This window comes from Pseudomonas sp. 478 (assembly GCF_003254125.1).
In the GTDB taxonomy this organism is placed as follows: domain Bacteria; phylum Pseudomonadota; class Gammaproteobacteria; order Pseudomonadales; family Pseudomonadaceae; genus Aquipseudomonas.
This window is the reverse complement of record NZ_QKZG01000012.1, coordinates 82,822-140,492: the sequence shown is the minus strand read 5'-3', so window position 1 is coordinate 140,492 and position 57,671 is coordinate 82,822. Positions and strand designations below refer to the sequence as shown.

Sequence of the window (57,671 nt, the reverse complement as noted above, 5' to 3'; positions counted from 1 at the left end):
AGCGCATCGAACCAAGCGCTGCTGTGCAAGGTCGTGCCTATGAGCGCCGCAATCTGCGCCTGCCGATCACCATCGAGGACGCCCTGACGCAAATGGAAGAATGCGACACCGTTTCGAGTTATCTGGGCAGCAAATTCGTTCGCGGATATGTCGCGGTCAAGCGAGCGGAACACGAGAACTTCAAGCGCGTGATCAGTTCCTGGGAGCGAGAGTTCCTGCTGCTCAGCGTCTAGCAAACAAGCGCTCACATAAGACCGCATTCCCCCTGTGGGAGCGGGCTTGCTCGCGAATAGGCCGGCACATTCAACATCACCGTTGACTGATAGACCGCTTTCGCGAGCAAGCCCGCTCCCACAAGGAAAATGCCAACGCCTGAAAAATCCAACAACTACAAGAGGTGTCGTATGCGTCTATTGAAATCCATGGTTCCGGTCGCGCTGGCCGTGTTGTTCAGCGCCGTTGCGCAGGCTCAGCCAACGGTCAGCGTCTACAACTGGACCGATTACATCGGCGAGACCACCCTAGCCGATTTCCAGGCGAAAAGCGGGATCAAGGTGATCTACGACGTGTTCGATTCCAACGAAACCCTGGAGGGCAAACTGCTCGCCGGCCGCACCGGGTATGACGTGGTGGTGCCGTCCAACCACTTCCTCGCTCGCCAGGTGAAAGCCGGCGCGTTCCTGAAGCTCGACCGTTCGCAGCTGCCCAACTTCAAGAACCTCGACCCGAAACTGCTGGCGTTGCTGGAGAAAAACGATCCGGGCAACGAACACTCGGTTCCGTACCTGTGGGGCACCAACGGCATCGGCTACAACGTCGACAAGGTCAAGCAAGTGCTGGGCATTGACCGCATCGATTCCTGGGCGGTGTTTTTCGAACCGGAGAATCTGAAGAAACTCAGCCAGTGCGGCGTGTCGATGATGGATTCGGCCGATGAAGTGTTCCCGGCCGTTCTCAATTACATGGGCATGGACCCGCGCAGCGAAAACCCTGAAGACTTCAAAAAAGCTGAAGCCAAGCTGTTGACCATTCGCCCTTACATCACCTATTTCCACTCCTCCAAGTACGTTTCGGATCTGGCCAACGGCGACATCTGCGTGGCGTTCGGTTACTCGGGTGACGTGTTCCAGGCCGCGAACCGGGCCAAGGAAGCCAAGAACGGCGTGAATATCGCCTACGCGATTCCCAAGGAAGGCAGTAACTTGTGGTTCGACCTGTTGGCGGTTCCCGCAGACGCCAGCAACCAGAAAGAGGCGCATGCTTTCATCAATTACCTGCTCGATCCGCACGTGATTGCCAAGGTCAGTGCGTCGGTCGGTTACGCCAACCCGAACCCGGCGTCCAAGCAAGACATGGACCCTGAACTGGTCAACAACCCTGAGGTTTATCCGCCTCAGGCAGTCCTCGACAAGCTCTACATTTCCACCACCCCGCCCCAGGCAATCATGCGGTTGATGACCCGTTCCTGGAGCAAAGTGAAGTCCAACCAATGAACCAGTACAGCAACGAACATGCTCGTTCCTATTACGCGGCGTCAGCCAATGGAATGGCGCCCTACCCTACACTGGCCGAGGACCTTGAAGCCGATGTCTGTGTGATCGGCGGCGGCTTTACCGGCGTTAACACCGCGATCGAACTGGCGCAACGCGGGCTCTCGGTGATTCTGCTGGAGGGCCGACGGATCGGCTGGGGTGCCAGCGGGCGCAACGGCGGGCAGTTGATTCGCGGCATCGGCCATGACGTCAGCGGTTTCGCCCGTCATGTCGGTGAAGAAGGCGTGCGCTACCTTGAGCGTGCGGGCGTCGAGTCGGTAGCACTTGTGGGCAACCGCATTCGTGAACACGGGATTGATTGCGACCTGCGCTGGGGGTTCTGTGAACTGGCCAATACTAAAGCGCAGTTCGCGGCGTTCAAGGCTGAGCAGCAAGGCCTTGCCGAATCGGGTTACGCCCACGAAACCCGACTCGTCGGGCCGGAGCAAATCCGTCAGCAGGTGGTGAACTCCGACGTGTATGCCGGTGGTCTCGTCGACATGGGCTCGGGTCACTTGCACCCGCTCAATCTGGTCCTTGGCGAAGCGCTATTGGCGCAATCCCTGGGGGTGCAGATTTTCGAGCAGAGCCCGGTGCTGGAGTTGATCCATGGCAGCACCGTGCAGATTCGCTGTGCCGGCGGCACGGTGCGCGCCGGCAGTCTGGTGCTGGCGTGCAACGCTCACCTGGAAGAGCTCGAACCGAAACTGAGCGGCAAGGTGCTTCCGGCGGGCAGCTACATCATCGCCACCGAGCCGTTGACGCGCGAACAGGCAGCGCAATTGATCCCGCAGAACCTGGCGCTCTGCGACCAGAAAGTCGGCCTGGATTACTACCGACTTTCGGCGGACCGACGCTTGCTGTTCGGCGGCGCCTGCCATTATTCCGGGCGTGATCCGGCGGACATCGAAGCTTACATGCGCCCGCACATGCTCAAGGTCTTCCCGCAACTGGCCAACGTGCGCATCGACTATCAATGGGGCGGCAAGATTGGCATCAGCGCCAATCGCTTCCCACAGGTCGGGCGCTTGAGCCAGCATCCGAACGTGTTCTACGCCCAGGGTTACTCCGGGCATGGCCTGAACGTGACCCACTGGTGCGCCAAGCTGTTGGGTGAAGCGATCCACGTCGGACACAGTCAGGGCTTTGACGTGTTCAGCGCCGTGCCGCACATGACCTTTCCCGGTGGGCCGATGCTGCGCTCTCCACTGCTGGCTCTCGGCATGTTCTGGTATCGCCTGCGCGAACTGCTCGGCTGATCAGTAAGACGTTAGTAGCCTGACAATCCGCCTTCGCGAGCAAGCCCGCTCCCACACTGGATCTGCGTCGCTCACAAATGATGTGGCTACTGAAGATCAAATGTGGGAGCGGCGGTGCGACGATTCGACTTGCTCGCGAAGAACGATAACGCGGTCAAGCAGTTGTTTGAGCCTTTAGATTTGCTCAATCGCTAGGCGCTTCTATATTGAGGGAGTGCTCTGACTTCCCTGCGTCCTGGCGAGTGCAGCCTATGGCTACGACTGACCCACTGATCATCTGCGAGCACTGCGACTGCGTGTATGAAAAAGTCACGCTCGCCAAACATCAAAAAACCCTCTGTACACGCTGTGGCGGTGTGCTTCAGCGCTATAACGGCCTGACGGTGGAACAACGTCTGGCGTTGACCTTCACTGCGTTGATGCTGTGGATTTTCGCCAACTTCTACCCCGTCATGAGCATCAGCCTCAAAGGCCTTAAAAACAGCGCAACGCTCTGGGATTCGGTACTGGCCCTGAGTCTGGGGCCGATCACTTTCATCGCCATGGTGGCGGCGATCTCGATGATCATCGCGCCGATTTTCCAGCTGTTGCTGCTTATCTGGGTCCTGAGCTTCGCCCTCGCCCACCAGCGCTCGCCTGGTTTCAGGTTCTGCATGCGCTGGCTGGAAACCCTCAGGCCCTGGAGCATGCTGGAGGTCTGTCTGCTGGGGGCGATGGTCGCGGTCATCAAACTCGCCGGATTGCTGGATGTACTGCCTGGCATCGGCCTGTTTGCCCTGGCCATTCTCAGTCTGATGATGATCCGCATCGCCGGGCGCGACATCCGTGATCTATGGGACATCTTATGAACAGGCCTCCGGTGGCGAGTGAGCTCAACCTGTGCCTGTGTCATAGCTGCGGCCTGGCCTGTGACATGACCGATGAACCTCACGAATGCACACGGTGCGGCGCGCCGCTGCATCGGCGCAAAACCAACTCACTGGCCCGGACCTGGGCCTACATGTTCACTGCCCTGGCGTTTTACGTCCCGGCCAATCTACTGCCAGTGATGAACACCAAGATGGTCGGCAACGGCGCCGATAGCACGATCATGAGCGGTGTAGTGGAGTTCTGGCAGCACGGCGCCTGGGACATTGCCCTGATTATTTTCATCGCCAGCATCGCGGTGCCGGGCATCAAGTTCGTCGCCCTGACGCTGTTACTGGTGACCGTTCAGCGCGACAGCCAATGGGCGAGCAAGCAGCGGTCAACGCTGTACCGATTCGTCGAGCTCATCGGTTACTGGTCGATGCTCGATGTAATCGTGGTCGCCCTGGTGGCCTCACTGGTGAAGTTTCAAGCCCTGGCCGATATCGAACCGCGCCCGGGCATTCTGTTTTTTGGCCTGGTGGTGGTGTTCACCATGCTGTCGGCAATGAGTTTCGACCCACGCCTGATCTGGGATAAAGAAGAGCGGGATAACCCAAGCGAGGAGGTCATGGATGAAGTCGCAAATCACTGACGGGCCGCAAGCCCCCGGTCAGGCCCCGGTCAAGACCCGCCGCTTCAGCGTTTCACTGGTGTGGATCGTGCCGATTGTCGCGGTACTGGTGGGGATTTCCCTGGTCGTGCACACCATGCTGCAGGAAGGTCCGACCATTACCGTCACGTTCAAGACCGGTAGCGGCCTGACGGCCAACAAAACCGAAGTCAAATACCGCAACGTGGTGATCGGCCATGTTTCGGACGTGGAGTTGAGCAACGATCAGAAGAGCGTCGACGCCACCATCAAACTGTCCAAGCAGGCAGAAAGTTTCACCCGCGAAGATTCGCAATTCTGGGTCGTGCGTCCGCGTATTGGCGCCGGCGGGGTGTCGGGGATCGATACCCTGCTGTCCGGGGACTACATTGGCGCCGATATCGGCCAGGCCAACGCGCGTGCAAAAAACTTTATCGGCCTGGAAAACCCGCCACCGATTACCTATGGCGAACCGGGCAAGCGCTTCACCCTGAACACCCAGGACCTCGGTTCGCTGGATATCGGCTCTCCGGTTTACTACCGCAAGATTCCGGTGGGGCAAGTGGTGGCCTATGCCCTGGACGCCGACGGTAAAGGGGTCAACATCGAAGTGTTCATCCACTCGCCCAACGATGCCTACGTGACTGAAAATACCCGGTTCTGGAACGCCAGCGGAATCGACGTGAACGTCGGCGCCAACGGCTTTTCGCTGAAAACCGAGTCGCTGTCATCGATCCTGGTGGGCGGCATCGCCTTCCGCGCTCCGGATTACAGCCCCAATGATCAACCGGCTAAAGAGGACAAAGCCTTCGACCTGTTCGAAGACCAGTTAACTGCCCTCGCGCCGCCCAGCGGGAAGGGGCAATTCCTGACCTTGCGTTTCGATCAAGCCTTGCGCGGGCTCAAGGTCGGTGCGCCGGTGGAGTTCCTTGGCATCGAGTTCGGCAGAGTCGTGGCGGTCAATCTGGATTTTGACGCAAAAAAACGCAGCTTCCCCGTCAACGTCGGCATCATGATCTACCCGCAACGTCTCGGCCAGGCCCACACCAAAATGCTCGAAGCGTTGAAGCATGATCCCAACGACGAAGCCGCTGGCGTCCGGCTGATGGGCAGCTTTATCGAAAATGGTCTGCGGGCCCAGGCTCGGAGCGGCAATCTATTGACCGGCCAGCTTTACATTGCGCTCGACTTCTACCCCAAGGCGGAGAAAGTCGTATTCGACCCGAACGCCCGTCCAGTCGCTATCCCGACTATTCCAGGCAGCCTCGAGCAGTTGCAGGAAAAACTCGAGGGCATGGTCAACAAGATCAACCAGCTGCCCATCGAGCGCATTGCCGGCAACCTCGACAGCAACCTCGTCGAACTGCGCAAAAGCCTGGCGCAATTTAACGCCAAGACCCTGCCCGGCGTGCAGACCACCCTGGCGGATGTCAGCAAGACGCTGCAATCGGCCAGTTCGACCTTGGCCGAAGACTCGCCGCAACGCGAACAATTAGGTCAGACCCTCGACGAGCTCGGGCGCATGTCGCGCTCCTTGCGTGAACTCTCGGATTACCTGGGACGGCATCCGGAATCGCTGATTCGTGGCCGCCCCGACAATGCCGCGCCGATGGACCTGCAGGGGCCACCACGCAAATGACCACAGGAGCATCACCCATGGCTTTTTCGTTAAAGATTACCTTGGTCAGCGCATTGTTTTTGCTCACGGCTTGCCGCAGTGAGCCGATTCAATTCCACACCCTGACCCCGGCCCAACCGAGCAGCAATTCAAGGACCAGCACGGCGGATATCCAGATCGAGGGCCTCAGCGTCCCGCCGCAGGTCGACCGTCCGCAGATCGTTATTCGCCAGGGCAACAGCGGCCTGGCGATCCTCGAAACCCAATGGTGGGGGGCGAGCCTGTCGGATGAATTGCGCACGGCCCTGGTCGATCAACTGGTCAACAGCAATCCCCAGCGCAGGGTGTCGGTGCGGCTGGACGTGCAACGCTTTGATTCGATCCCCGGCCAATACGCGCTGATTGACGTCAAATGGCGCCTGCGCAATCTCGGCGAAAGCGATAACACGCTGGTCACTTGCCGCAGCACGCTGCAGACACCGTCAGGGCCTTCCATCGATGAACTGGTGAGCGCCCAACAGAACAACGTCAAACGCCTGGCCGCGTTGATCAATCAGGCCGCTGCCGGTACATCAAGAGGTTGTCCGGCGGCGCAGTAAGCGCCGACCTCCCACCCGTCAAGTCAACCGTGAAGCAACATCCGTTTGGCTCGCGGCTGGTGAGTTCCACTCGCCAATTCTGATGGGTGCAAATACGCTGGATCAACGAAAGGCCCAGGCCCAGCCCTTCGCCACGTTGCTCATCACCGCGCACAAACGGTTGAAACATTGCATGACGTTTTTCTTCTGCAATGCCTATGCCACTGTCTTCGACACTGAAACCGTGCTCGCGCAACGTCAGCCGAATGAAGCCCTGATCGGTGTAGTGCCAGGCATTACGCAACAAGTTGCCCATGACCGATTGCAGGAACGTCAGGTTATGGCGTTCCGTTGAAACGTGTTCGACGACGTAAATAAACTCGATGTCCTTTTCCCTGATCAGCGGTCTCCAGACATCCACCAGCGCGTCGGCGATGTCCTTCAGGGTGGCACTCACACCTGAACCGGAATCCTCCCGCGCACGCGCCAACATCAAAAACGTCTCGACCAATTGGCGCATTTCATGACTGGCACGGGCGATTCGCTGAACCTGCGCCGTGGAACGGTGGTCCAGCGAGGGATTGCCGAGTAGCAGTTCACAGGAGCTGGCCAGCACCATCAAAGGCGTGCGCAGTTCGTGACTGACATCGCTGGTAAAGAGTTTTTCCCGTCCCAGTGCAGCGCGCAAACGGCCCAGCGTCTGATCGAAGGAAAGCGCCAGTTCACCCACTTCGTCCTTTGCATAATCGGGATGTAGCGGTGGTGCCAGCTCCAGCAGTTGATCGCGATGCCGCACCTGACGCGCCAGACGAATCACAGGTGCGAGAACGCGTCGGGCCAGCAACCGGCCCATCAAAATCGCCAGCAAGACACTCAAGAAAACCCCGACAACCACCACCAGGAACAGCACATGTTCCCGTCGTTCGAGGCTTCGTTCGTCGCGCAACAAAACGTATTTTCGGTCACCCACCAGGTTCACCATGGCGTAGTACTTCGAACCACCGTAGAGGATCTCCTGAAACCCCGGGGGCAGCGCCTCCAGCACCGAGTTCAGGGCCATGGGGGCCTTGGCTCCCTGGGCGAAAAACAGTTCATCTTTTTCGGGTTGATGGAGCCAGTTATCGGGGTTGTCCATCAACAGCAGGCGGTGCAGCCCTCCTCCCAGGGTCGCGGCCGAGAGCTTTCGTTCCACCACATGGACAGTCGCCACAATGCCAAACGCAAAAATCCCCGCGACCAGCGCGCTCATCAGGGCGAATACGATGACAATCCGTTTCGTCAGGCTTTGCTTCAAATCCATTCTGTTGTCAGGCTCCATTGTCGGGGTCTATTGCCGCAGAACCGGGGCTAAAACCAACATCAGCCCACAGGAAGGTACATAAGAGAAACGTTTGCAACAATGCACTAATAATTAACCGCGCAACCCTCTCGCAAAACTTTCACATTTCTTTCACCCCTCAGGCACCTGGGACCTTTTAGTTTGTCGTTGATTGCGTCATGACAACCAAAATAGCCGATCAACTTAAAAGTCTGATTGGAAGAAGCGCATTGAAAGTAGATGTTTATCGCGTACTCAGGGGTAAAAACATACGTGCCTAATTTACTATCGCGCAAGTTTCCGCAAAAACCAACGTGGCTATCGCGGCTGTTCGGGCTCACGGGGGTGATCGTCGTGTTGGTCACCCTTGCCGGGGTAACCGGTTTTGCCTTGTGGCCAAGATCTCCGGCCAACGTGGTCACTGCCGGAACCGCAACTAAAGCGGACCTGCTCCAGCGTTGGCAAGCCGGTGAGGTCATCGCGCTGGTGCGCCATACCGAGCGATGCGACCGATCCACTAACCCATGCCTGGGCCCGGCTGACGGCATCACCCAAGCCGGCAGCGTTGCGGCTGCGGCAGTGGGCCAGGGTTTCCTGCGCCTGGGCGTGACGCAGACCGACGTCCTGAGTAGTCCGGTTACCCGTACAGCACAAACCTCGCACTACATGTTCGGCAAAGACGCGATGACTCAGGACTGGCTGGCAACCTGCGGCAAGACCCTGCGTAATGATGTGGTGGCGCGCAAGGTGGCCCATCGCAATCTGGTGTTGGTCACCCACAGCGGTTGTATTCACGAATTTGAAGGGCAGACCGGTTTCAAACACGTGAAGAAAAGTGAATATGGCAGTTCGTTGTTCGTGAGCATTAGTGCGGATGGAAAACTTCAGGTGCTCGGGATCGTCAATGCCAATGACTGGGATTCGCTGTTGAGCAAAAAACAGGTGAGCCAATAATCCTGCGGGCGCAGTCGAATAAAGTGTTTGAGAACAAATCCCTTTAACTTAAAACATTCAAAACCCCTTTGAGCCAACTTCCAAGTTCAGGTCGCGGTTGCGTCATGACATTGAAGAAGTTGCGCTCTTGTTGCTTCGTGCCACGCACCCGTTCATTTACAAACGTTACCAAGGTTTAGCCATGACACCCGATAACCTGCTTCCCCGTTCTGCTGGCCATTTGTCCCGAGCAGACGCCTCAGCCCGGTCGATCACCGAGCGCTGGATGGTTCCGGGATTGCTGCTGGTCTTCCTGGTCTTTTATCTCCTGGTTCTGGTGACCCATGGCTTATGGACGCTTTATGGTAGATACGCATTGTCAAAACACTCAGTGGCCACATCACCGTGCACAGCGCTCCAGGCAATGGCTCGCGAGTGACTGTCTCAGTCCCCGAGCCCAGACGCCAAATGACAGGAATTAACGATTAAATTGACGTTTTTTTCTCATTTCAGGCACTACATTCGCCGCGTCTCAAACATGCAAATGATTCCTATTGATCTACACTCATCGACGACGTACCTCGTCGATGCTGTCGAATCTGTGCGCACGATTAAAAAAACAGGAGCTGCCGACGCATGAATGCCCATTTACCTTCTTTCCTGAAAACCGCACTGCTGGCCACCGCTCTGCTGAGCGCCGGCCATGTGTATGCCGCGGATGCCGATGGCATCGTGGTCTACAACGCGCAGCACGAAAGCCTGACCAAATCCTGGATCGAGGGCTTTACCAAGGAAACCGGGATCAAGGTCACCGTTCGCAATGGCGACGACACCGAGATGGGCAATCAGATCGTGCAGGAAGGCGCGGCCTCCCCGGCCGATGTGTTCCTGACCGAAAACTCCCCGGCCATGGTGCTGGTCGACAACGCGGGGCTGTTTGCGCCGGTTGCGCCGGCCACCCTGGAACAGGTCGGCAATGCTTACCGCCCGGCCCATGGCAAATGGGTGGGGATTGCTGCGCGCTCCACGGTGTTTGTCTATAACCCGAGCAAACTGCCCGAAGCCGAGTTGCCCAAGTCGCTGATGGACCTCGCTGGCCCGAACTGGAAAGGTCGCTGGGGCGCTTCGCCGGCCGGTGCCGACTTCCAGGCCATCGTCGCCGCCGTGCTGGAACTCAAAGGCGAAGCCGCCACCCTGGAATGGCTGAAAGGGATGAAAACCAACTACACGGCCTATCGTGGCAACAGCGCCGTGCTCAAAGCCGTCAACGCCGGGCAGATCGACAGCGGCGTGATTTACCACTATTACAGCTTCGGCGACCAGGCCAAGACCGGCGAAAACAGCAAGAACACCGCCCTGCACTACTTCAAGCACAAGGATCCGGGCGCGTTTGTCAGTGTCTCCGGTGGCGGCGTGCTGGCGTCCAGCAAACACAAGGAACAAGCCCAGGCGTTCCTCAAATGGATCACCGGCAAAGATGGCCAGGCCATCCTCAAAACCGGTAAATCGTTCGAATACGCCGTGGGCAAGAACGCTGAATCCAATCCAAAACTGGTGCCTTTGCAGCAACTCGACGCGCCGACAGTCGATGCTTCAAAACTCGACAGTAAAAAAGCCGTAGAGCTAATGACTCAGGCGGGACTGCTCTAATTGATGCCTGAAACCTTGCCAGCGGGTGTCGCCGAGGCGATACCCGCGAATTTGCGACGACGATCCCGCGGCCTCTTCGCGGGACGTGGTGGCGCGTGGGTGATCAGTTTGTCGGTGCTGGTTTCGCTGCTGTCCCTGCTGCCGATTGCCTTCGTCATCGGCGTATCGTTTCAGACAGGCTGGGCGACCCTTGTGCCGCTGGTATTCCGGCCGCGGGTCGCTGAATTATTGGTCAACACCGTTTTACTGGTGGTGATCACGATTCCGTTGTGCGTCACGTTAGGCCTGTGTCTGGCCTGGCTGACAGAGCGCACCAACCTGCCGGGGCGGCGCTGGTGGTCTTTGTTGGCGACCGCGCCGCTGGCGGTGCCGGCGTTCGTCCACAGCTATGCGTGGGTCAGTCTGGTCCCACCGATTCACGGGCTGTTTGCCGGGGTGTTGGTCTCGGTCATCGCCTACTTCCCGTTCCTGTACTTGCCGATTGCTGCGACCCTGCGCAGGCTCGATCCGGCCATCGAAGACGTTGCCGAATCGCTGGGGCTAAAGCCTTGGGCGATATTTTTCCGCGTGGTGCTGCCGCAATTGCGCCTGGCCATCTGCGGCGGCGCGCTACTGGTGGGCCTGCACCTGCTGGCCGAATATGGCCTGTACGCGATGATCCGTTTCGACACCTTCACCACGGCCATCTTCGATCAGTTCAAGTCCACCTTCAACGGCCCCGCCGCCCATATGCTGGCCAGCGTGCTCGCCCTGTGTTGCCTGGTGATGCTGACCACAGAATCGGCCGCTCGCGGCACGGCGCGTTACGCCCGGGTCGGCTCGGGAAGCGCTCGCGAACAGCGGGTGGTGCGCCTGAAACCCGCAACCACCTTCCTCGCCCTGACCGTACAGATTGCGACCTGCGCGCTGGCACTGGGCGTGCCACTCGTGACCTTAGGTAACTGGTTGATCGCCGGCGGTACGCAGGTCTGGCAGATGGACGAACTTCTGCCGGCGCTGGAGCAGACGCTGCTGCTCGGCGTTGCGGGTGCCGCCCTGACCACCTGCGCTGCCATTCCGATTGCCTGGCTGTCGATTCGCTCTCCGGGCCGGTTGCAACGTGTACTGGAAAGCTGCAACTACATCACCAGTTCGTTGCCCGGGATCGTCGTGGCCCTGGCATTGGTCACCGTCACCATCCATTTCGCCCGGCCGATTTACCAGACGACTGTGACGGTGTTGCTGGCGTATCTGCTGATGTTTTTGCCCCGCGCCCTGGTGAGTTTGCGCGCCGGCATCGCACAGGCGCCGGTGGAGCTGGAAAACATGGCCCGCAGCCTCGGCCGCTCCCCTGCACGGGCATTGTGGCTGATCACCCTGCGTCTGGCCGCGCCCGGCGCTGCAGCAGGCGCCGCGTTGGTGTTTCTGGCGATCACCAATGAGTTGACCGCCACCTTGCTGCTCGCCCCCAACGGCACGCGCACCCTGGCCACCGGGTTCTGGGCCATGACCAGCGAAATCGACTACGCCGCCGCTGCGCCCTACGCCTTGCTGATGATCCTGCTGTCGCTTCCGTTAACCGGACTTCTTTATCACCAATCCAAACGAACGGCTGGCCGATGAACGCTCTTGAACTCCATTCCATTTCCAAGGCCTACGGCGCCCATCAAGCGCTGGAGAACATCAACCTGTCGGTGCCAACGGGCAGCCGAACGGTCATCGTCGGCCCGTCCGGCTCAGGAAAAACCACGCTGTTGCGGATGATCGCCGGCTTCGAATTCCCGGACACGGGCCGTCTTTCACTCAATGGCCAAACGCTCGTCGATGAGACACACGAGGTTCCGGCGCATCAGCGCCTGATTGGCTATGTTCCCCAGGACGGCGCCCTGTTCCCGCACATGACCGTCGCCGCGAACATCGGTTTCGGGCTTTCGATCAAGGGCAGTGCAAAACAGGAGCGAGTCGCGGAGTTGATGGACAGCGTGGCGCTGGATGCGAACATGGCCAACCGTTGGCCCCATGAACTGTCCGGCGGCCAGCAACAACGTGTGGCGCTGGCGCGGGCGTTGGCGCAACAGCCACGCTTGATGCTGCTGGACGAGCCGTTTTCGGCCCTCGACACCGGGCTTCGAGGCGCCATGCGCAAAATGGTCGCACGGCTGCTGAGCGACGCCGGCGTGACCACCATTCTGGTCACCCATGACCAGAGTGAAGCCTTGTCGTTTGCCGATCAGCTGGCGGTGATGCGCGACGGCAGGCTGGTGCAGTCGGGCCATCCGCTGGACCTTTACCGTTACCCCGAGGATGAACAAACCGCGCTGTTTCTGGGGGATGCCATCGTCATGCCCGCCAGAATCGAAGCCGGCTGGGCCCATTGCGATCTCGGTCGGATACCGGTGAACAACCACCGGGCCAACAAATCGGCGCAGATCATGCTGCGTCCCGAACAACTGCAACTGGTCAGCATTCAGCCCAGCCCGACCAAGGCTGCCGGGTGTCGCGCCGTCGTGACCGAGCGGGATTTCAGTGGCAATTCCTGCACCTTGACGGTGGAACTGGAGGCTTTGGCGTCCGGGCAACAGCCTGGTCGATCATTGATGGTGCGCAGTTCGGGCCTGTATGCACCACCCGCCGGCAGCGAGGTTCACGTCACGACAATCGGCCATGCCCACGTACTGAGCGAATCGTGAACCCCACCCATCAAAGATCGAACCGGTCCACGGCCCGACGCCGCTCGTTGTCATCGCGCACATCGTAGTTGGCCGTGGTCTGGATGTTGCTGTGATGGGCGAGTTTCTGGGCGATCGACAAGTCGTACTCCTCAATCACTCGGGTAATGAACGAACGTCGAAAATCATGCGGCATGATTTTCACCCCGACCTGCGCGCCCCGCTGTCGGGCGATGTAATAGATCGCATGTTTGGTGATGCGCTCGCGGGTGACGTGACTGCCGCGGCGGATGCGATTGAACAGGAACGAATCGTCCGTTTCGCCCTCCTTCAGTAGCGAGCGCCGCAGCTCCAGCCAGTCATTGAGTTTGGCGAACGCCCAGGCCGGTGCGTACTTGATCAATTGCTTGTTGCCCTTCGCGGTCACACGAAGGCTGCGCTCGGCGAAATCGACCTGATTCAGGTCCAGGTTCACCGATTCCGATTTGCGCATGCCCGAGCCATACAAAATCCCGATGATCGCTGCATCCCTCAACCCTTGAGGCCGTGGATCGGCAGCACAGACCGCCATCAATTCCTGGATCAGCGTACGCCTGAGGTTGCGCCCCTGGGACAATCGCGTGCCGGCAATCCCCTTGACCGAGCGCATTTTCAGCAAGTGTTCCTGACTGATCAGGCTCATGCGCCACGCTTCGTTCATCACCCCGCGCACCGCGTTGACGTACAGCGAAGAGGTGTTCGGCGCGTAGCCGTCGGTGCGCAAGGTGGCCACCAGTGCGATGACATCTTCGGGTTGCAGGTTGTGCCAGGGAATCTCCTCGACGTTCATGTCTTCGAAGCCCAGCCGGTCAGCGGCGTCCTGCAACACATAACGCATGGTCAGTTGGCTCGAAGGCGCCAGACGTGCCAGGTACAGGGTCAGCGGATTGGTCTTTGAAGGGATTGGGTCGGTAGCGGGTAAGTCAATCAAACGAAACGGCCTTAATGTGGAAACAGTTCATTAAACAACTAAGGATTGAAACATCCTTCATGTAAAGCGGGGCATTTCTGTAGGACTTTCTACTGGAAATCTCGATGAACGGCACAAGCCTGAACAGTGGCTGTATGACATACAGATAAACGATTCGCCGACCGGGTTTTCATGTTCCTTTCACAAAATCGGGAATAATCTCAATGAATCCGGGGTGACCCTGCTTTTGGTCCCAACCTGCCGAGCATGGCAGCAAAAGTCAACTGATGTGCTTTCTCAGGCATTTGAAGTAACTGACTGATGCAGCTTTTGTTTTATCGTCTAAGCTTGCACTGGATCCAATTATTTTTTAGCCTCACAGGCTATTTGCTCTTCAGCCCCGAGGTGTCCATGAGTCAGGCTTTTCTCCCCTTCTCTCGCCCCAGTATCGGCGATGAAGAAATTGCCGCCGTAGAGCAAGTATTGCGCTCCGGCTGGATCACTACCGGGCCGAAAAACCAGGAACTTGAAGAGCAATTCGCCAACTACGTTGGATGCCGTCATGCCGTGGCACTGTCCTCCGCCACCGGCGGGATGCACATCACGTTACTGGCATTGGGCATTGGTCCTGGCGACGAGGTCATTACGCCGTCCCAAACGTGGGTATCCACCGCCAACATGATCTGCCTGCTGGGCGCGACACCGGTGTTCGTCGACGTTGATCGCGACACACTGATGAGTGACCTGGCCAGCATCGAAGCCGCGATCACGCCGCGCACCAAAGCCATCATTCCGGTGCATTACGCCGGCGCCGCGTTCGATCTCGATCCGCTTTATGCGTTGGCCGACAAACATGGCATCCCGGTCATCGAAGACGCCGCCCACGCGGCGGGCACCTTCTACAAAGGTCGGCATGTCGGCGCGAAAGGCACGGCGATCTTCTCGTTCCACGCGATCAAGAACATGACCTGCGCCGAGGGCGCCATGTTCGTCAGTGACGATGAGGCCCTGGCCAGTCGTGTGCGCATGCTCAAGTTTCATGGTCTTGGCGTCGACGCCTATGACCGCATGACGCACGGCCGCAAACCCCAGGCCCAGGTCATGGAGCCCGGCTTCAAGTACAACCTGGCCGACATCAACGCCGCCATCGCCCTGGTGCAGCTGGAACGCCTGGACCAGATCAACGCCAAGCGTACCGAACTGGCCGGCGCCTACCTGCAACGCCTGGAAGGCTCAAAGGTGCAGCCATTGGCTATTCCGGCGTACCCGCAACAGCACGCCTGGCACCTGTTCATCCTGCGCATCGACACCGAGCGCTGCGGGCTGGACCGTGAAGCATTCATGAAGGCCCTGCAGGCACAGAACATCGGCACCGGCATTCACTTCATCGCCACTCACCTGCACACCTACTACCGCCAACGCTTCCCCAACATCTATTTGCCCAACACCGAATGGAACTCTGCACGGCTGTGCTCGATTCCATTGTTCCCCGACATGACCCTCGATGACGTCGATCGTGTGGTCGGCGCCATTGAAAACGTTATGGACTCAAGCCTGTGAAACCTTACCCAATCCGTTGCGTGTCGATCGTCATCCCGGTCTACAACGAGCAAGACAGCCTGCCCGAGTTGCTCCGGCGTACCGAAGCGGCCTGTCAGCAATTGCACCATGACTACGAGATTGTATTGGTCGATGACGGCAGCCGCGATGGCTCGGCGCAGATCCTCGAAGCCGCCGCCAATCGCGAGGGCAGCCGGGTGGTGGCGGTCATTCTCAACCGCAACTACGGCCAGCACGCGGCAATCATGGCCGGTTTCGAGCAGTGCAAGGGCGATGTGGTCATCACCCTCGACGCCGACCTGCAAAACCCTCCCGAAGAAATCCCGCGGTTGGTGGCGCAGGCCGAGCTGGGTTATGACGTGGTCGCCACCGTGCGCAACAACCGCCAGGACTCGGCGCTGCGCCGCTGGCCGTCGAAGCTGATCAACCTGGCCGTGCAGCGCTCCACCGGCGTCGCCATGACTGACTACGGCTGCATGCTCCGCGCTTACCGGCGAACCATCGTCGACGCCATGCTCGCCTGCCGTGAACGCAGCACCTTCATCCCGATCCTTGCCAACAGCTTCGCCCGGCACACCACGGAAATCCTGGTGCCCCACGCCGAGCGCGAACACGGGGAATCCAAGTACAGCCCCATGCGCCTGGTCAATCTGATGTTCGACCTGATCACCTGCATGACCACTACGCCCCTGCGTTTGCTGAGTATCGTCGGCTTCGGCATGGCGGCCCTCGGCGTGCTGTTTGCCATTACGCTGATCGTGTTGCGCCTGGCCTTCGGCGCCCATTGGGCCGGCGACGGGACGTTCGTACTGTTCGCCGTGCTGTTCATCTTCACCGGTGGCCAGTTCATCGGCATGGGCCTGTTGGGCGAGTACCTGGGTCGCATGTACGGCGACGTGCGCGCCCGCCCCCGGTTCTTTATCGAAAAGGTTCTGCGTGGTCAGCCTGCTGCCCCTGCTCCCATTGTCACCGTTGACGGCCTCACTTCCACTTCTTCAGATCAGGTTCTCTCATGAGTGCAAAAGCTATTGTCTTCGCCTATCACGATATCGGCTGTGCCGGCATTGAAACCCTGCTCAGCTCGGGCTTTGAAATTGCCGCCGTGTTTACCCACGCCGATGATCCGAAGGAGAACGCGTTCTATGGCTCAGTTGCGCAACTGTGTGCCCGCAATGGCATCCCGGTGCACGCCCCCGAAGATGCCAACCACCCGCTGTGGATCGAGCGCATCAGCAAGCTCAACCCGGATTACCTGTTCTCGTTCTACTACCGCCACCTGCTGAGCGAACCGCTGCTGGCCACCGCCAGCAAAGGCGCCTTCAACCTGCACGGTTCGTTGCTGCCGCGCTACCGTGGACGCGCACCGGCCAACTGGGTGCTGGTCAACGGCGAAACGGAAACCGGCGTTACCTTGCATCGCATGGTCAAGCGTGCCGATGCCGGCGCCATCATTGCCCAGCAAAAGGTTGCCATCGACCGCAGCGACACTGCCTTGACCCTGCATGGGAAATTGCGCCTGGCCGCCACCGACTTGCTGCGTGACACCTTGCCAGCATTACTCGCCGGCAAAATCAGCGAAACCCCACAGGACGAATCCAAAGCCACTGTGTTTGGTCGTCGCACGCCAGCCGACGGCAAATTGGTCTGGAAGCGTCCCGCCGAAGAGCTGTTCAACCTGGTCCGTGCGGTCACCCAGCCGTATCCAGGCGCGTTCTGCGCCGTGGGCGAGCACAAGCTGATTGTCTGGAGCGCAGAAGTCGCCCAAGGCAATGAAGGTCAAGCGCCTGGTCGCGTCATCAGCGTCAACCCACTGCGAATCGCCTGCGGCGAAGATTCCCTGGTGATTACCGCCGGCCAGCGTAACGACAACGGCTTGTACCTCAGCGGCCCGCAACTGGCCAACGAGCTGGGTCTGGTGGACGGTTCCGTGCTGCGTGGCGCCGAGTCCGGTCGCGCCCCGCGTCGCACCCGCGTGCTGATCCTCGGCGTCAACGGCTTCATCGGCAATCACCTGTCCGAGCGCCTGCTGCGTGACGATAGATACGAAGTCTATGGCCTGGACATCGGCTCGGACGCCATCGACCGTCTGCGCAGTCACCCGAACTTCCATTTCGTCGAAGGCGACATCAGCATCCACTCCGAATGGATCGAATACCACATCAAGAAGTGCGACGTGGTCCTGCCACTGGTGGCGATCGCCACGCCGATCGAATACACCCGCAACCCGCTGCGGGTGTTCGAACTGGACTTTGAAGAGAACCTGAAACTGGTTCGCTACTGCGTCAAGTACAACAAACGCGTGATCTTCCCGTCGACCTCCGAAGTCTATGGCATGTGCCAGGATCAGAACTTCAACGAAGACACCTCCAACCTGATCGTCGGTCCGATCAACAAGCAGCGCTGGATCTACTCGATCTCCAAGCAACTGCTCGACCGCGTGATCTGGGCCTACGGCCAGAAAGGCCTGAACTTCACGTTGTTCCGTCCCTTCAACTGGATGGGCCCACGCCTCGATCGCCTGGACTCGGCGCGTATCGGCAGTTCCCGGGCGATCACCCAGCTGATCCTCAATCTGGTGGAAGGCACACCGATTCGCCTGTTCGATGGCGGTGAGCAAAAACGCTGCTTCACCGACATTGCCGACGGCGTAGAAGCCCTGGCGCGGATCATCGACAACGACAACGACGCCTGCAACGGCCAGATCATCAACATTGGCAACCCGGACAACGAAGCCAGCATCCGCCAGTTGGGCGAAGAGCTGCTGCGTCAGTTCGAAGCCCACCCGTTGCGCGACAACTTCCCGCCGTTCGCCGGGTTCCGCGATGTCGAAAGCAAAGCGTTCTACGGCACCGGGTATCAGGACGTGTCGCACCGCAAACCGAGCATCGCCAACGCCAAGCGCCTGCTGGACTGGACGCCGACCGTGGAAATGAGTGAAACCATCGGCAACACGCTGGACTTCTTCTTGCGTGAAGCCATGCTCGAAATCGCGGACAAGCGTTAATGCAGGCAGGTCTTCGAATCGATGTCGACACGTACCGAGGCACCCGTGAGGGGGTGCCGCGGCTCCTGGAAATCCTCGATGAAGCGCAGGTCAAGGCGACGTTTTTTTTCAGCGTCGGGCCGGACAACATGGGGCGCCACTTATGGCGCCTGATCCGTCCGCAATTTCTCTGGAAAATGCTCCGTTCCAACGCGGCAGGCCTGTACGGCTGGGACATCTTGCTGGCCGGCACCGCGTGGCCCGGCAAACCGATCGGTCGTGATCTTGGGCATTTGATGCGTCAAACCGTGGCCGCCGGGCATGAAGTCGGCCTGCACGCCTGGGACCATCACGGCTGGCAGGCCAATGCCGGACGCTGGAGCGACAAGCAGCTGATCGAGCAACTTCGTCGGGGCGTGGACACGCTCTGCGACATCCTCGGGCAAAACGTCGAGTGCTCGGCATCCGCCGGGTGGCGGGCGGACGAGCGCGTGATCGAGGCCAAGCAAGCGTTCAGCTTTCGCTACAACAGCGATTGCCGGGGCCAGAGCCTGTTCCAGCCGAGATTGGCCGATGGTGGTTTGGGTGCGCCACAGATTCCGGTGGACCTGCCGACGTTCGATGAGGTAGTCGGCCCCCACGTGGCGGCCAAGGACTTCAACGCCTTCATTCTTGATCGCTTCAACCCCGAAAAACTCAACGTCTATACGATCCATGCCGAAGTAGAAGGGATTCTGATGGCCAACGATTTCCGCAAACTGCTCGCCGATGCGCGCCAGCGAGACATCCATTTTCAACCCTTGGGCGATCTGCTGCCCGAAACCCCCGACACCTTGCCGGTCGGCCGAGTGCTGCGCGGCACCCTCGAAGGTCGCGAAGGCTGGTTGGGAGTGCAAGGCGTATGAGCAAGCGCTGGGCATTGCCGTTGTTGCTGGGCATCTTCTTGCTGGCGTATCTGCTGCCGCTGGGCAGCCACGGCTTATGGATTCCCGACGAAACCCGCTACGCCCAGATCAGCCAGGACATGCTCCTGAGCGGTAACTGGGTGTCGCCGCATTTCATGAGTTTGCGTTATTTCGAAAAACCCGCGGCCGGCTACTGGATGATCGCCGCCAGCCAGGCACTGTTTGGCCAGAACCTGTTCGGCGTGCGGTTTGCCTCCGCCCTGAGCACCGGGCTGAGTGTGTTGCTGTGTTACCTCATCGCTCGCCGGATGTGGAACGATCCTCGCAAGAGTTTTGCCTGTGCGCTGCTGTACATGAGTCTCACCGTCATCGCCGGCGCGGCGGGCTACGCCAATCTCGATCCGCAATTCACGTTCTGGGTCAATTTGAGTCTGGTCGCGTTGTGGTTTGCGCTGGACAGCGTCGACCACACCCAACGCCTGATCAGTTGGGCCGGGTTAGGCCTGGCCTGCGGCATGGGGTTCATGACCAAGGGTTTCCTCGCCTGGTTGTTGCCGGTGTTGATCGCCCTGCCCTGGATGCTCTGGCAAAAACGCTGGCGTGAGCTGCTGATCTACGGGCCGTTGGCGATTGTCGTGGCCATCGCCGTCAGCTTGCCGTGGGCCTTGGCGGTGCATGGCCAAGAGTCCGATTACTGGCGGTTCTTCTTCTGGCACGAACACATCCGCCGCTTCGCCGGGGACGATGCCCAGCATGACGCCCCGTGGTGGTACTACTTGCCGTTGCTGGTGGCGTTCAGTCTGCCGTGGGCGGCGTTGTTGCCAGCGGCGTTGCGCCAGGCGTGGCAAACACGACGTCAGTCGAATATCGCTTTCCTGTTGTTGTGGCTGTTGATGCCGCTGCTGTTTTTCAGCCTCAGCAAAGGCAAATTGCCGAGCTACATCCTGCCGTGCCTGTTACCGCTGGCGTTGCTGCTGGGCCACGCACTGGTGGACCGCTTGAAGCTTGAGCAAGGCCGGATACTGGGCATCAATGGTTTGCTGAACCTGCTGCTGGGCGTGGCGATCCTGGTGGCCCTGGTCTACCTGCAACTGAAAAAGCCGCTCTACAACCATGAACTGCACAACCTGGTGCTGGTGTTCATCGGCCTGACCGGCTGGATCATGGCCAACCTGCTGCAAGCCTTCAGACCCTTGCAATGCTGGGCGGCGCCGGCCTTCGGCAGTCTGCTGCTGATCGGCTTGTTGCCGGCCGGGCTGCCCGAATCGGTGGTCGCCAACAAGATGCCCGACCAGTTCATCCTCGAACATACCGAGGAACTCGGCCAGACCGACCAGTTGCTGAGCAACGACCTCGGCGCCGCCGGGGCCCTGGCCTGGCGCCTGAAGCGCCCGGACGTGGCGTTGTACAACACGATAGGCGAATTGAAATATGGCCTCGCCTATCCTGACGGCGCACAGCAGCGAGTCGACCCGAAGCAGGTTCAAGCATGGATGCGCGATGCCCGCCAGAGCGGTTCGGTCGGCGTGGTGATGCGCATCAAGGGTGACGACGAACTGCGCGAAATCGAACGGCTGCCCAAGGATGGAAAGCGCTATGAACAAGGCAACATTGTGATTCTGATTTTCCCTCAGGAGGCGTCATGAGCCTGTTACTGCTCTTGACCGCCTGCCTCCTCACCTGCCTGGGCCAGATCGCCCAGAAATACGCTGTTGAAAGCTGGCGCGACAAGGCCTTGGGCTGGAACGAGAAACTGCGTTCACCGTGGCTGTGGCTGGCGCTCGCCGCGTTGGGATTGGGCTTGCTGGTATGGCTGCTGGTGTTGCAGCGCCTCGAAGTCGGCATCGCCTACCCGATGCTGAGCCTCAACTTCGTACTGATCACCCTGGTCGCCCGCTTCGTTTTCCACGAAACCATCGACCGTCGCCACTGGTTGGGTGTGGCGCTGGTGATCGGTGGCGTGGTGCTGCTGGGGCAACACACATGAACCTGCGTCGCGGAATTACCTTCGCACTGGGCAGCGTACTGCTGGTCAGTGCCGCGCAATTGGGCATGCGCTGGAGCATGAGCCGCCTGCCATCGCCCGAGCACTGGCTCACCACCAGCATCGATCTGAGCGCTGTCGCCGTGGTGCTGGTCGCCATTTTCGCTTACGCCCTGTCGATGCTCAGCTGGCTTGCCGCCCTGCGGGATTTACCGCTGGGCCGGGCTTATTCGCTGCTGAGTATCAGCTATGCGCTGGTGTACCTGCTGGCCGCCAGCCTGCCGCTGTTCAACGAAACATTCAGCCTTTCAAAAACCATCGGGGTGGCCTTGGTCATCCTCGGTGTCATTACCATTAACTCTCGGCCTGCTCGCACGCGCGAACTCAGGAGTGCCCCATGAAAATCAGTGTATTTGGTAGCGGTTACGTTGGTCTGGTGCAAGCCGCTGTCCTGGCAGAAGTTGGCCACGACGTGGTCTGCATGGACATTGACGAGAAAAAAATCGAGCTGTTGCAGCAAGGCCACGTGAGCATTTTCGAACCGGGGCTGGCCAGCCTGGTGCGTGAAAGCCTGGAAGCCAAACGTCTACAGTTCACCAGCGACGAAAAATTCGCGGTGCAGCATGGTCAGGTGTTGTTTATCGCGGTCGGCACACCGTCCCGGGACGATGGTTCGGCGGATCTGAGTTATGTGCTGTCGGTGGGAGAAGCCGTGGCGCGTCATCGTGAACAACCGGTGATTCTGGTGGAGAAATCCACGGTGCCGGTGGGCACGGGTGACACCTTGCGCGCGCACATCGACAAGTGCCTGATCAAGGTCGGCCGCTTGCTGCAGTTCGATATCGTCTCCAACCCGGAATTTTTGAAAGAAGGCTCGGCCGTGGCCGATTGCCGGCGTCCGGACCGGATCATCATCGGCTGCGAACGCGATGAAGTGCGTGACGTGATGCGTGACCTCTACGCGCCCTTCAACCGCAACCATGACCGGGTCATGTTCATGGACCTGCGCAGCGCCGAGCTGACCAAGTACGCCGCCAACTGCATGCTGGCGACCAAGATCAGCTTCATCAACCAGATCGCCGAACTGGCCGAACACCTGGGCGCCGACATCGAATCGGTGCGCCTGGGCATCGGCGCCGATTCGCGCATTGGCTACCATTTCATCTACCCCGGCTGCGGTTATGGCGGCTCGTGCTTTCCCAAGGACATGCGCGCGCTGATCCACAGCGCTGAAGAGGCGCATTGCTCCAACGATTTGCTGAAAGCGGTAGAAGCAATCAACGAGCGTCAGAAGCACAAGCTGTTTGAGCGCATCAACGCGTTCTACAAGGGCGATTTGCGCGGCAAGACCTTTGCCGTGTGGGGACTGGCGTTCAAACCGAACACCGACGACATGCGCGATGCACCGAGTCGGGTGCTGCTCGAATCGCTGTGGGCTGCCGGGGCCAACGTCCGCGCATTCGACCCCGAAGCCATGCAGGAAACCCAGCAACTGTATCCCGATGAACCCAAGTTAATGCTCATGGGCACACCGGAATCGGTATTGTCCGGCGCTGACGCGTTGATCATCTGCACCGAATGGCAGCAGTTCAAGGCCCCGGATTTCAACCTGATCAAACAACGGCTCAACGCACCGATAATCTTCGACGGACGCAACCTCTACGACGCCGATCGCCTGGCTCGCGCCGGCTTCAAGTACTTCCCGATGGGCCGCGGTGAATCGCGCAATCTGCCGATTCCGCATCAGCAGTGGCCCGCTGCATCGGTCACCGCTTGATTGCGATGTCACCTGGTATCCGCCGACAGTCGCTAGGCCTGGGACTGTTGGCGCTGCTGCTGTTCAGCGCCGGGGTGTATCAGCAGGCGGTGATCGGCTTCGATTCGCGCTTCGTGTTGTTCGCTCAGGAAATGCTGCGCCACGGGCCGTCCGCTTTTCCGACCACCTATGGCCAGCCGTATGCGGACTATTCGGCGCTTGCGACACTGTTCACCTGGCTGCTGTCGCTGCCGTTCGGTCAGGTCAACAGCCTGAGTGCCTGGTTGCCGAGCGCCATTGCCGGGGCGTTGATCGTCACGCTGATGTACCGGTTGCTGGCGCCCTACTCCCAGCGTTGGGCGTTGCTGAGCATCGCCTTGATGCTGCTGACCAACACATTTGTCACCGAAGCCCGTGCCGTGTCCCTGGATTTGATGCTCGCGGCGGTGGCGTTTTCGGTGTTCTACCTGGGCTATGCCGCCGATCATTTCGCAGCAAAGCGCCGGTGGTGGCTGATCTTTGCCTTGTTGCTGCTGGGTTTCGGGATTCGCGGGCCGATCGGGCTGGTGATTCCCACGGGCATGCTGTGCAGCTATTTCTTGCTCAATCGACAATGGCCGCATTTTTTTGGTTTTGGCCTGATGGCGTCGGTGCTGCTGGGTTTGTGCATTGGCGTGCTGCTGTGGCTGGCGGAAACCGTCGGCGGCCCGGAGTTCATGCACGACGTGGTGCGCATGCAGTTCATGGGGCGCATGGACGGTAGCGAAGGCGTCAGCGGTTCGCTGTATTACTTCACCAGCTCGGTGGGCAACTATGCGCTCGCGTACCCGTTGGCATTGCTGGTACTGGCCGCCGTCTGGCTGACAACTCCACGTCAGGCCGGTCCTGCATTGCGTCTGTTGCAGTACTGCACGGCAGCCGGCCTAATCGTGATGGTCGGGCTCTCGATCCCCCAGGCCAAAAAGGCCCGCTACCTGCTGCCGATGTTGCCCATGGCAGCGATCATTGCGGCGTATCCGTTTCAGGTGGCGCACGGTCGGGTATTCGCCTGGTTACGGGGGTTGATGCAAGGGGTGTGGTTGTTGATTCCCGCCCTGTTGGCCGTTGGATTGATGGTCGCTCACCGACGTTTTTCCGAGCAATTGCCGGCGCTGACTGCAATTCTGATCATTCTTGGCGTGCTGCAAGTCATTGCGCTGGCGGTGCTTTTGCGGCCCGGCTGGCGGGCTCAGACACTGGCCTGGTGCGCGGTCCTGGCGTTGTGGTCGGTCTACATTCTGGTATTCGAACCGGTCGAACGCCGACTCTACGACACCCGGGCTTTCAGCCGCGCGGCCTTCGCACTGGTCCAGAAAGACCCGGCGCCCCTGGTGCTGCACGCCATGGGTAAAGACGCCAAGGCGATCAAGTTCATGGTCAACATCGAGCAGGATTTACAGCCGGTTTTCACCGAATCGACCCAAGAACTGGAAAACCTTCAGCGGCCGGCATGGTTGATGATGGATGAAAACGACTACCGCGCCCTGCAGGGCACGCCATTGGGTGCGTTGCCGCCCGTGTTGAGCGGCAGTTTCGACAAAAACGATTACATCCTGCTGCATGTGAAACCGTAGTCAGGGGGATTGGATTGGGTACATATCCGTTTCTTCGGTAACGGATATACACCCAATCAAAGCAACCACTATGTAGGTCCACCTGAAACCCCGAGCATTACGGTGTACACCAAGCTTTATGTAGCACCTGGCGAAGCCTGCATTCGAACGCGCAGCAGTCGTAAGTTTTTCAGCGCAACAAGTTGCTGCAAGTCGCGATTAATCCGATCGATTCAGACCACGTTTCGCGTGTTGTCGACATCACACCGGCGCCTTCAAATCAACCCCCAACGCCTGGGCAAACGCCTTGACCAGCGGACTGCGCACAGTGTTGTGGCGAAGGATCAGATTGAACGGCGTGACGATGTGGATGAGGTCCGGACGCACCGCCCGAAACTGCCCCTGAGCGACCATCGATGCGGCGTAATGCTGTGGCAGAAAACCCACGAAACGCCCGGTCTTGATCAACAATGCCACCGCTTCGACCTGGCTGGCCGAGGCAGAAAAGCTGTCGTAGTGGGCAAAATTCAGTTTGTCGCGATGAATCGCGTAGCGGTGGTTGATGCACTCGTAATCCTTGAGTACATGACTGCCGATTTCTGCCTCCGGCACCGTGAATAACGGATGACCGACCGCACAATAAACTTCGGAGCGTTCTTCATAAAGCGTGTAGTAATCAAACTCTTCGCGTTTCTGATAAACCGGCACGATCCCCGCCACTAACCGCCCCTCTACCACGCCTCTTTCCACTTCATCCAGCTGAGAGGCTTGAAGTTGAAATCTTACTTTCGGCGATGTTTCATTAATTGTTCTAAGCGCAGCAACTAACGGCGAATTAACATCGGAAATCGTATTATCAATAACCCCCACACCAAGGTCACCGATCAGTTCGTTTTGCGCTGAACTAAGGCGATCACGAAAGTTGTCGACCGAGGCAAATAAATCAATGGACGCCTGATACACCAGACGACCCTCTTCGGTCAGGTGAAAACCCTCGCGACCGCGGGTGCACAGGCGCATGCCGATGCGGATCTCCAGGTCGGAGATCTGTTTGCTGATGGCTGCCAGTCCCACATTCAGCTCGTTCTGGGCGGCACTGAAGCCGCCGGCCTCGACCACGGCCTTGAATACTTTGAGCAGTTTGAAGTCCAGACCGCTGAGGGTCAGCGGTGCCCGATGACCCGTTTTCAGCGGCGGGTTTCCGGAATTGGAAAGTGGGGTTTCCATAATGCCTATTTACCTCTGGCGCCCTATTCAACAACCTGTGTCCAACAACAAAAACAGTGCTGGTAAATAATAATGACCACAGAAAACCAGGCTTGGCAACCGCTAATAAATCCCGCACATCAGTGCCAACTCACTGATTTCGAACTATTAAAAGCTGACACTTCGATCAGCTCTCGCAACGATGCAACTGCCCTCTTGAAAACTGCTTAAGCCGAACCACGCCCGAATCATTTCCGGCAGATGTTCCTGGCTCTGCACATCGATTTCAGTTCGCTTTACCGACGAGGAAAACAACAATGTCTCAAACCACCGACCGTCTCTGGGGTGCCCGCTTCAAAAGCGGCCCGTCCGAAGCCCTGGCGGCCTTGTCCCGTTGCCCCGAGCGCTACTTTCGCCTCACCCCGTATGACCTCGCCGGTTCCAAGGCGCATGCCCGTGAATTGCAGCGCGCCGGGCTGCTGAGCGAACAAGAAACCCTGACCATGCTCGACGCTCTGGAGCGCATCGGTGATGACTTCCGCGCCGGCAGCATCGCGCCGACCCTGGACGACGAAGACGTCCACACCTTCATCGAACGCCTGCTGACCGAACGCCTCGGCGCCCTCGGTGGCAAGCTGCGCGCCGGCCGTTCACGCAACGACCAGACCGCCAACGACCTGCGCCTGTTCCTGCGTGATCACGTCCGCACCCTGGCCGTTGAAGTCCTGGCCCTGCAACAAGCACTGGTGGATCAGGCCGAGCAGCACATCGAAAGCATCTGCCCGGGGTTCACTCACCTGCAGCAAGCCCAGCCGATCGTTTTCGCTCACCACTTGCTGGCCCACGCCCAATCCATGTTGCGTGACGTGCAACGCCTGGTGGACTGGGACGTGCGCACTTCGCTGTCGCCACTCGGCGCGGCGGCCATGGCCGGTTCCGCCATCGCGCGCCTGCCTCAGCAATCTGCCAAGGAAATGGGTTACAGCGGCGTGTGTGAAAACTCCATCGACGCCGTGGCCAGCCGCGATCACGTCGCCGAGTTCCTGTTCATTGCCAGCATGCTCGGGATCAACATTTCCCGCCTCGCCGAAGAGTTTTGCCTGTGGTCGTCGCGGCAATTTCGCTGGGTCGCGCTGGACGATGCCTACGCCACCGGCAGCTCGATCATGCCGCAGAAGAAAAACCCGGACATCGCTGAACTGGCCCGGGGCAAGGCGGGTCGGCTGATCGGCAACCTGACCGGCCTGCTCTCCACGCTGAAATCCCTGCCGCTGTCGTACAACCGCGACTTGAGCGAAGACAAAAACGGCGTGCTCGACAGTGTCGACACCCTGTTGCTGGTGCTGCCAGCCATGGCCGGGATGGTCGCGACCATGAAGGTCAACGTCGAAGAGTTGCGTCGTCAGGCGCCACTGGGTTTCACCCTCGCCACCGAAGTCGCCGACTGGCTGGCCATGCGCGGCGTGCCGTTCAAGGAAGCCCACGAAATCACCGGTGCGCTGGTCCAGGCCTGCGAGAAACACGACATCGAACTGTGGGAAGCCTCGCCGGCGCTGTTGGCCGAGATTGACCCGCGCCTGACCGCGCAAGTGCGCGACAGCCTGACCCTCGAAGCCGCCATCGCCGCCCGCAGTGGCTGGGGCGGCACCGCGCCGCAGCAGGTGCGCGAGCAGATCGGCCGCTTGAAAACCGCCCTCGCCGCGCAGCAGGAATGGACCGAGAACTATCAGGGCTTCCGGCTCTAATCCACGGGGCACAGCAATACCAATGTGGGAGCGGGCTTGCTCGCGAAGAGGCCCCGTCAGTAAACATTAACGTTGAATGACCCACCGCTTTCGCGAGCAAGCCCGCTCCCACAAAGATTTGTGCTTGACCTGATAAACCAGCCACGCCTCCCTGAATTGAGGGCGGTGTACGGAGAAACAACATGAGCCAGACTCAGGCAGAACGACTCCAGGCGGAGCGCAAACTGGCGGAAAACCAGTTCGATATCACCCAGTACCACCATGTGCCACGGCGTTATTACGGGCGGATTTTCTTCGCCACCGTGATTGTCATTGCGATTATCGGGCTGGTGCGCGCCTTCGCCGAAGGCAAGATCGAGTGGTCTTACATCGGCCAGTTCCTCACGTCCCAGGCAATCATGTGGGGCCTGCTCAACACCATCGTCATGGCGGTACTAGCGATGGCGTTGGGCATTGTTTTCGGAGTGATCACCGCGATCATGCGCATGTCGGCCAACCCGATCCTGCGCTACGTGGCGGTGACCTACACCTGGCTGTTCCGCGGTACGCCGCTGATCCTGCAACTGCTGTTGTGGTTCAACCTGGCGCTGATCTTCCCCACCATCGGCATCCCCGGTCTGTTCGAAATGGACACCGTGAGCCTGATGACCCCGTTCGCGGCCGCCCTTCTCGGCTTGAGCATCAACCAGGGCGCCTACACCGCCGAAGTGGTGCGGGCCGGCCTGCTGTCGGTGGACACCGGCCAGTACGAAGCCGCCAAGTCGATCGGCATGCCGCGCCTGCAAGCGCTGCGCCGGATCATCCTGCCGCAGGCCATGCGGGTGATCATTCCGCCGGTCGGTAACGAGTTCATCGGCATGGTGAAGATGACCTCCCTGGCGAGCGTCATCCAGTACTCGGAACTGCTCTACAACGCCCAGAACATCTACTACGCCAACGCCCGGGTCATGGAGTTGCTGATCGTCGCCGGTATCTGGTACCTGGCCACGGTCACCGTCCTGTCCTTCGGTCAAAGCCGTCTGGAGCGTCGTTTCGCTCGCGGCGCCGGCAAGCGTTCTTGAGGAGCCCCACATGAGAAGCATCGTCAAGGCCGTGAGCCTGAACAAGTACTACGACCATTTCCACGCGCTCAAGGACATCAACATCGAAGTCGAGCAAGGCGAAGTGCTGTGCATCATCGGCCCGTCCGGCTCCGGCAAAAGCACCTTGCTGCGTTGCATCAACCAGCTGGAAAAAATCGACAAGGGCGGCCTCTGGGTCGACGGCGAACTGGTGGGTTACCGGATCGTCGGCAACAAGTTGCACGAACTCAACGAGTCGCAGATCGCCCGTCAACGCCTGGCCACCGGCATGGTGTTCCAGCGCTTCAACCTGTTCCCGCACATGACTGTGCTGCAAAACATCATCGAAGGGCCGTGCCAGGTGCTCAAGCGTTCGCCCAAAGAAGCGCACGAAGAAGCCTTGGAATTGCTCGCTCGCGTCGGCCTGGCCGACAAGCGCAACAGCTACCCGATCGAACTCTCGGGGGGGCAGCAACAACGTGTCGCCATTGCCCGTGCACTGGCCATGCGGCCCAAGCTGATGCTGTTCGATGAACCCACTTCGGCACTCGACCCGGAACTGGTCGGTGAGGTGCTGTCGGTGATGCGTGACCTCGCGCAGACCGGCATGACCATGATCGTCGTCACCCATGAACTGGGCTTCGCTCGCGAAGTTTCCAACCGCATGGTGTTCATGGACGGCGGGCAGATCGTGGAGGCTGGAAGCCCCGAAGAAATACTAATAAGTCCGCAAAACCCACGCACCCAAAGCTTCATTTCTGCCGTTCGAACCTAAGCGTCCTTTGGCGCTCACAACACTCATAAGAGAACGACCATGAAGAACATAGTTATTCCAGCAGTACTTGCAGGCGTTATGGCTTGCGGCTTCACCTGGGCCGCCGAACTACCGGCCAGCATCAAAGCAAAAGGCGAGGTCGTGGTCGCGATCATGCCGAACTATCCGCCGATGGACTTCAAGGACCCGGCCACCAACACCCTCACGGGTCTCGACTATGACCTGGGCAATGCCCTGGCCGAACGTCTGGGCGTGAAGATCAAATGGCAGGAAACCGGTTTCGAGCAAATGATCAATGCGCTGACCACCGACCGCGTGGACATGGTGATGTCGGGCATGACCGACACCGCCGAACGTCAGGCCAGCGTGACCTTCGTCGACTACTTCACCAGCGGCCCGCAGTTCTACACCTTGCAGAAGAACAAGGATTTCAACGAGATCATTGATTTGTGCGGCAAGAAAGTCGGCACCAGCCGCCGCACCACCTTCCCGGCGGAAATCGCCGAGTGGAGCAAGGCCAATTGCGAAGCCGCCGGCAAGCCTGCGATCAACGTGATCGGCACCGAAGGCTCGGCCGATGCCCGCGCGCAATTGCGTCAGAGCCGTATCGACGCCGCCATGCAGGGCAGCGAGACCTTGCCCTACCTGAAGACTCAGGAAAAGGACATGTACAAAACCGTGGGCCTGCCGATTTCCAAGCAGTTCACCGGGCTGGGCGTGAGCAAGAAAAAGCCTGAGCTGAGTGAGGCGGTGAAAGTGGCGATGCAGAGCATGGTCGATGATGGCACCTACCAGACGATCCTGAAGAAATGGGACCTGGAGTTGGGTGCGATCAAGACTGTGACCATTAACGCCGGCAAGTAATTAAGCAGGCGACCCGGACCAAATGTGGGAGCGGGCTTGCTCGCGAATGCGGTGTGTCACTCAGCAGTGATGTGAATGACACACCGCATTCGCGAGCAAGCCCGCTCCCACAGGGGTCGGTGTTTATTTGTAAATAGTTGGAGCACCACGATGTCCTCCTCACCCCAACCCACCTGGCCCGACCAGCACAAAGCCTGCCTCGCCCTGGCCTTCGACCTCGATGGCCCGACCGGCGATGCCATGCTCAACGGCTCGATCTGGCGCAAGCCCGAGTACTTCGGTTTCGGTGGTTACGGCCCTTACCGCGCCCTGCCCCGCATCCTCGATGTGCTCGATGAGTACCAAATCCCGACGACGTTCTTCGTCCCGGCCTGGGTCGTGGAGAACTGGCCGAAACAGTGCCAGGCGATTGTCGAGCGCGGGCATGAAGTGGCCTACCACGGCTACAAACACGAATCCTTTTACGCCCTGACGCTAGAACAGCAAAAGTACGTGATGAACAAATCCCGCGAGGTGTTCTGGAAGCACTTGAACATCCGCGCCGAAGGGTTTCGCACTCCGTCCGGCGACTGGCGGGCCGAAACCCCGGCGATGCTGGTGGACGCCGGCGTGACCTACTCCAGCAGCATGCGCGGTGATGACCGGCCGTACCTGGTAAAAGTGCCGGGCCACGAAACACCGCTGGTGGAAATCCCCGGCCGCTGGGAAATGGACGACTACGCCTCCCTCGCCTACACCCGCGCGCCGGACTTTCCTTCCGGGCTGGACCGCACCGCCAGCTACGCGCTGACCCTCGATAACTGGTGCCGCGAATACGACGGTGCGATGAACGAAGGGTTGTGCCTGACCACCCTGTTCCACCCCAAGATCACCGGCAAACCAGGACGCATCCTGCTGCTGGAAAAACTCTTCGAACACATGCGCCAGCGCGATGACGTGTGGTTCGCCACGTGCCGCGATGTCGCCCAGTGGTGGCTGAAGGAGCATCACCATGGCTGATTCCACTGTCTGGCCCAAAGGCTACCGCTGCGCCGTGGTACTGACCGTCGATTACAACGACGTCCACGGCATCCTGACCCAGGCCCCGGAAGTCGCCGGGCGCGACAAGACGCTGTCGGTCTGGCGCTATGGCACCCAACGCGGCGTCGACCGTTTGCTCGATTTGTTCGACGAACAGGGGGTTTCCAGCAGCTGGTTTATTCCCGGTATCGTCGCCGAGGAAAACCCCGGGCACATTCGGGCAATCCAGGCCGGTGGACATGAGATCGCCTGCGCCGGTTATCGCCATCAGCACTACGACAACCTGAGCCTCGCCCAGCAAAGCGCCGAGATTGCCAAAGGCTGTGAGGCGTTGAGCGCGCTGACTGGCCAGCGCCCGACGGGGTTTCGCATCCCGGCCGGCAACGGTGCGCCGGGCTTCATCGAAGCATTGAAGGATCACGGCATACGCTGGTCATCGTCGTGGCGCGGTGATGATTTGCCATTCGCTCATCCGACGGCACCCGACGTCATCGAGTTGCCGTTGCACTACGAACTGGAAGACGAACCCTACTTCGCTTTCAACCTGAGCCCGGCCGTGCCGCCGGCGCAATCGCGGATCGCTTCTTACAGCCACACCCTGGGCAACCTGCAAATGGACTTCGCCGGGTTTCACCGGTTTGGTTTGTGTTATGTGCTGCGGCTGCACCCGGAGATCATTGCTACGCCCGGGCGGATTGGCGTGTTGCGCGAGTTGCTGGAGGGGATTCAACAGCACGATGACGTGTGGGTTGCCACGGGTGCCGACGTCGCTCAATGGTGGGCTGAATCGGCGCTGCCGGTGACCGAGGACCATCCAGCGGCCGTGTATGAGCGGCATTATCGGGATTACCTTTCATGAGTGAACGGATGCAGCGACTGGCGCAGTTCTGCGTCGACAGCCGATTCGAAGACTTGCCGCCCGCACTGGTGGCCCAAGCCAAGCGGCACATACTCGACACCTTCGGCGCGACCCTGGCCGGGGCTGGCAGCGAGGTAGCCAAGCAGGCACGGCAGGTCTTCGACGGTGAAACCGGGAGCACGCTGATCTGGGGCACCGATCAGCGCACCGGCGCGGCTCAGGCCGCCATGCTCAATGGTGTCGCCGCCCATGCCCTGGAACTGGACGACACCGGTGGCTGCGACCATTCCGGCGCGGTGGTGCTGCCGGCAGTCATGGCGGCGGTGTCGATGTCTGGACAACCGGTGAATGGCCGTGAGTTGATCACGGCTGTGGTGATCGGCTACGAAATCGGCCGTCGGGTGCTCGAAGCCTGCGGCAGCTACTCAGCCCACAACGGCGCCGGCTGGCACTCCACCGCCACCTGCGGCGTGTTCGGTGCGGCGGCGGCCAGTGCGCGAATTCTCGGACTGGATATAGGGCAAACCGTCTCGGCGCTGGGCATTGCCGGCAGTTTCAGTGGGGGGTTATGGGCGTTTATTCACGACGGCTCGCAAAGTAAAAAACTTCACAGTGGTCGTGCCGCCGAGGGCGGATTGCTGGCGGCGCGATTTGCCCAGCGAGGCATCAGCGGGCCGACCCGATTATTCGATGATGTCTGGGGCGGATTTCTCAAGACGTTGGCAAGTGAGACTGCACAACCTGACGCGCTGGATGCCGACCTGGGCGTCGTGTGGAAACTCGCTCGCTGTTCGATCAAACCTCATGCCGCGTGCCGCGGAACGCATTCAGCCATTGATGCGCTGGGGCTGTTGCTGGATCAACTGCAGGTCAGCGCGGATCAAGTCGAGGACGTCCAGGTGTCGTTGTGCGGGTTTCTGCAGGACATGTGCGGCGGACGCGAGGTCGGTACGCTGGCGGCGGCGCAGATGAGCCTGCCGTATGCGCTCGCGTCCCGACTGATGCAGGGTCATTGCCGGTTGGAGGCATATGACGATGAACAACGGGGCGATCCACGGATTGCTCACTGGATGTCGCGCATTCGCCTTGAAGTGGACCCGCAACTGTCAGAGGATGGCGAGCCCGTCGTCAGCGTGCGGACCGTGGACGGTCGGCAGGCGAGCCTGTGTGTCGACCCGCCACTGGGTGCGCCGGGCAATCCGTTGAGTGATGCGGCGCTGGAGGAGAAGTTTTTCAGCCTGGCGGTGCGGGTGATGCCGCGGGAGCAAGCGGCGGAACTGCTTGAGCAGTTGTGGAAGTTGGACGAACTGGAATCGGCTGGGACTCTGGATCGGTGGCTGACTTGAACATTGCGTTGCCTGATCCGCCCTCTTCGCGAGCAAGCCCGCTCCCACAGTTGATCTTCAGTGGACACAAAATTGGTGATCACTACAGATCAACTGTGGGAGCGGGCTTGCTCGCGAATGGCAGCGACTCGGTGTTACGTCGAACACTAAAATCTGAATAAGGATATTTGCACCACCGTGGCCACTTACTCACTCGTTATCCGCCGGTTGATGATCGTTTCGCTGACCATCGTCGTCAGCCGCGCCATCACCAGCCCGCTGCTGACGTTGTTCCTGAGCAACAAACTCGGCCTCAACCAACAGGACGTTGGCTTGCTGCTGGGCATCGCAGTGTTCATCGCCACCCTGCTCGCGCTCTACGGCGGTTACATCATCGACCGTCTCGAAAAGCGCCGCCTACTGATTCTGGCGATGCTCTCCAGCGCCATCGGCTTTGTGCTGCTGACCTTCGCCGACAACCTCTACCTGACCACCGCCACCCTGGTGATCACCGAAACCGCCTCGGCGCTGTTCCTGATCGGCTCGAAGGCGATCCTCAGCGAAAACCTGCCCATAGGCCAGCGCGCCAAGGCGTTTTCCCTGCGCTACACCTTGACCAACATCGGCTACGCCACCGGCCCGATGCTGGGCGTGGTGATTGCCGGGGTGTATCCGATTGCACCGTTCCTGATCGCCGGCGGCATCGCGTTCTTCAGTATTTTCCTGATGATCGGCATACCGAAGGACTCGGCCCAGACACCCGCAATCGGCCAGCCCCAGAGTTTTCTCAAGACCCTGGTCACCCTGAAAAACGACCGCACGCTGATCATGTTCACCTGCGGCTGCCTGCTCAGTACCGTGGTCCACGGCCGTTTTACCCTGTACCTGTCGCAATACCTGCTGGTGACCCACGACTCCAAACGGGCACTGGAAACCATGGCCGCCCTGCTCGCCTGCAATGCGATCAGCGTGATCCTGCTGCAATACCAGATCGGCCGTTTCCTCAAACGCGAACAATTGCGTTACTGGATCGCGGGCGGTACCAGCCTGTTCATTGTCGGATTGATCGGTTTCAGCCTGGCCGACAGCCTGGTGAGCTGGTGCGTGGCCATGTTCATCTTCACCCTCGGTGAAATGATCATTTACCCCGCCGAATTCCTCTTCGTCGACACCCTGGCCCCGGAAGAACTGCGCGGCAGCTATTACGGCGCGCAAAACCTCGCGGCCCTCGGCGGAGCCTTGAGCCCGGTGATTTGCGGTTTCCTGCTGATGCACACCCCGGCGCCCACGATGTTTTATGCCCTGAGCGCGCTGACCGCCATGGGCGGTTTCCTCTGTTTCATGAGCGGTCGTCGGATGGCGTTACAGCAAAATTAATGCACTAAAACTGCATTAATATGAATTTGTCAGCATCAGGAATGAACGGCACACTGTGCCCGTTCCTCCCCCAATAGTTGGAACAACTTCAAGGGCTTTCTGGGTATCCCAGCTAAGCCTTTTTTTTGCCTAGTTTTTTTTCAACGGATCGTCTGCCTCATGTTTGCTCGCTGGTTTCCCGCCGCCATCAACACCCGCCCCTCCGAATGGAGCCGCGCCGCGATCGGCATGTCGTTGGGCACGATGTTCAGCGTCTGGCTCTGCAGCCAGGTATTCGGCATGCCAGTGGCGCAGCACCTGATCGGTCCGCTGGGTGCATCGGCCGTGCTGCTGTTCGCCGTGTCCTCCGGCGCCCTCGCCCAGCCCTGGTCGATTCTCGGCGGCTACCTCAGCGCTGGAGTGGTTTCGCTGCTGGTCGCTCACGTACTCGGGCGAACCCTTGGCAGCGCCTGTTTGGCGGCCGGCATGGCGCTGATTCTAATGTGCTGGCTGCGTTGCCTGCACCCACCGGCCGGGGCCTTGGCGTTGCTGTTGGTATTGGCAGACCCGGCGACCATCGCCCTCGACTGGAAAGCCCTCGGCCCGGTAATGCTCAGCGGCTCGACCATGCTGCTCAGCGCCCTGGCCTACAACAACCTGACGCGCATTCGTTACCCAAAACGTCCCGCTGAACCGGCACCGATGATGCCCGTCCCCGACAGCCAGGCGATCACCGCCCAGGACCTGAAACTGGCCCTGGCGGACATGGAAGCCTTCTTCGACGTCACCCCGGAAGACCTTGAACAGTTGATCCATGCCAGTGAGCTGCATGCCAAACGGCGCAGCATTGCTGAAGTACTCAGCAGTAGAACCTGAAGAAACACAGATCCCCTGTGGGAGCGAGCCTGCTCGCGAAGGCGGTGTGTCATTCAACATCAATATTGACTGACAGCGCCCCATCGCGAGCAGGCTCGCTTCCACAGGTTCAGCGCCAACCCGAAAGTCTGTTCAGGCTGCGGACAATTGTCGTGCAGGCACTGCCAAACTTACTGCGCGCACCGATGAACCGGCACTCAACCCCAAACTCTTCGCAGTCTCCGCATCGACTATCAACGTCCCGGCAGCCACCCGTGCCGGTGCCGCGGTAATCCGGCACTCGGCAAATTGACGGTTATGAATAAGGTAAGTCGCCGCCTGCTCACCCGGTGTGCCAATGCTCAGTTGCAGCACCTGACTGTCGCGCACTGCGCGGATATCCCCGGTGGCGCATTCAATCAGCGGGCCACCGTCAAAGATGTCGATGTAATCGCGGTGTTCGAATCCTTCAGCCTTGAGCATGCCCAGCGCCGGTTCGGTGTTGGGGTGAACCCGACCGATGACGGTTCTTGCTGCTTCAGGCAACAGGCAGGTGGGCAACGGAAACTTGGGCATCAGCTCGGCGATGAACGTCTTGTTACCCAGCCCGGTCAGATAGTCGGCATCGGCAAAGTCCATCTTGAAGAAGTGCCGACCCAGGCCTTCCCAGAACGGTGAAACGCCCTCCGCGTCCGAGTAACCGCGCATCTCGGCGATGACTTTCTCCCCGAAATGCTGACGAAATTCCGCCAGAAACAGGAACCGCGCCTTGGACAGCAAACGCCCGTTCAGACCACTGCGGTGATCGGCATGCAGGAATAGTGAACACAACTCCGAATGACCCGTCATGTCGTTACCGAGGAACAACGTCGGCAGCTGCTGATTGATCCCGAGGTTTTTCGAGGCCGCGACAAACAGGCCCAGTCGATAGTTGTACCAAGGCTCGCGCAGGCCGACGGCACCGGCCAGTGCGCAAATGCCGATGGCTTCATGCTGGTCATTCTCGAGCACAAACAGGTAATCGGCATCGGCACGCTCGGCTTCGCCGGCGAAGGTTTTCGCCGCCCATTCCAGACGCTGACGCAAACGCCCCGCGTCGGCCGGCAAGGTGGTCAAACCGGTTCCGGCGCTATGGGCCAGGGCTAACAGTGCCGGCAGGTCTGCCGGTGTGGCTGGACGAACGATCATCGCATTTGCTCCTGGGTAGCCAGATGTTTGGACAGAAAGACCTCGGCCAGCATGCAGCGCGCACTGCCGCCGCCGATGCGCTCGATGGTGTCGATGTTCACGGGGAGTGGCGTGGTGTGGGTTTCGATCAGGCGACGCTGCGCGGCATCCAGCGATTGCCAGGCCGTGCGCGACATCACCAGCAAGGGTTCGCCCGCAGCGTTGTGGACTTCCAGCATGTTGCCGGCGAAAGATTCCAGCTGGGCCCAGTTCAAGGCAATCACCTGCTTGCCGCTGTCTTCCAGGCGTTTACGCAGGGCCAGGCGTTCGGCCGGGTGCGTGACCGACACCAGGCACGCCACGGCCAGGCGGGTGCCGACACTCATCATCACGTTGGTGTGGTAAATCGCGACGCCCTGGCGGTCCACCGCATTGAAGGCGCACAGCTCGTAACCCAAATGACTGACCACCTGGTCCAGGGCGCGGGCATGGGTGCGGGTGGAATAACCGGCGTAGCAAATCTGCTGCTGACGATCCAGCACCATGCTGCCGGTGCCTTCGAGGAACACTTCCTGCTGTTCGAGGCTGGAAAGATCCAATAACTGCTCGACCCGGTACTCGTCCCGCAGCCAGTCGAGCACGCCTTTGTCCCGTTCCAGGCGCCGGTTATGGCCCTGCATCGGGTACAGCACCAAGGTGCCGTCGGGATGGCTGCTCCACCAATTGTTGGGGAAGATCGAATCCGGGGTATGCGGCGCTTCGCGGTCGTTGTGCACCATGACCTCGACACCGTGGTGACGTAGCGCGGCAACGTAGCCATCGAACTCTTGCAGGGCCTTGAGCTGCACGTCTTCACTGACGGCGGCCGGCTGCTGGAAACGGTTGTTCGCCGCCGTGTCCTGATTGAAGGAGAAACGTGTCGGGCGAATCATCAAAACGGTATTGGTGGTTTGCATGGGCACAGATTCAATGAGGGTTAAGAGGTACTCATTGTCTGTTTCGGCGCCGGGAAAACCCGGTTGATAAGGGGGGTGGTTGTGATGGAAACGGCTGAAGATTCTGTCTTTTCCAGCCGATTCGGCGAGGATTAAAAACCAAAAAAATCACAGTTTAGTCAGGTAAAACGCAGAACCTGTGGGAGCGACGATTCGACTTGCTCGCGAAAGCGGTGTGTCATCCAGCATCAATATTGACTGACACGACGCCTTCGCGAGCAAGCCCGCTCCCACAAGGGATTGCGGTGTTCATTATTCCATCGTGGTCTTGACCATCGCCAGTTCCGGATGGCTGACCAACTTGTCGATATGCAAATCCGGGTCATCGAACCAGACTTCGGTCAGCACCCGATAGTGCTCCATGTCCCGGCAACGCATGCGCAAGCTGTAGTCGAACGCGCCGCTGATCAACTGACATTCCAGCACCTGCGGGCAGGCGCGGACCTTGGCTTCGAACGCCTTTTGCGCCGCGCGCCCACTCTGGTTCGACAACGCAACCAGTACCAGCAACGACAAGCCTGGTGTCAGTTTCTTTTCATCGAGAATCGCGCCATACCCACGAATGACCCCGAGCTGTTCGAGCTTGCGCACCCGTTCCAGGCATGGCCTGGGCGTCAGGTGCACGCGCTCGGAAAGCTTTTGATAGGTGATGCGCCCTTCGTGGCGCAGCACTTCGATGATTGCCTGATCGATACGATCAAGCACGATCGACAGATCGCGGATATCCGCCATGTACGTCTTGCCTCACTTCAAACGACCCGATAGAAATTGCTGCAAACGTTCACTTTTTGGCTGGTCGAGGATCGTAGCGTCACCCTGCTCCTCGACCTTGCCCTGATGCAGGAACAACACCTGACTGGAAACCTGCCGGGCAAACCCCATCTCGTGGGTCACCATCAACATGGTACGGCCTTCTTCGGCCAGCGCCTGAATGACCTTCAGCACCTCGCCCACCAATTCCGGATCGAGTGCCGAAGTCGGCTCGTCGAACAACAGAATCTCCGGTTCCACCGCCAGGGCACGCGCGATCGCCACCCGCTGTTGCTGCCCACCGGACAGAAACGCCGGGTATTGATCGGCCACTCGTTGCGCCAGACCGACCTTGTCCAGATAGGCCCGCGCACTCTCTTCGGCGGCCTTGCGGCTGATCCCCAGCACCCGACACGGCGCGAGCACGATGTTCTCCAGCACCGTCAGATGGCTCCACAGATTGAAATGCTGGAACACCATCGCCAGGCGCGTGCGCAAACGCTGCAATTGCGCCGGATGAGCGACGTGCATGCCACCGGCACCCGGGCGCGTGATGACGCGCTCGCCGTCCAGTTCAATGGCGCCTTCGTCCGCGCGCTCCAGAAAGTTGATGCAGCGCAGCATCGTGCTTTTACCCGAGCCGCTGGCGCCGATCATGCTCACCACATCGCCTGCCCGTGCATTCAACGAGACGCCCTTGAGCACTTCGTTGTCACCAAAACGTTTATACAGATTTTCAACCGTGAGTTTGTACATGTCAGCACTCCTGGAGCGGCGCGCCTGGCGGCACCGCTCTGGACAGAAAATGGGATTCAGTGAGTCGGGCCGAGAAAACTCAGCCAGCGCTTCTCTGCCAGGCGGAAGGCTCCGACCAGGCCGAACGACAGCGCGAGGTACAGCAGGCCGGCAATGCCGAAGGCCTGGAAGGTCATGAAGGTTGCGGCATTGGCGTCCCGGGCGATTTTGAGGATGTCCGGAATGGTGGCGGTGAACGCCACTGAGGTCGCGTGCAACATCAGGATCACTTCGTTGCTGTAATACGGCAGTGCCCGGCGCAATGCCGAAGGCAGAATCAGCCGCAGGTACAGGCGCCAACCGCTCAAGCCATAGGCGTGTGCGGCCTCGATTTCACCGTAGGGAATGCTGCGAATCGCCCCGGCGAAGATTTCCACGGTGTAGGCGCACGTGTTGAGCGTGAACGCGAGCAAGGTGCAATTCATCGCATCGCGAAAAAATGCTTCAAGCAGCGGTTGCGAGCGCACCACCGCGATGCCGTAGATCCCGCTGTAGCAAATCAGCAACTGGATATACAGCGGCGTGCCGCGAAACACATAAGTGAACAGCTGAACCGGCCAGCGCAGCAGGCCCCAGCGCGAGGTGCGCATGATCGCCAATGGCAGCGACAGGAAGAACCCCATCACAATGCTCGCCACCAGCAGCCACAAGGTCATGGCCAACCCGGTGAGGCTGTAGCCGTCGCTGAACAGAAAGGGTTTCCAGTATTCGGCAATCAACTCGATCATCGTGCCATCCCCCGCACACCCTGGTTATAGCGCCGTTCCAACACGCGCAAAACGTAGTTCGAAGCGCTGGTGATCAGCAAATACAGCGCCGCTGCCAGCAGCAGGAAATCGAGCATATTGAAGGTGCTTTTACCCGCTTCCTGCGCGACTTTGACCAGGTCCGACAAACCGATGATCGACACCAGCGCCGTGGCCTTGAGCAGCACCAGCCAGTTATTGCCGAGGCTCGGCAAGGCGAAACGCATCATCTGCGGGAACACCACAAAGCGGAATCGCTGCCAGCGGTTCAGACCAAAGCACGCGGCGGCCTCCTGCTGGCCGCGCGGCACGCTCAGAATCGCCCCGCGAAAGGTCTCGGTGAAATACGCGCCGTAGATAAACCCAAGGGTGATGACGCCGGCCACGAACGGATCGATTTCCATGTAGGGCCAGTCCATCGCCTCGGTCAGGCTACTCAGCCAGCCTTGCAGGCTGTAGAAAATCAGCAGCATCAAAACCAGGTCCGGCACCCCGCGAATCAGTGTCGTGTAGAAGGTCGCCGGCAAGTTCAACAGTTTTAGCGGCGACAGTTTCGCCGCTGCGCCGAGCAGGCCCAGCGCCATGCTCACCAGCAGAGAGAGCGCTGACAATTTCAGCGTGACCCAGGTGCCGTGCAGCAACAAAGGGCCATAGCCTTGCAGGGCCGAGAGATCGACCCCGATCAGATTCAGGAAGAAGTTCACGTCAATCACCTGTCTTGATGCGCCCGCGCTCAAGCGCTGCGCCTGTTACCAGACGCAGCCTTCGGGGCGCGAGGATCAGTAGTTGTAGAGGTCCAGATCGCCGAAGTGTTTCTGCTGGATCTGTGCGTAGATACCCTTGTCATGCAGGGCCTTGATGGCGGTATTGAGCATGCCTTTGAGTTCTTCGTTGTCCTTGCGCACGCCAATGGCGATGTCGGACGGGACCAACGGGTCGCTGATGCCTTCACTGTTCTTGAAGTCAGCGCCTTGAGGTGAAGTCAAAAAGCTCATCTGCGCCTGCATCTTGTCCTGGATAGAGGCGTCGAGACGGCCAAATACCAGGTCGGCGTAAACCTGATCCTGATTCTGATAGGCCCGCAGTTTCACGCCGCCGGGTGCCAGTTTGGCCTTGGCGTAGGTTTCCTGAATCGTGCCCTGCATGTAACCGATCGTCTTGCCCTGCAGCGACTCGGCGGTGGGCAACAGTCCGGAATCCTTGCGAGTGACGATAGCGGTCGGCCCGGCATACAGGCGATCGGTGAAGTCGATCTGTTTTTTGCGCGCATCGGTCACGGTCATCGACGATTCTATGGCATCGAACTTGCCCGCCTTGAGCGCCGGAATCAGCCCGTCGAAGTCATTGCTGACCCACACGCATTTCACCTTCAATTCGGCGCAGATCGCGTTGCCCAAATCCACGCCAAAACCCTGCACGCCGCCATCGGCGGTGGTGGACTCAAAAGGCGGGTAGCTCGGGTTGACGCCGAATCGCAGCTCTTTCCATTCCTTGGCACTGGCGCCAGTGGTGCAGCACAGCAATGCGAGTACCGACAAGCTCAGCCATCTAGTCTTCATCTTCTTGAATCCCGATTTGTTTGGAATTATCGCGGCCAGGCTAACCAGGCCACCTTTATGGGCAGGAACAGAGAGTCGATGCGGCTAACACCGCAACAGCGTTCTTATTGTTTTGCACGGTGGGCCGCACTCAGCGGCACCCGGCCTGAAACCCTCGACACAGACGGCTTAAAACCCGAGGCCAGAATGCCAACAGATGAGCGGGTGCAGGTGTCGTACGGGCCGGTGCAGACACCCGGAATGCGCTGATAAGGCTGTTTTGACAGCCGAATCTGTCGTGAGCCCGGCCCGCGGCCGTTTTCGCAGAGGAATTCCACACCGGTATTACAAAAATGCAGGCAAGACCTGCACATATGCCGGTTGTACATCACAAATTTGCACTGTTACGATCCAGCATCGCTCGCGCGCGAGCTTCTCTATAAAGAACAATAAAAGCAGGGAGTTAGTGATGACTGCTCAGGTTTCTTCTCCGCGGACTTCGTCCATGGATGCCACGCAAAACGACGTGCTGGCCGAGGTCCGCAACCACATCGGTCACCTGACCCTCAATCGCCCCGCCGGCCTCAACGCCATTACCCTGAACATGGTGCGCAACCTGCAGCGTCAGCTCGACGCCTGGGCACAGGATCCGCACGTACACGCGGTGGTATTACGCGGCGCTGGCGAGAAGGCTTTCTGTGCCGGCGGCGACATCCGTTCGCTGTACGACAGCTTCAAGAACGGCGACACGCTGCACGAAGATTTCTTCGTCGAGGAATACGCCCTCGACCTCGCGATTCACCATTACCGCAAGCCTGTGCTCGCCCTGATGGACGGTTTTGTCCTGGGTGGCGGCATGGGCCTGGTGCAAGGCGCTGACTTGCGGGTGGTCACCGAGAAAAGCCGTCTGGCGATGCCGGAAGTAGCGATCGGTTATTTCCCGGATGTCGGTGGCAGCCATTTCCTTCCGCGCGTTCCCGGTGAACTGGGGATTTACCTCGGCGTCAGCGGCGTACAGATCCGTGCGGCCGATGCGCTCTATTGCGGCCTGGCCGACTGGTACCTGGAAAGCGACAGGCTGGGCATCCTCGACGAGCGACTCGATCAGCTCGAATGGCACGAAACGCCGTTGAAGGACCTTCAAGGTCTGCTGGCGAAACTCGCCGTGCAACAACTGCCGGCAGCACCTTTGGCGGCGTTGCGCCCGGCCATCGATCACTTCTTCGCCCTGCCCGATGTGCCGAGTATTGTTGAGCAACTGCGTGAAGTAACGGTCGCCGACAGCCACGAATGGGCCACGACCACCGCCGACCTGCTGGAAAGCCGTTCACCGCTGGCCATGGGCGTGACCCTGGAAATGCTCCGTCGTGGTCGGCACTTGAGTCTGGAAGACTGCTTCGCCCTTGAGCTGCACCTGGACCGTCAGTGGTTCGAGCGCGGCGACCTGATCGAAGGCGTGCGCGCCTTGCTGATCGACAAAGACAAGAAACCGCGCTGGAACCCACCGAAGTTGCAGGCGCTGGATGCCGAGCACGTCGCGAGTTTCTTCAGCGGTTTTGACCAAAGCGGGAGCTGAGCCATGCACGATATCGAATTGAGCGAAGAGCAAGTCATGATCCGCGACATGGCCCGGGACTTTGCCCGCGGCGAAATCGCACCCCACGCACAAGCCTGGGAAAAGGCCGGCTGGATCGATGACGGTCTGGTGGCGAAGATGGGCGAACTCGGTCTGCTGGGCATGGTGGTGCCCGAGGAATGGGGCGGCACCTATGTCGATTACGTCGCCTACGCCTTGGCTGTGGAAGAGATTTCGGCCGGTGACGGCGCCACTGGCGCACTGATGAGCATTCATAACTCCGTAGGTTGCGGTCCGGTCCTCAACTACGGCACTGAAGAACAGAAACAGACCTGGCTGCCGGATCTGGCCAGCGGTCAAGCCATCGGCTGCTTCTGCCTGACCGAACCCCAGGCCGGCTCCGAAGCCCACAACCTGCGCACCCGCGCCGAACTGCGCGACGGCCAGTGGGTGATCAACGGCGCCAAGCAATTCGTCAGCAACGGCAAACGGGCGAAACTGGCCATTGTGTTTGCGGTGACCGATCCGGACCTGGGCAAGCGCGGCATCTCCGCGTTCCTGGTGCCGACCGATACCGCCGGTTTCATCGTTGATCGCACCGAACACAAAATGGGTATTCGCGCGTCCGATACCTGCGCGGTGACCCTGAGCAACTGCACGATTCCTGAAGCCAATCTGCTGGGTGAGCGCGGCAAAGGACTGGCCATTGCCCTCTCCAACCTCGAAGGCGGCCGCATCGGTATTGCGGCGCAGGCGTTGGGCATTGCCCGCGCGGCGTTTGAAGCAGCGCTGGCCTACTCGCGGGATCGGGTGCAGTTCAACAAGCCGATCATCGAGCACCAGAGCATTGCCAACATGCTGGCCGACATGCACACCCGGTTGAACGCGGCACGACTGCTGATCCTGCATGCCGCGCGATTGCGCAGTGCCGGCAAGCCGTGTCTGTCGGAGGCTTCACAGGCCAAATTGTTCGCGTCGGAGATGGCCGAGAAAGTGTGTTCGTCGGCGATGCAGATTCATGGCGGGTATGGGTATCTGGAGGATTACCCGGTGGAGCGTTACTACCGGGATGCGCGGATTACGCAGATTTATGAAGGGTCGAGCGAGATACAGCGGATGGTGATTGCTCGGGAGTTGAAGTACTACCTGGTGTGATGCCTTAAAAGCATCGCGAGCAAGCTCGGCTCCTACAGGATTGCGCATAACCTGTAGGAGCCGAGCTTGCTCGCGATGGCGTCATCGAATACGCCGAATCACTTTCCGACGAACTCGGCCTCACGCTTGGCAATAAACGCCGCCATCCCTTCCTTCTGATCCTGCGTCGCAAACGCCGCATGGAACACCCGACGTTCAAAGCGCACACCTTCCGACAGGCTCACTTCAAACGCGCGGTTGACGCTTTCCTTGATCATCATTGCAATCGGCAGCGACTTCTTGGCAATCAGCGCCGCGACTTTCAACGCTTCTTCCAGCAACTCATCAGCCGGAACAATCCGCGCGACAATCCCGCAACGCTCCGCTTCCACCGCATCGATCAGCCGACCGCTGAGGCACATTTCCATAGCCTTGGCCTTGCCCACCGCGCGGGTCAGGCGCTGGGTGCCGCCCATGCCCGGCAGTACGCCGAGGTTGATTTCCGGCTGACCGAACTTGGCGTTGTCGCCGGCCAGGATGAAGTCGCACATCAGCGCCAGTTCACAACCACCACCCAAGGCGAAACCGTTGACGGCGGCAATGATCGGCTTGCGGCGGTTAGCCACGCGATCGCTGTCGCTGAACAGGTCGTCGAGGTAGATCTGCGGGTAGGTCAGCTCAGCCATTTCCTTGATGTCGGCGCCGGCCGCGAAGGCTTTTTTCGAGCCGGTGAGCACGATGCAGCCGATGTTCGAATCGGCTTCCAGGCCATCAAGGGCGTGGTTCAGCTCGCTGACGATCTGCGCGTTCAACGCATTCAACGCTTGCGGGCGGTTCAGGGTGATCAGGCCAACGCGACCGTGGGTTTCCAACAAAATCGTTTCGTAGTTCACAAGTAGCTTCCTTCTCAAAGATTGCGCGAAATAACCATGCGCTGAATATCGCTGGTGCCTTCGTAGATCTGGCAAACGCGCACGTCGCGGTAGATCCGCTCCAGCGGGAAATCGTTCAAGTAACCGTAACCACCGAGGGTTTGCAACGCCGAGGAGCAGACTTTTTCGGCCATTTCCGAGGCGAACAGCTTGGCCATAGACGCTTCGACCAAGGCCGGTTTACCGCTGTCACGCAGCGCCGCCGCGTAATGCACCATCTGCCGAGCCACAGCGATTTGGGTCGCCATGTCCGCCAGGCGGAACGCGACCGCTTGATGTTCGATGATCGGCTTGCCAAAGCTTTCACGCTCGCGGGCATAGTCGCGGGCTGCTTCGAACGCAGCGCGGGCCATGCCCACCGATTGCGAAGCGATGCCGACACGGCCGCCTTCAAGGTTGGCCAAGGCGATTCGATAACCTTCGCCCTCCTCGCCCAAGCGGTTGGCCACCGGCACCTTCACGTCTTCGAACAGGATCTGGCAGGTGTCGGAAGCGTGCTGGCCGAGCTTGTCTTCGACCCGCGCAACTTTGTAACCCGGCGAATCGGTGGGCACGATCAGCGCCGTGATGCCACGCTTGCCGGCACTCGGGTCAGTCACGGCGAACACGATCACCACCCCGGCGTTCTGCCCGGAGGTGATGAACTGCTTGCAGCCGTTCAACACGTAGTGATCGCCTTCCAGACGGGCACGGGTTTTCAAGCCGCTGGCGTCGGAGCCGGCCTGCGGTTCGGTCAGGGCAAAAGCCCCGAGCATCGAGCCGCTGGCCAACGGTTTGAGGAAGCGTTCTTTCTGGTCGTCGTTGCCGTACTTGAGAATCGGCACGCAACCCACCGAGTTGTGCACGCTCATGATGGTCGAGCAGGCGCCGTCGCCGGCCGCGATTTCTTCCAGCGCCATGGCGTAGGCCAGGTAGCCGGTGTCGCAACCGCCCCACTCTTCCGGCACCAACATGCCGAAGAAGCCCAGTTCGGCCATCTCGCCGATGGCCTCCTTGGGGAAGCGATGCTCGCGGTCCCACTCGGCGGCGAACGGTTTCAGCCGTTCCTGGGCAAACTGCCGGGCCGCGTCGCTGATTTGCAGTTGTTCGTCATTGGGAATCATGGTGAATCCTTCAATCCAGTTACGACGCAGACCCTGTGGGAGCCAGCCTGCTGGCGATAGCATCGTGTCAGCCAATGTCTATTTTTATGACACACAGCCATCGCCAGCAGGCTGGCTCCCACAGGGGTGAGGTTGGCCTAGTAAAGGCATTCAACGGCCATGGCCGTGGCTTCGCCGCCGCCGATGCAGATCGCTGCAACGCCGCGTTTCAGGCCTTTCTGGCGCAGGGCCGAGAGCAATGTCACGAGGATCCGCGCGCCGGACGCACCGATCGGGTGACCGAGGGCGCAAGCGCCGCCGTGAACGTTGATCTTCTCGTGGGGGATTTCCAGTTTGGTCATGGTCACCAGACTGACCACTGCGAAAGCTTCGTTGACTTCGACCAGATCGACGTCGTCCAGGGACCAGCCGGTTTTCTTCATCAGCTTCTCGATCGCGCCCACCGGTGCCACCGGGAACAGGCCCGGGGTGTCGGCAAACGCTGAGTGACCGTGAATCACTGCCAGTGGTTTCAGGCCGCGCTTTTCAGCTTCGGAACGGCGCATCAACACCAGTGCCGCAGCACCATCGGAAATGGAGCTGGAGTTCGCCGCCGTCACCGTGCCGCCGTCGCGGAACGCCGGTTTCAAGGAAGCGATCTTGTCCAGTTTGGCTTTCGGTGGCTGTTCGTCGTTGCTGATCAGCACCTGCTCTTTGCCGACGGTCACGGTGAGCGGCACGATCTCGTCTTTGAAACTGCCGTCGTTGATCGCCTGCTGTGCGCGGGTGGTCGAGGCAATGGCAAACGCGTCCTGGGCTTCACGGGTGAAACCGTTGGTTTCAGCGCAATCCTCGGCGTAGGTGCCCATCAGGCGACCCTTGTCGTAAGCGTCTTCCAGACCGTCGAGGAACATGTGGTCAAGGACGCGACCGTGCCCCATGCGGTAACCGCTACGGGCGCGGTCCAGCAGATACGGGGCGTTGGACATGCTTTCCATGCCGCCGGCGACAACCACATCGGCGCTGCCGGCCACCAGCATGTCGTGGGCCAGAATGGCCGCTTCCATGCCCGAACCGCACATTTTGTTCAGGGTGGTGCAGCGGGTCGATTTATCCAGCCCGGCGCCCAATGCAGCCTGGCGCGCCGGGGCTTGGCCGAGACCGGCGGAGAGGACGCAACCGAACAGCACTTCTTCAACCGAGTCTGGCGCCACGCTGGCGCGCTCGACGGCAGCGCGAATTGCCGCAGCACCGAGTTGCGGTGCAGTCAGGCTTTTCAGTTCGCCCTGGAAACCGCCCATCGGGGTGCGGACGGCGCTGACGATAACAATGGGATCGTTGGAAATAGTCATGACAAATCCTCCTTATTTGGCGGCCATGCGCAAGGCGCCGTCGAGACGGATCACCTCGCCATTGAGCATGCTGTTTTCAATGATATGCCTGACCAGCCCGGCATACTCGCTCGGTTTGCCCAAACGTGGCGGAAACGGCACGCCAGCCGCCAGGGAGGCGCGGACTTCCGGGGTCATGCCGGCCATCATCGGGGTTTCGAAAATGCCCGGGGCGATGGTCATCACGCGGATGCCGAAGCGCGCCAGTTCACGGGCGGCGGGCAAGGTCAGGCTGACGATCGCGCCTTTGGAGGCGGCATACGCGGCCTGGCCGATCTGGCCGTCATAGGCGGCAGCCGAGGCGGTGTTGATGATCACGCCGCGCTCGCCGTCAGCATCGGCTTCGGTTTCGGCAATCGCCGCAGCGGCCAGGCGCAGCATGTTGAAACTGCCGATCAGGTTGACGTTGATCACCTGGCTGAAATTGGCCAACAGGTGCGGGCCATTCTTGCCGAGGATCTTCTCACCGCGCACGATACCGGCGCAGTTGACCAGACCATTGAGGCCGCCGAAGGCTTTGACCGTCGCCTGCACAGCGGCTTCAGCCGCGGCTTCGTTGCTGATGTCCGCCACCACGCTTTGCGCACCGAGACGTTCAGCCTGGGCCGCAACAGCTTCGGCGTTCATGTCCACCAGCATCACTTTGGCGCCGGCCGCGACCAGCATTTCAGCCGTGGCCGCACCGAGGCCCGACGCACCGCCGGTGACGAGAAAAACCTTGTTTTCGATCTGCATCATTGTTTCCTTGGATTCAAGCTGAAACGTTCTTCGCGGCGGCCTCTTGAGCCTTGGCGATTTCCTGGTTGCGCAAGATAAAGCGCTGCAATTTGCCGCTAGGGGTTTTCGGCAATTCGCTGACAAATTCGATTTCGCGCGGGTATGAGTGCGCGGCCAGTCGTTTGCGCACGTGTTGGCGCAATTCTTCGGCCAGTTCCGGTGCCGCGCGGTATTGCGGGCTGAGCACGACAAAGGCTTTGACCAGTTCGGTGCGTTCCGGATCGGGCTTGCCGACCACCGCCGCTTCGACCACTGCAGGGTGTTCGATCAATGCGCTTTCCACGTCGAACGGGCCGACCCGGTAGCCGGAGGTGGTGATCACGTCGTCGCTGCGACCGACGAAGCTGATGCTGCGGTCCGGGTTCCACTCGACGGTGTCGCCGCTCAGGTAATAGTTGCCGACGAAGGCCTTGGTCGGTGCGCCTTCGTAACCGGCGAACCAGCACATTGGCGACTGGGTACGATCGATGGCCAGAATGCCCGGCTGACCGACGCCGAGTTCTTTGTACTCGTCATCCAGCACCACGATGCGATGCCCCGGCGAGGCGAAACCGGCGGCGCCCATGTGGATCGGATGCTCCAGGCCATGGTGATTGCACAGCACCATGCCCAGTTCGGTCTGGCCATAGTGGTCGTGGATGACCACACCGAGGTTGTCGGCGAACCAGCGAATCACCTCCGGGTTCAGCGGCTCGCCGGCGCTGCTGACGATGCGCAGCTTGCCCTTGATCGAGCGGGCAAACTCGTCGCCACCCGCGATCAACAGGCGATAGGCCGTCGGCGAACCGGTGAGGTTGGTGATCCCGTATTTGTTGATCACCCGGCAGGTGCTTTCGAGGGAGAACGGGCCATCGTAAAAGGTGATCGGATGCCCCATGGCCATCGGCCCGGTAACACCGAAATAGATGCCGTAGGCCCAACCCGGATCGGCGACGTTCCAGAAGGCGTCTTCAGGGCGCAAGTCCACGGCGTCACGGGTGTAGCTCTTGAAGGCGACGATGGCCTTGAGCGGAACGGACAGCGCTTTCGATGGGCCAGTGGTGCCCGAGGTGAACATCAGCAGGAACGGGTCTTCACCCGTCAGCAAGACCGGCTCGCACTCAGCAGAATAATTGGCCAGTTCGGCCCAGAAGCTGTAATCGCCGCGGACGATGCCTTGGCCTTTGGGACCGGCGACGGTGACGATGGTCGGGCAGTCGGCGACTTCCGAGAGTTTGGAGCGATTGCCCGCGTCGGTGACCACCACTTTGGCGCCCGAGGAGCTGAGGCGGTGTTCGATGGCTTTCGGGCCGAATGCCGTGAACAGCGGCTGGTAAACCGCGCCGATGCGCCAGGTGGCGAATACGGTGATCAACAGTTCGATGTTACGTGGTAGGAGACCGGCCACCTTGTCGCCTTTTTTCACGCCCTGGGTCAGCAGGAAATTGGCGAAACGCGCGGCTTTGTCCTGCAAGTCGCTGAAGGTGTAGGTCGCGCTGGCGCCATCGCGACCTTCCCAGAACAGCGCGATACGCCCCGGCAAGGCATGCCGGTCGCAACACTCGACACAGGCGTTAAGGGCAGACAAATCGCCCGCGAGTGCGGCGTCGACGGTGTGCTGATAATTGAACTGTGATGTAGCAGACAAGTAATCGCGCATTGCCAGAAACCCTTTGTATTTTTATTAGGCTGGGGGAACCTCGATTAACAAGGAAATACTCGCTCTGCGCGGGGCGCGGGACAATGGTCAAAGCTATCAAGTTGCGTGACTGGTTTGGCCAAGATTCAAGGGATGCGTCGTCAGGGATGGCCTCTTCGCGAGCAAGCCCGCTCCCACAGGGGGGCACACCACAGAACTACTGTGGGAGCGGGCTTGCTCGCGAAGGCGCCAAACCAATCAGCACAAAAATCCGGATCAACTCGCTTCGTTGAGGATCAGGCTGCGGTAATGCCCCGGATTTGACCCGGACCACTTGCGAAACGCCTTGTAGAACGAGCTGGTATCGGCAAAGCCCAAACGCGCGGCGATCTCGGCAAAGCTGATGGTCGGTTCTGCCAGCCAGACAATCGCCAACTCCTTGCGCACGCTGTCCTTGAGCCCTTGGTAAGTCTGCCCCTCTTCGGCCAGGCGTCGACGCAGGGTGGAAGCCGACATGCACAGCTGTTGCGCCAGGGGTTCGGTTTCCGGCCAGTGTTCGGCAGGCAGTTGCCGCAAATCGTGCTTGATCCGGCTGGCCAGGCTCTGCGGGTCGCGGTACTTGACCAGAATATTGGCCGGCGCATGGGCCAGGAAACGCTTGAGCTCTTCCGGGCTGCGCTTGATCGGCAAGTCCAGGCACTCGGCGGAGAAAATCATCCGCGTGCGCGGCCGGTCGAAACGCAGGTTCTCGGAAAACATCACCTGATAGTCATCGCAGAAGTCAGGCTCCGGGCAGCGTAACTCGATGGCCAGGATCGGAATCCGCCGCCCCGCCAGCCAGCAAGCGACGCCGTGAACGATCATCCAGTAGGTGAAATACGTGAAGGCGCGGCGCGGGTCCTGGTCGTCTTCGAGCAGGACAATTTCCGCCAGGCTTTGCTGACGAACCAGTTGCGCGGGCAGGTGTTCGAGCATCAACGACAAAAAGCTCAAACCCGAGGTCAGGCCCGCGGCCAGGCTCGGCTGGACCATGGAGCAGCGACAGAGAAACTCAAGACTGCCGGATTTGAGTTTGCGCGGGTCCATGCCAAAAAACTCATCGTCCCCACGTCGTGCCAGTAAACGCCACAGACGTGCATAAGCGGTGGCCGGGACGCGGGCATCGCTGCTGTCGAGCAGCGCCGGATCGATGCCGACTTTGCTCAACACCTCATCGGTAGTCGCTCCGGGGGCGCAACTTTGCAACAGTGCTTCACGCACCAGTTGAATGGAGATGGTGTCTTTTTCCGACATTGACCGTGGCGAGCCTTGTTATTTGAGTGCCGGCATCTTAGCGCAGAACCCTGTGGGAGCGAGCCTGCTCGCGAAGGGGCCGTACCAGTCAGTATTGATGTCGCCTGACACGCCGCTTTCGCGAGCAGGCTCGCTCCCACAGGGGGTTGTGTCGATCACAAATCCAATATGGGAGCGACGGTGCGGCGATCCGACCTGCTCGCGAAGGCATTTTGGCGGGCGACGCACCTACCCCGCCATGCTCACAAAATCCGATAGAGCAGTCGCTCGATCCGCACCCGACTCACGCGCTTGAGAAACTTGGCCACCCCCGCCGGGTATTCCAGCAGCGTTTCCAGTTCCTGATAACGCTCGATGCGGCGGGTGTTCTCGAAAATCTCCGCCAGCTCTTTACGGCGCGGCTCCAACAACTCGCCTTTCGGATCATCGATCAGCAAGGCGTTTTCCAGATCGAGACGGAACGCCCGCGGATTGAGATTGTTGCCGGTCAGCAAGGTGTAGCGCTGATCGACCCACATGCCCTTGAGGTGATAGGTGTTATCGCCGTCACGCCACAGATGCAGGTTCAACTGGCCGTTGTCGATGCTGCGATGATGACGCTTGGCGAAGCGCCGCAGGCTGATCTCGTAAAGGTACGGCAGCGCCGAAATCACCTTGAACGGCTCGCTCGGCGGGATGTAGAAATCGTTGGCCGTCTTGTCGCCGACGATGATGTCGATCTTCACGCCCCGCGCCAGTGCCCGATTGACTTCCCGGGTCACGGGCAGCGGCAGGTTGAAGTAGGGCGTGCAGATGGTCAGGTGATCCTGAGCGCTGGCGATCAATTCGCAAATCACTCGGCTTAACGGGTTGTTCTTGCCGACACCGAGCAATGGGCTGACCGACAAACCGCTCTTTTCCATGGTGCCTATCGTGGTGTCGTACGCCGCGTGCTTGAGGCGGCTGCGCAAGTCGCCGATGTCATTGCGCAGGCTGCGGGTGGTCGGCAGGTTCGGCAAATCGAGACGATGCACCGCTTTAGAGGCGATCAGACCGTGCTGGATCAGGTGCTGCATCGAATCGGCCAAGGCGCTGTTATTTAGCAGGTGATAACGGTCGTAGCGGTACTTGTCGAATTTGTGCAGGTAAACGTTGTTCAGGCTCGCGCCGCTGTAGATCACGCAATCGTCGATCACGAAGCCTTTCAAATGCAGCACGCCGAACAGTTCTCGGGTCTGCACGGGAACGCCATACACCGGCACTTCACTGGCATGAGTACGGGTGGTTTCCTGATACCAGGCCGAGTTGCCCGGCTGCTTGCCGGCGCCGATCAAGCCGCGCTGGGCGCGCAACCAGTCAACCACCACCACCACGTCCAGTTCCGGACGCGCCAGTTTGGCCGCGTGCAAGGCATCGAGAATTTCCTGGCCGGCTTCATCCTGTTGCAGATAGAGCGCGACGATGTAAATGCGCCGGGTGGCGCTGGCGATTTTTTCCAGCAGGCACCGGCGAAACTCGGCAGCACCGGAAAGGATGGTGACGGCATCGGCGGTCAGCGGAAAACTGCGCAGTTTGGGCAGCAGAGAGCGTTTGAAAAGCGACGGCATAGGGCTCGCAAAAAGGTCGAATCCGGAGAACCCGAGAGCTTACACCATGGATTGCCTTGGGTCTTGTGAGTGTCTGCAAAGGCCCCTTCGCGAGCAGGCTCGCTCCCACATTGAAATGCATTCCCCTGTGGGAGCGAGCCTGCTCGCGAAGACGATTTTTCAGTCAGCAAAAATATCTGCTTGACCAAGAAGAACGATCGTTCTACTGTTCGCCACATGAACGAAATAACCAGCAACGACACACGCGACATCATTCTGGATGTCACCGAAAAGTTGATCTACAAAAGTGGCATCGCTGCCACCGGGATGGATCTTCTGGTGAAAACCGCCGGCGTCTCCAGAAAGAGTATTTACCGCTACTTCGCCAACAAGGAGGAGCTCACCGTCGCGGCCCTGCAACGCCGTGATGTGCGCTGGATGCACTGGTACAGAAGCGAAGTCGACCAGGCCGAAACGCCGGCCGACCGCCTGCTCAACCTGTTTACCGTACTCAAGGCCTGGTTCGCCTCGGAAGGCTTCCGTGGCTGTGCATTCATTAACACCAGCGGCGAAACCGGCGACCCGCAAGACCCGGTTCGCCTGGTCGCCAAAGACCACAAACAAAAGCTGCTCGACTACGTGCGCGAGCTCTGCACCGAACATGGCGCCACAGACCCGGAGACGCTGGCCAAACAGCTGCTGATCCTGATCGACGGTGCCATTACCGTGGCGCTTGTCATGGGTGATCACAGTGCCGCCGATAATGCGCAATGCATGGCGCGAAAGTTATTGGACCTGTAACACTTTAACCAAGCCCGACAACTTGCTAGAACTTTACTTTGATAGGGAGACTATTAATGTCTAATGCCGAAGTTCGTCCGCCATTGCCGCCATTCACCCGTGAATCGGCCATCGAAAAAGTACGCCTGGCCGAAGATGGCTGGAACTCCCGCGACCCGGAACGCGTGTCGCTGGCCTACACCCTGGACACCAAATGGCGCAACCGCGCCGAGTTCGCCTACAACCGCGAAGAAGCCAAAGGTTTCCTGACACGTAAATGGGCCAAGGAACTGGATTACCGCCTGATCAAAGAACTTTGGGCCTTTACCGGCAACCGCATCGCCGTGCGTTATGCCTACGAATGGCACGACGACTCGGGCAACTGGTTCCGCTCGTATGGCAACGAAAACTGGGAGTTCGACGAGAACGGTTTGATGGCCAATCGGTTTGCCTGCATCAACGACATGCCGATCAAGGAAAGCGACCGCAAGTTCCATTGGCCGCTGGGGCGTCGGCCTGACGATCACCCAAGCTTGTCCGACCTGGGTCTGTAACTTCACATAGATCCAATGTGGGAGCGGGCTTGCTCGCGAAGGGGCCATCAGATTCAACATCTATGTTGACTGACACACCGCCTTCGCGAGCAAGCCCGCTCCCACACTCGTTTTGTGGTGTTCAGGCGACCGCGGCCTGCTGCTTGGCCGCTGCTTTAGCCTCTAGCTCACGCACCAACGGCAACACCCGCTTGCCGAAATACTCCACTTCTTCCTGAAAGTGCAGAAACCCCGCCAACACCAGGTCCACGCCCACTGCTTTCAGTGCAACGATCCGCTCGGCAATCTGCTGCGGCGTGCCGATCAGGTTGGTCTTGAAGCCGTCGTTGTACTGCACCAGATCCTCGAACGTCGACTTGGCCCAGTTGCCCTCGCCCTCAGGTGACGCCCTGCCCGCCTGCTTCGCCGCATCGCCAAACGCATTCACCGCCTCCGGGTCCGCCTGATCGATGATTTGCGCCAGCACGGCTCGGGCTTCTTCTTCGGTGTCGCGGGCTATGACAAACGCGTTCACGCCGACTTTCACCGAATGATTGTTCGCCGCCGCCTTGGCGCGGATGTCATCGACCTGGGCCTTGATGCCTTCCGGGGTGTTGCCGTTGGTGAAGTACCAGTCCGACACCCGTGCCGCCATGTCCCGAGCTGCGCGGGAACTGCCACCCTGGAAGATTTCCGGCTGACCCAGCGGTTTCGGTTTGAGGCTGTAGTTGTCGAAGCGGTAGAAGTCGCCGCGAAAGGTAAAATTGTCCTGGCTCCAGATGCCCTTCAGCGAGCGGATGAATTCTTCGGAGCGGCGATAACGCTCGTCGTGTTCCAGCCAGTGTTCGCCAATCGCCTGGAATTCACCCTTGAACCAGCCACTGACAATGTTCACCGCCACCCGGCCGTTAGTCAGCTGGTCGATGGTTGCCAATTGCTTGGCCGCCAGCGCCGGTTGCCAAGGGCCCGGCAGGATCGCGGCAATCACTTTCAGTTTGGTGGTGGCAGCCAGTAGCGCGTGGCTGAAGGCGACGGATTCGTGCTGGTACTCGGCACCGTAACCGGCGGTGAAGCGGATCTGCGTCAGGGCGTATTCAAACCCCGCCTCTTCGGCCAGTTGTGCCAGTTTGCGGTTGTAGTCGATGCCCCAGTGGGTGCGTTGCTCGATCTTGCTGACCACCAGCCCGCCGCTGACGTTCGGTACCCAGTAGGCAAATTTGACGGCTTGCTGACTCATTGGCATGTCCTCGGATTTCACGGAAGTCCTGCGGTCAGAGCAGCAACCGTGCCAGCGCCAATCTTGAGGTTTGCCAAGTACTGTGGCGAGGGGGGGGTTACCCCCGTTGGGCTGCGAAGCGGCCCCAAAAAATGGGACTGCTGCGCAGTCCAACGGGGGTAAACCCCCTCGCCACAAAGTGTGGTGTGTCTGGGGCAATTTGCTGATGCACTGTTGGTCCAGCAACAATTCACTGCGTGCCGACATCCAGTTTCTCCAGCAAATACTGGCTCGCGAGCTTCGGCATGGACCCTGCAATTGCCCCTGGCAGACGCAACACTTTCTACTGCCGATCCAAGGAGCCGTCCCATGACCGAACATCAGGTAATCAATCCGCTGTCCACTGGCACCGACTACGAAGCGCTGGCCGCAAGGTTCCGGCCGATTTTCCAACGCATCGCCGCCGGTGCCGTTGAGCGCGAACAGTCCCGCAGCCTTCCATACGAACCGATTCAGTGGCTCAAGGACGCCGGATTCGGCGCCGTACGGGTGCCGGTTGAATACGGTGGTCGCGGCGCCTCCCTGCCGCAGTTGTTCGAGCTGCTGATCGAATTGGCCGAAGCCGATTCGAACGTTCCCCAGGCACTGCGCGGGCATTTCGCTTTCGCGGAGGATCGCTTGAACTCGCCACCTGGGCCGGCGCGGGATCTGTGGTTCAAGCGCTTCGTCGACGGTGATATCGCCGGCAATGCCTGGACCGAAATCGGCAGCGTGGCGATTGGCGATGTCATCACCAAAGTTTCGCCTTACGGCGAGAAGTGGAGGCTCAACGGCGAGAAGTTCTACAGCACCGGCAGCCTGTTTTCCGACTGGATCGACGTGTACGCGCAACGCAGCGACACCGGCGGCGATGTAATTGCGGCGGTCCGGACCCGCCAGCCAGGCATCGTGCAGAGCGACGACTGGGACGGCTTCGGCCAGCGCACCACCGGCAGCGGCACCTCACGGTTTATCGATGCCGAGGTGGAGGCCGAGAACATCATCGACTTTGCCACCCGCTTCAAATACCAGACCGCGTTTTATCAGTTGGTACTACTGGCGACCCTGGCCGGGATCGGTCGTGCGGCGTTGCGCGATGTGGCTCATCAGGTGCGTGAACGCAAACGCATCTACAGCCATGGCAATGCGCAGCAAGTCAGCCAGGATTCGCAGGTGCAGCAAGTGGTCGGTGAGATTGCGGCACTGGTGTATGCGGCCGAGGCCAGCGCCTTGAGGGCCGCGCAACCCGCACAGCGGGCTTATCTGGCGCGATTTTCGGGTGATGAAGCCTTGGAACAGGAAGCGAATGTCGCGGCGGAAATCGAATCGGCCAAGGCGCAGGTGGTGGTGTCGGAGTTGATCCAGCGAGCGACCACAGCGCTGTTCAATGCACTGGGGGCTTCGGATACTCGGGTGGGTAAATCGCTGGACCGGCACTGGCGCAATGCGCGGACGGTGTCGTCGCACAATCCGGTGATCTACAAGGCACGGATTGTCGGGGACTGGGCGATCAACGGGACCGAGCCGCCGTTTGTGTGGCAGATCGGCAATGGGCCACAGCCAAAGTGATGTGTTATTTGGGCTGACGCCATCGCGAGCAGGCTCGCTCCCACATTGATTTGTGCAACGCCGCAAATCCCCTGTGGGAGTGAGCCTGCTCGCGATGAGGCCAGAGCGGTCGCCGCAGAAGTTGGATCTAGGTAAGATATCGGCCCTTCCCCGCAGCCCTGCCACATTGATTTGTGCAACGCCGCACATCCCCTGTGGGAGTGAGCCTGCTCGCGATGAGGCCAGAGCGGTCGCCGCAGAAGTTGGATATGGGTAAGATATCGGCCCTTCCCCGCAGCCCTGCCACATTGATTTGTGCAACGCCGCACATCCCCTGTGGGAGTGAGCCTGCTCGCGATGAGGCCAG

The 57,671-nt window shown here is 59.9% G+C and carries 52 protein-coding genes (1 of these 52 running past the window's edge); 34 read left to right on the top strand and 18 right to left on the bottom strand.

Features of this window, described 5'->3' with window-relative positions; all coding sequences use genetic code 11:
* From DFS28_RS23465 to DFS28_RS23435, 7 genes are all read left to right on the top strand, one after another.
* Positions 1 to 233, top strand: the 3' end of a protein-coding gene (locus DFS28_RS23465) for a glutamine synthetase family protein (protein ID WP_111451642.1). The gene continues 1,126 nt to the left of window position 1, outside the view; the window shows 233 of its 1,359 coding nt (coding positions 1,127–1,359); the start codon falls outside the window, past its left edge; its stop codon occupies positions 231 to 233.
* 171 nt (positions 234 to 404) lie between these two features.
* Positions 405 to 1,493, top strand: a complete 1,089-nt coding sequence (locus DFS28_RS23460) for a polyamine ABC transporter substrate-binding protein (protein ID WP_111451641.1) — start codon at positions 405 to 407, stop codon at positions 1,491 to 1,493.
* Complete coding sequence (locus tag DFS28_RS23455) at positions 1,490 to 2,791, top strand: FAD-binding oxidoreductase (RefSeq protein WP_111451640.1); 1,302 nt, start codon at positions 1,490 to 1,492, stop codon at positions 2,789 to 2,791. The genes DFS28_RS23460 and DFS28_RS23455 overlap by 4 nt, the downstream gene beginning before the upstream one ends.
* Positions 2,792 to 3,042: 251 nt before the next feature.
* Positions 3,043 to 3,639: a paraquat-inducible protein A gene (locus DFS28_RS23450; protein WP_111451639.1), complete on the top strand. Its 597-nt coding sequence runs from the start codon at positions 3,043 to 3,045 to the stop codon at positions 3,637 to 3,639.
* Entirely contained in the window at positions 3,636 to 4,292 is a 657-nt protein-coding gene (locus DFS28_RS23445) for a paraquat-inducible protein A (protein WP_111451638.1), read from the top strand. The genes DFS28_RS23450 and DFS28_RS23445 overlap by 4 nt, the downstream gene beginning before the upstream one ends.
* Complete coding sequence (locus DFS28_RS23440) at positions 4,273 to 5,928, top strand: intermembrane transport protein PqiB (RefSeq protein ID WP_111451637.1); 1,656 nt, start codon at positions 4,273 to 4,275, stop codon at positions 5,926 to 5,928. The genes DFS28_RS23445 and DFS28_RS23440 overlap by 20 nt, the downstream gene beginning before the upstream one ends.
* 17 nt (positions 5,929 to 5,945) lie before the next feature.
* On the top strand, positions 5,946 to 6,506 hold the full coding sequence (locus DFS28_RS23435) for a membrane integrity-associated transporter subunit PqiC (protein ID WP_111451636.1): 561 nt from the start codon (positions 5,946 to 5,948) through the stop codon (positions 6,504 to 6,506).
* On the opposite strand, the gene DFS28_RS23430 is transcribed toward DFS28_RS23435, so the two are convergent.
* Complete coding sequence (locus tag DFS28_RS23430) at positions 6,457 to 7,785, bottom strand: HAMP domain-containing sensor histidine kinase (protein ID WP_111451635.1); 1,329 nt, start codon at positions 7,783 to 7,785, stop codon at positions 6,457 to 6,459. The genes DFS28_RS23435 and DFS28_RS23430 overlap by 50 nt on opposite strands.
* Before the next feature lie 291 nt (positions 7,786 to 8,076).
* Between DFS28_RS23430 and DFS28_RS23425 the strand changes: the two genes are divergently transcribed.
* From DFS28_RS23425 to DFS28_RS23405, 4 genes are all read left to right on the top strand, one after another.
* Positions 8,077 to 8,757, top strand: a complete 681-nt coding sequence (locus DFS28_RS23425; RefSeq protein WP_371922181.1) for a histidine phosphatase family protein — start codon at positions 8,077 to 8,079, stop codon at positions 8,755 to 8,757.
* A gap of 615 nt (positions 8,758 to 9,372) precedes the next feature.
* Complete coding sequence (locus tag DFS28_RS23415; protein WP_111451632.1) at positions 9,373 to 10,386, top strand: iron ABC transporter substrate-binding protein; 1,014 nt, start codon at positions 9,373 to 9,375, stop codon at positions 10,384 to 10,386.
* Between the two features lie 3 nt (positions 10,387 to 10,389).
* Complete coding sequence (locus DFS28_RS23410; RefSeq protein WP_111451631.1) at positions 10,390 to 11,988, top strand: iron ABC transporter permease; 1,599 nt, start codon at positions 10,390 to 10,392, stop codon at positions 11,986 to 11,988.
* Positions 11,985 to 13,055, top strand: a complete 1,071-nt coding sequence (locus DFS28_RS23405) for an ABC transporter ATP-binding protein (RefSeq protein WP_111451630.1) — start codon at positions 11,985 to 11,987, stop codon at positions 13,053 to 13,055. Before DFS28_RS23410 ends, DFS28_RS23405 begins: the two co-directional genes overlap by 4 nt.
* 10 nt (positions 13,056 to 13,065) lie before the next feature.
* Here DFS28_RS23405 and xerC read toward each other — a convergent pair whose 3' ends face one another.
* Complete coding sequence (xerC, locus tag DFS28_RS23400) at positions 13,066 to 14,004, bottom strand: tyrosine recombinase XerC (RefSeq protein ID WP_371922180.1); 939 nt, start codon at positions 14,002 to 14,004, stop codon at positions 13,066 to 13,068.
* 390 nt (positions 14,005 to 14,394) lie between these two features.
* Between xerC and arnB the strand changes: the two genes are divergently transcribed.
* The 9 genes from arnB to DFS28_RS23355 are packed head-to-tail and all read left to right on the top strand — an operon-like array spanning position 14,395 to position 24,784.
* Positions 14,395 to 15,543 carry a UDP-4-amino-4-deoxy-L-arabinose aminotransferase gene (gene arnB / locus DFS28_RS23395; RefSeq protein ID WP_008155322.1) on the top strand — a complete coding sequence of 383 codons (1,149 nt, stop codon included), beginning with the start codon at positions 14,395 to 14,397 and terminating at the stop codon, positions 15,541 to 15,543.
* A complete protein-coding gene (arnC, locus tag DFS28_RS23390) occupies positions 15,540 to 16,559 on the top strand; it encodes an undecaprenyl-phosphate 4-deoxy-4-formamido-L-arabinose transferase (protein ID WP_111451629.1) in 1,020 nt (339 codons plus the stop codon). The genes arnB and arnC overlap by 4 nt, the downstream gene beginning before the upstream one ends.
* Positions 16,556 to 18,547, top strand: coding sequence for a bifunctional UDP-4-amino-4-deoxy-L-arabinose formyltransferase/UDP-glucuronic acid oxidase ArnA (gene arnA / locus DFS28_RS23385; RefSeq protein ID WP_111451628.1), 1,992 nt, complete (start codon positions 16,556 to 16,558; stop codon positions 18,545 to 18,547). Before arnC ends, arnA begins: the two co-directional genes overlap by 4 nt.
* Positions 18,547 to 19,431, top strand: a complete 885-nt coding sequence (gene arnD / locus DFS28_RS23380; RefSeq protein ID WP_111451627.1) for a 4-deoxy-4-formamido-L-arabinose-phosphoundecaprenol deformylase — start codon at positions 18,547 to 18,549, stop codon at positions 19,429 to 19,431. Before arnA ends, arnD begins: the two co-directional genes overlap by 1 nt.
* A complete protein-coding gene (gene arnT, locus DFS28_RS23375) occupies positions 19,428 to 21,077 on the top strand; it encodes a lipid IV(A) 4-amino-4-deoxy-L-arabinosyltransferase (RefSeq protein WP_111451626.1) in 1,650 nt (549 codons plus the stop codon). The genes arnD and arnT overlap by 4 nt, the downstream gene beginning before the upstream one ends.
* On the top strand, positions 21,074 to 21,418 hold the full coding sequence (arnE, locus tag DFS28_RS23370) for a 4-amino-4-deoxy-L-arabinose-phosphoundecaprenol flippase subunit ArnE (RefSeq protein ID WP_111451625.1): 345 nt from the start codon (positions 21,074 to 21,076) through the stop codon (positions 21,416 to 21,418). The genes arnT and arnE overlap by 4 nt, the downstream gene beginning before the upstream one ends.
* The gene (gene arnF / locus DFS28_RS23365) at positions 21,415 to 21,816 is read left to right on the top strand and encodes a 4-amino-4-deoxy-L-arabinose-phosphoundecaprenol flippase subunit ArnF (RefSeq protein WP_111451624.1); all 402 of its coding nucleotides are present in this window, start codon (positions 21,415 to 21,417) and stop codon (positions 21,814 to 21,816) included. The genes arnE and arnF overlap by 4 nt, the downstream gene beginning before the upstream one ends.
* Positions 21,813 to 23,192, top strand: a complete 1,380-nt coding sequence (locus DFS28_RS23360; RefSeq protein WP_111451623.1) for a UDP-glucose/GDP-mannose dehydrogenase family protein — start codon at positions 21,813 to 21,815, stop codon at positions 23,190 to 23,192. The genes arnF and DFS28_RS23360 overlap by 4 nt, the downstream gene beginning before the upstream one ends.
* Positions 23,193 to 23,197: 5 nt before the next feature.
* Complete coding sequence (locus DFS28_RS23355; protein ID WP_178082227.1) at positions 23,198 to 24,784, top strand: glycosyltransferase family 39 protein; 1,587 nt, start codon at positions 23,198 to 23,200, stop codon at positions 24,782 to 24,784.
* 240 nt (positions 24,785 to 25,024) lie between these two features.
* Here the strand turns inward: DFS28_RS23355 and DFS28_RS23350 are convergent, their stop codons facing one another.
* Positions 25,025 to 25,990: a LysR family transcriptional regulator gene (locus DFS28_RS23350; protein WP_111451622.1), complete on the bottom strand. Its 966-nt coding sequence runs from the start codon at positions 25,988 to 25,990 to the stop codon at positions 25,025 to 25,027.
* A 296-nt stretch (positions 25,991 to 26,286) separates the two neighbouring features.
* On the opposite strand from DFS28_RS23350, the gene argH reads away from it, so the two are divergent.
* The 9 genes from argH to DFS28_RS23300 all read left to right on the top strand — a co-directional run bounded on the left by argH (position 26,287) and on the right by DFS28_RS23300 (position 35,850).
* Entirely contained in the window at positions 26,287 to 27,714 is a 1,428-nt protein-coding gene (argH, locus tag DFS28_RS23345) for an argininosuccinate lyase (protein ID WP_111451621.1), read from the top strand.
* Between the two features lie 182 nt (positions 27,715 to 27,896).
* The gene (locus DFS28_RS23335) at positions 27,897 to 28,775 is read left to right on the top strand and encodes an amino acid ABC transporter permease (RefSeq protein WP_111451620.1); all 879 of its coding nucleotides are present in this window, start codon (positions 27,897 to 27,899) and stop codon (positions 28,773 to 28,775) included.
* A 10-nt stretch (positions 28,776 to 28,785) separates the two neighbouring features.
* On the top strand, positions 28,786 to 29,550 hold the full coding sequence (locus DFS28_RS23330) for an amino acid ABC transporter ATP-binding protein (protein WP_111451619.1): 765 nt from the start codon (positions 28,786 to 28,788) through the stop codon (positions 29,548 to 29,550).
* Between the two features lie 39 nt (positions 29,551 to 29,589).
* A complete protein-coding gene (locus tag DFS28_RS23325) occupies positions 29,590 to 30,414 on the top strand; it encodes an ABC transporter substrate-binding protein (RefSeq protein WP_111451618.1) in 825 nt (274 codons plus the stop codon).
* A gap of 150 nt (positions 30,415 to 30,564) precedes the next feature.
* The gene (locus tag DFS28_RS23320; protein ID WP_111451617.1) at positions 30,565 to 31,413 is read left to right on the top strand and encodes a polysaccharide deacetylase; all 849 of its coding nucleotides are present in this window, start codon (positions 30,565 to 30,567) and stop codon (positions 31,411 to 31,413) included.
* Positions 31,406 to 32,293 (top strand): polysaccharide deacetylase, encoded by an 888-nt coding sequence (locus DFS28_RS23315; protein ID WP_111451616.1) that lies wholly within the window; start codon positions 31,406 to 31,408, stop codon positions 32,291 to 32,293. Before DFS28_RS23320 ends, DFS28_RS23315 begins: the two co-directional genes overlap by 8 nt.
* Positions 32,290 to 33,639 carry an MmgE/PrpD family protein gene (locus DFS28_RS23310; protein ID WP_111451615.1) on the top strand — a complete coding sequence of 450 codons (1,350 nt, stop codon included), beginning with the start codon at positions 32,290 to 32,292 and terminating at the stop codon, positions 33,637 to 33,639. The genes DFS28_RS23315 and DFS28_RS23310 overlap by 4 nt, the downstream gene beginning before the upstream one ends.
* A gap of 177 nt (positions 33,640 to 33,816) precedes the next feature.
* On the top strand, positions 33,817 to 34,995 hold the full coding sequence (locus DFS28_RS23305; RefSeq protein ID WP_111451614.1) for an MFS transporter: 1,179 nt from the start codon (positions 33,817 to 33,819) through the stop codon (positions 34,993 to 34,995).
* 159 nt (positions 34,996 to 35,154) lie between these two features.
* Positions 35,155 to 35,850 (top strand): HPP family protein, encoded by a 696-nt coding sequence (locus DFS28_RS23300; protein WP_111451613.1) that lies wholly within the window; start codon positions 35,155 to 35,157, stop codon positions 35,848 to 35,850.
* Positions 35,851 to 35,982: 132 nt separating this feature from the next.
* Here the strand turns inward: DFS28_RS23300 and astA are convergent, their stop codons facing one another.
* From astA to DFS28_RS23265, 7 genes are all read right to left on the bottom strand, one after another.
* Positions 35,983 to 37,017, bottom strand: coding sequence for an arginine N-succinyltransferase (gene astA / locus DFS28_RS23295; protein WP_111451612.1), 1,035 nt, complete (start codon positions 37,015 to 37,017; stop codon positions 35,983 to 35,985).
* Complete coding sequence (gene ctlX, locus DFS28_RS23290) at positions 37,014 to 37,952, bottom strand: citrulline utilization hydrolase CtlX (RefSeq protein ID WP_111451611.1); 939 nt, start codon at positions 37,950 to 37,952, stop codon at positions 37,014 to 37,016. Before ctlX ends, astA begins: the two co-directional genes overlap by 4 nt.
* A 291-nt stretch (positions 37,953 to 38,243) precedes the next feature.
* Positions 38,244 to 38,723, bottom strand: a complete 480-nt coding sequence (locus tag DFS28_RS23285; protein WP_095128351.1) for an Lrp/AsnC family transcriptional regulator — start codon at positions 38,721 to 38,723, stop codon at positions 38,244 to 38,246.
* A 12-nt stretch (positions 38,724 to 38,735) separates the two neighbouring features.
* The gene (locus DFS28_RS23280; RefSeq protein ID WP_111451610.1) at positions 38,736 to 39,497 is read right to left on the bottom strand and encodes an ABC transporter ATP-binding protein; all 762 of its coding nucleotides are present in this window, start codon (positions 39,495 to 39,497) and stop codon (positions 38,736 to 38,738) included.
* A gap of 56 nt (positions 39,498 to 39,553) precedes the next feature.
* Entirely contained in the window at positions 39,554 to 40,264 is a 711-nt protein-coding gene (locus DFS28_RS23275; RefSeq protein ID WP_008155279.1) for an ABC transporter permease, read from the bottom strand.
* Positions 40,261 to 40,986 (bottom strand): ABC transporter permease, encoded by a 726-nt coding sequence (locus DFS28_RS23270; protein WP_111451609.1) that lies wholly within the window; start codon positions 40,984 to 40,986, stop codon positions 40,261 to 40,263. Before DFS28_RS23270 ends, DFS28_RS23275 begins: the two co-directional genes overlap by 4 nt.
* A 75-nt stretch (positions 40,987 to 41,061) precedes the next feature.
* A complete protein-coding gene (locus tag DFS28_RS23265) occupies positions 41,062 to 41,841 on the bottom strand; it encodes a transporter substrate-binding domain-containing protein (protein WP_111451608.1) in 780 nt (259 codons plus the stop codon).
* A 448-nt stretch (positions 41,842 to 42,289) separates the two neighbouring features.
* Here DFS28_RS23265 and DFS28_RS23260 point away from each other — a divergent pair, with 448 nt between their 5' ends.
* Positions 42,290 to 43,396 carry an enoyl-CoA hydratase/isomerase family protein gene (locus tag DFS28_RS23260; RefSeq protein ID WP_111451607.1) on the top strand — a complete coding sequence of 369 codons (1,107 nt, stop codon included), beginning with the start codon at positions 42,290 to 42,292 and terminating at the stop codon, positions 43,394 to 43,396.
* 3 nt (positions 43,397 to 43,399) lie between these two features.
* Complete coding sequence (locus DFS28_RS23255) at positions 43,400 to 44,551, top strand: acyl-CoA dehydrogenase family protein (RefSeq protein ID WP_111451606.1); 1,152 nt, start codon at positions 43,400 to 43,402, stop codon at positions 44,549 to 44,551.
* Between the two features lie 98 nt (positions 44,552 to 44,649).
* Here the strand turns inward: DFS28_RS23255 and DFS28_RS23250 are convergent, their stop codons facing one another.
* From DFS28_RS23250 to pssA, 7 genes are all read right to left on the bottom strand, one after another.
* Positions 44,650 to 45,423: an enoyl-CoA hydratase gene (locus DFS28_RS23250; protein ID WP_052966350.1), complete on the bottom strand. Its 774-nt coding sequence runs from the start codon at positions 45,421 to 45,423 to the stop codon at positions 44,650 to 44,652.
* Positions 45,424 to 45,437: 14 nt separating this feature from the next.
* Positions 45,438 to 46,565, bottom strand: a complete 1,128-nt coding sequence (locus tag DFS28_RS23245) for an acyl-CoA dehydrogenase (RefSeq protein ID WP_074876733.1) — start codon at positions 46,563 to 46,565, stop codon at positions 45,438 to 45,440.
* 137 nt (positions 46,566 to 46,702) lie between these two features.
* On the bottom strand, positions 46,703 to 47,896 hold the full coding sequence (locus DFS28_RS23240) for an acetyl-CoA C-acyltransferase (RefSeq protein ID WP_111451605.1): 1,194 nt from the start codon (positions 47,894 to 47,896) through the stop codon (positions 46,703 to 46,705).
* Between the two features lie 12 nt (positions 47,897 to 47,908).
* Positions 47,909 to 48,670, bottom strand: coding sequence for an SDR family NAD(P)-dependent oxidoreductase (locus DFS28_RS23235; protein WP_074876737.1), 762 nt, complete (start codon positions 48,668 to 48,670; stop codon positions 47,909 to 47,911).
* Positions 48,671 to 48,686: 16 nt separating this feature from the next.
* Positions 48,687 to 50,351: an AMP-binding protein gene (locus tag DFS28_RS23230; protein WP_111451604.1), complete on the bottom strand. Its 1,665-nt coding sequence runs from the start codon at positions 50,349 to 50,351 to the stop codon at positions 48,687 to 48,689.
* A 255-nt stretch (positions 50,352 to 50,606) separates the two neighbouring features.
* Complete coding sequence (locus DFS28_RS23225) at positions 50,607 to 51,623, bottom strand: AraC family transcriptional regulator (protein WP_111451603.1); 1,017 nt, start codon at positions 51,621 to 51,623, stop codon at positions 50,607 to 50,609.
* A gap of 242 nt (positions 51,624 to 51,865) precedes the next feature.
* A complete protein-coding gene (gene pssA, locus DFS28_RS23215; protein ID WP_111451601.1) occupies positions 51,866 to 53,209 on the bottom strand; it encodes a CDP-diacylglycerol--serine O-phosphatidyltransferase in 1,344 nt (447 codons plus the stop codon).
* A 216-nt stretch (positions 53,210 to 53,425) separates the two neighbouring features.
* Between pssA and DFS28_RS23210 the strand changes: the two genes are divergently transcribed.
* Both DFS28_RS23210 and DFS28_RS23205 read left to right on the top strand, forming a co-directional pair.
* Positions 53,426 to 53,989: a TetR/AcrR family transcriptional regulator gene (locus tag DFS28_RS23210; protein WP_008152706.1), complete on the top strand. Its 564-nt coding sequence runs from the start codon at positions 53,426 to 53,428 to the stop codon at positions 53,987 to 53,989.
* Between the two features lie 56 nt (positions 53,990 to 54,045).
* Positions 54,046 to 54,522: a nuclear transport factor 2 family protein gene (locus DFS28_RS23205; protein ID WP_010460010.1), complete on the top strand. Its 477-nt coding sequence runs from the start codon at positions 54,046 to 54,048 to the stop codon at positions 54,520 to 54,522.
* 121 nt (positions 54,523 to 54,643) lie between these two features.
* On the opposite strand, the gene sfnG is transcribed toward DFS28_RS23205, so the two are convergent.
* A complete protein-coding gene (gene sfnG, locus DFS28_RS23195) occupies positions 54,644 to 55,738 on the bottom strand; it encodes a dimethylsulfone monooxygenase SfnG (protein WP_111451600.1) in 1,095 nt (364 codons plus the stop codon).
* Positions 55,739 to 56,086: 348 nt separating this feature from the next.
* Here sfnG and DFS28_RS23185 point away from each other — a divergent pair, with 348 nt between their 5' ends.
* A complete protein-coding gene (locus tag DFS28_RS23185) occupies positions 56,087 to 57,325 on the top strand; it encodes an acyl-CoA dehydrogenase family protein (protein WP_111451598.1) in 1,239 nt (412 codons plus the stop codon).
* The last annotated feature ends 346 nt before the right edge of the window (positions 57,326 to 57,671 follow it).

Bases quoted from the DNA above. Each gene is read 5' to 3' on its own strand.
- DFS28_RS23445 (WP_111451638.1), top strand. From the start codon at position 3,636: ATGAACAGGCCTCCGGTGGCGAGTGAGCTCAACCTGTGCCTGTGTCAT.
- DFS28_RS23450 (WP_111451639.1), top strand. From the start codon at position 3,043: ATGGCTACGACTGACCCACTGATCATCTGCGAGCACTGCGACTGCGTG.
- ctlX (WP_111451611.1), bottom strand. From the start codon at position 37,952: ATGCAAACCACCAATACCGTTTTGATGATTCGCCCGACACGTTTCTCC.
- DFS28_RS23440 (WP_111451637.1), top strand. From the start codon at position 4,273: ATGAAGTCGCAAATCACTGACGGGCCGCAAGCCCCCGGTCAGGCCCCG.
- DFS28_RS23300 (WP_111451613.1), top strand. From the start codon at position 35,155: ATGTTTGCTCGCTGGTTTCCCGCCGCCATCAACACCCGCCCCTCCGAA.
- DFS28_RS23410 (WP_111451631.1), top strand. From the start codon at position 10,390: ATGCCTGAAACCTTGCCAGCGGGTGTCGCCGAGGCGATACCCGCGAAT.
- DFS28_RS23310 (WP_111451615.1), top strand. From the start codon at position 32,290: ATGAGTGAACGGATGCAGCGACTGGCGCAGTTCTGCGTCGACAGCCGA.
- DFS28_RS23280 (WP_111451610.1), bottom strand. From the start codon at position 39,497: ATGTACAAACTCACGGTTGAAAATCTGTATAAACGTTTTGGTGACAAC.
- DFS28_RS23455 (WP_111451640.1), top strand. From the start codon at position 1,490: ATGAACCAGTACAGCAACGAACATGCTCGTTCCTATTACGCGGCGTCA.
- arnB (WP_008155322.1), top strand. From the start codon at position 14,395: ATGAGTCAGGCTTTTCTCCCCTTCTCTCGCCCCAGTATCGGCGATGAA.
- arnA (WP_111451628.1), top strand. From the start codon at position 16,556: ATGAGTGCAAAAGCTATTGTCTTCGCCTATCACGATATCGGCTGTGCC.
- sfnG (WP_111451600.1), bottom strand. From the start codon at position 55,738: ATGAGTCAGCAAGCCGTCAAATTTGCCTACTGGGTACCGAACGTCAGC.
- DFS28_RS23265 (WP_111451608.1), bottom strand. From the start codon at position 41,841: ATGAAGACTAGATGGCTGAGCTTGTCGGTACTCGCATTGCTGTGCTGC.
- DFS28_RS23255 (WP_111451606.1), top strand. From the start codon at position 43,400: ATGCACGATATCGAATTGAGCGAAGAGCAAGTCATGATCCGCGACATG.
- DFS28_RS23460 (WP_111451641.1), top strand. From the start codon at position 405: ATGCGTCTATTGAAATCCATGGTTCCGGTCGCGCTGGCCGTGTTGTTC.
- DFS28_RS23225 (WP_111451603.1), bottom strand. From the start codon at position 51,623: ATGTCGGAAAAAGACACCATCTCCATTCAACTGGTGCGTGAAGCACTG.
- DFS28_RS23325 (WP_111451618.1), top strand. From the start codon at position 29,590: ATGAAGAACATAGTTATTCCAGCAGTACTTGCAGGCGTTATGGCTTGC.
- DFS28_RS23230 (WP_111451604.1), bottom strand. From the start codon at position 50,351: ATGCGCGATTACTTGTCTGCTACATCACAGTTCAATTATCAGCACACC.
- DFS28_RS23330 (WP_111451619.1), top strand. From the start codon at position 28,786: ATGAGAAGCATCGTCAAGGCCGTGAGCCTGAACAAGTACTACGACCAT.
- argH (WP_111451621.1), top strand. From the start codon at position 26,287: ATGTCTCAAACCACCGACCGTCTCTGGGGTGCCCGCTTCAAAAGCGGC.
- arnE (WP_111451625.1), top strand. From the start codon at position 21,074: ATGAGCCTGTTACTGCTCTTGACCGCCTGCCTCCTCACCTGCCTGGGC.
- DFS28_RS23355 (WP_178082227.1), top strand. From the start codon at position 23,198: ATGTCACCTGGTATCCGCCGACAGTCGCTAGGCCTGGGACTGTTGGCG.
- DFS28_RS23245 (WP_074876733.1), bottom strand. From the start codon at position 46,565: ATGATTCCCAATGACGAACAACTGCAAATCAGCGACGCGGCCCGGCAG.
- DFS28_RS23435 (WP_111451636.1), top strand. From the start codon at position 5,946: ATGGCTTTTTCGTTAAAGATTACCTTGGTCAGCGCATTGTTTTTGCTC.
- arnF (WP_111451624.1), top strand. From the start codon at position 21,415: ATGAACCTGCGTCGCGGAATTACCTTCGCACTGGGCAGCGTACTGCTG.
- DFS28_RS23405 (WP_111451630.1), top strand. From the start codon at position 11,985: ATGAACGCTCTTGAACTCCATTCCATTTCCAAGGCCTACGGCGCCCAT.
- DFS28_RS23430 (WP_111451635.1), bottom strand. From the start codon at position 7,785: ATGGATTTGAAGCAAAGCCTGACGAAACGGATTGTCATCGTATTCGCC.
- DFS28_RS23415 (WP_111451632.1), top strand. From the start codon at position 9,373: ATGAATGCCCATTTACCTTCTTTCCTGAAAACCGCACTGCTGGCCACC.
- DFS28_RS23235 (WP_074876737.1), bottom strand. From the start codon at position 48,670: ATGCAGATCGAAAACAAGGTTTTTCTCGTCACCGGCGGTGCGTCGGGC.
- DFS28_RS23285 (WP_095128351.1), bottom strand. From the start codon at position 38,723: ATGGCGGATATCCGCGATCTGTCGATCGTGCTTGATCGTATCGATCAG.
- pssA (WP_111451601.1), bottom strand. From the start codon at position 53,209: ATGCCGTCGCTTTTCAAACGCTCTCTGCTGCCCAAACTGCGCAGTTTT.
- astA (WP_111451612.1), bottom strand. From the start codon at position 37,017: ATGATCGTTCGTCCAGCCACACCGGCAGACCTGCCGGCACTGTTAGCC.
- arnT (WP_111451626.1), top strand. From the start codon at position 19,428: ATGAGCAAGCGCTGGGCATTGCCGTTGTTGCTGGGCATCTTCTTGCTG.
- DFS28_RS23335 (WP_111451620.1), top strand. From the start codon at position 27,897: ATGAGCCAGACTCAGGCAGAACGACTCCAGGCGGAGCGCAAACTGGCG.
- DFS28_RS23315 (WP_111451616.1), top strand. From the start codon at position 31,406: ATGGCTGATTCCACTGTCTGGCCCAAAGGCTACCGCTGCGCCGTGGTA.
- DFS28_RS23275 (WP_008155279.1), bottom strand. From the start codon at position 40,264: ATGATCGAGTTGATTGCCGAATACTGGAAACCCTTTCTGTTCAGCGAC.
- arnD (WP_111451627.1), top strand. From the start codon at position 18,547: ATGCAGGCAGGTCTTCGAATCGATGTCGACACGTACCGAGGCACCCGT.
- DFS28_RS23360 (WP_111451623.1), top strand. From the start codon at position 21,813: ATGAAAATCAGTGTATTTGGTAGCGGTTACGTTGGTCTGGTGCAAGCC.
- DFS28_RS23210 (WP_008152706.1), top strand. From the start codon at position 53,426: ATGAACGAAATAACCAGCAACGACACACGCGACATCATTCTGGATGTC.
- DFS28_RS23205 (WP_010460010.1), top strand. From the start codon at position 54,046: ATGTCTAATGCCGAAGTTCGTCCGCCATTGCCGCCATTCACCCGTGAA.
- DFS28_RS23320 (WP_111451617.1), top strand. From the start codon at position 30,565: ATGTCCTCCTCACCCCAACCCACCTGGCCCGACCAGCACAAAGCCTGC.
- DFS28_RS23185 (WP_111451598.1), top strand. From the start codon at position 56,087: ATGACCGAACATCAGGTAATCAATCCGCTGTCCACTGGCACCGACTAC.
- DFS28_RS23240 (WP_111451605.1), bottom strand. From the start codon at position 47,896: ATGACTATTTCCAACGATCCCATTGTTATCGTCAGCGCCGTCCGCACC.
- DFS28_RS23260 (WP_111451607.1), top strand. From the start codon at position 42,290: ATGACTGCTCAGGTTTCTTCTCCGCGGACTTCGTCCATGGATGCCACG.
- DFS28_RS23350 (WP_111451622.1), bottom strand. From the start codon at position 25,990: ATGGAAACCCCACTTTCCAATTCCGGAAACCCGCCGCTGAAAACGGGT.